The 57,230-nt window shown below is 59.9% G+C and carries 49 protein-coding genes and 1 tRNA gene (2 of these 50 running past the window's edge); 20 read left to right on the top strand and 30 right to left on the bottom strand.

Features of this window, described 5'->3' with window-relative positions:
* Positions 1 to 996, bottom strand: partial view of a hypothetical protein gene (locus tag ACP7BS_RS12630; protein WP_426238377.1) — the 5' portion only. It extends 48 nt beyond the left edge of the window; 996 of the gene's 1,044 nt are visible here — the first part of the coding sequence; it begins with the start codon at positions 994 to 996; its stop codon lies beyond the left edge, outside the window.
* Between the two features lie 187 nt (positions 997 to 1,183).
* Here ACP7BS_RS12630 and hspQ point away from each other — a divergent pair, with 187 nt between their 5' ends.
* Complete coding sequence (hspQ, locus tag ACP7BS_RS12625) at positions 1,184 to 1,513, top strand: heat shock protein HspQ (protein ID WP_113312585.1); 330 nt, start codon at positions 1,184 to 1,186, stop codon at positions 1,511 to 1,513.
* A gap of 87 nt (positions 1,514 to 1,600) precedes the next feature.
* Here the strand turns inward: hspQ and ACP7BS_RS12620 are convergent, their stop codons facing one another.
* Entirely contained in the window at positions 1,601 to 2,236 is a 636-nt protein-coding gene (locus ACP7BS_RS12620) for an invasion associated locus B family protein (protein WP_426230301.1), read from the bottom strand.
* A gap of 223 nt (positions 2,237 to 2,459) precedes the next feature.
* Between ACP7BS_RS12620 and ACP7BS_RS12615 the strand changes: the two genes are divergently transcribed.
* Both ACP7BS_RS12615 and ACP7BS_RS12610 read left to right on the top strand, forming a co-directional pair.
* A complete protein-coding gene (locus ACP7BS_RS12615; RefSeq protein ID WP_426238376.1) occupies positions 2,460 to 4,334 on the top strand; it encodes an extracellular solute-binding protein in 1,875 nt (624 codons plus the stop codon).
* A 100-nt stretch (positions 4,335 to 4,434) separates the two neighbouring features.
* Positions 4,435 to 5,100, top strand: coding sequence for a DsbA family oxidoreductase (locus ACP7BS_RS12610; RefSeq protein ID WP_426238375.1), 666 nt, complete (start codon positions 4,435 to 4,437; stop codon positions 5,098 to 5,100).
* 63 nt (positions 5,101 to 5,163) lie between these two features.
* Here the strand turns inward: ACP7BS_RS12610 and mfd are convergent, their stop codons facing one another.
* Both mfd and ACP7BS_RS12600 read right to left on the bottom strand, forming a co-directional pair.
* Positions 5,164 to 8,670, bottom strand: coding sequence for a transcription-repair coupling factor (gene mfd, locus ACP7BS_RS12605; RefSeq protein WP_426238374.1), 3,507 nt, complete (start codon positions 8,668 to 8,670; stop codon positions 5,164 to 5,166).
* Positions 8,670 to 8,984 (bottom strand): succinate dehydrogenase assembly factor 2, encoded by a 315-nt coding sequence (locus tag ACP7BS_RS12600; protein ID WP_426238373.1) that lies wholly within the window; start codon positions 8,982 to 8,984, stop codon positions 8,670 to 8,672. The genes mfd and ACP7BS_RS12600 overlap by 1 nt, the downstream gene beginning before the upstream one ends.
* Before the next feature lie 118 nt (positions 8,985 to 9,102).
* Between ACP7BS_RS12600 and recG the strand changes: the two genes are divergently transcribed.
* Positions 9,103 to 11,205, top strand: coding sequence for an ATP-dependent DNA helicase RecG (gene recG, locus ACP7BS_RS12595; protein WP_426238372.1), 2,103 nt, complete (start codon positions 9,103 to 9,105; stop codon positions 11,203 to 11,205).
* On the opposite strand, the gene ACP7BS_RS12590 is transcribed toward recG, so the two are convergent.
* From ACP7BS_RS12590 to glmU, 4 genes are all read right to left on the bottom strand, one after another.
* Positions 11,192 to 11,902, bottom strand: coding sequence for a DUF502 domain-containing protein (locus tag ACP7BS_RS12590; RefSeq protein WP_426230296.1), 711 nt, complete (start codon positions 11,900 to 11,902; stop codon positions 11,192 to 11,194). The two genes, recG and ACP7BS_RS12590, sit on opposite strands and share 14 nt — an antisense overlap.
* Positions 11,899 to 12,420: a GNAT family N-acetyltransferase gene (locus tag ACP7BS_RS12585; RefSeq protein WP_426238371.1), complete on the bottom strand. Its 522-nt coding sequence runs from the start codon at positions 12,418 to 12,420 to the stop codon at positions 11,899 to 11,901. Before ACP7BS_RS12585 ends, ACP7BS_RS12590 begins: the two co-directional genes overlap by 4 nt.
* On the bottom strand, positions 12,417 to 14,243 hold the full coding sequence (gene glmS, locus ACP7BS_RS12580; RefSeq protein WP_426238370.1) for a glutamine--fructose-6-phosphate transaminase (isomerizing): 1,827 nt from the start codon (positions 14,241 to 14,243) through the stop codon (positions 12,417 to 12,419). The genes ACP7BS_RS12585 and glmS overlap by 4 nt, the downstream gene beginning before the upstream one ends.
* Positions 14,244 to 14,402: 159 nt before the next feature.
* Positions 14,403 to 15,761: a bifunctional UDP-N-acetylglucosamine diphosphorylase/glucosamine-1-phosphate N-acetyltransferase GlmU gene (glmU, locus tag ACP7BS_RS12575; protein ID WP_426238369.1), complete on the bottom strand. Its 1,359-nt coding sequence runs from the start codon at positions 15,759 to 15,761 to the stop codon at positions 14,403 to 14,405.
* Positions 15,762 to 15,951: 190 nt separating this feature from the next.
* Here glmU and ACP7BS_RS12570 point away from each other — a divergent pair, with 190 nt between their 5' ends.
* A complete protein-coding gene (locus tag ACP7BS_RS12570; protein ID WP_426238368.1) occupies positions 15,952 to 17,700 on the top strand; it encodes a hypothetical protein in 1,749 nt (582 codons plus the stop codon).
* Positions 17,701 to 17,702: 2 nt separating this feature from the next.
* Here ACP7BS_RS12570 and ACP7BS_RS12565 read toward each other — a convergent pair whose 3' ends face one another.
* Positions 17,703 to 19,349: a Na/Pi cotransporter family protein gene (locus ACP7BS_RS12565; protein WP_426238367.1), complete on the bottom strand. Its 1,647-nt coding sequence runs from the start codon at positions 19,347 to 19,349 to the stop codon at positions 17,703 to 17,705.
* A gap of 382 nt (positions 19,350 to 19,731) precedes the next feature.
* Between ACP7BS_RS12565 and ACP7BS_RS12560 the strand changes: the two genes are divergently transcribed.
* The 6 genes from ACP7BS_RS12560 to ACP7BS_RS12535 all read left to right on the top strand — a co-directional run bounded on the left by ACP7BS_RS12560 (position 19,732) and on the right by ACP7BS_RS12535 (position 25,431).
* The gene (locus tag ACP7BS_RS12560) at positions 19,732 to 21,627 is read left to right on the top strand and encodes a SurA N-terminal domain-containing protein (protein ID WP_426238366.1); all 1,896 of its coding nucleotides are present in this window, start codon (positions 19,732 to 19,734) and stop codon (positions 21,625 to 21,627) included.
* A 17-nt stretch (positions 21,628 to 21,644) separates the two neighbouring features.
* Positions 21,645 to 22,658, top strand: a complete 1,014-nt coding sequence (trpD, locus tag ACP7BS_RS12555) for an anthranilate phosphoribosyltransferase (protein ID WP_426238365.1) — start codon at positions 21,645 to 21,647, stop codon at positions 22,656 to 22,658.
* An 11-nt stretch (positions 22,659 to 22,669) separates the two neighbouring features.
* On the top strand, positions 22,670 to 23,485 hold the full coding sequence (gene trpC, locus ACP7BS_RS12550; RefSeq protein WP_426238364.1) for an indole-3-glycerol phosphate synthase TrpC: 816 nt from the start codon (positions 22,670 to 22,672) through the stop codon (positions 23,483 to 23,485).
* Positions 23,485 to 23,979 carry a cyclic pyranopterin monophosphate synthase MoaC gene (gene moaC / locus ACP7BS_RS12545; protein ID WP_426238363.1) on the top strand — a complete coding sequence of 165 codons (495 nt, stop codon included), beginning with the start codon at positions 23,485 to 23,487 and terminating at the stop codon, positions 23,977 to 23,979. Before trpC ends, moaC begins: the two co-directional genes overlap by 1 nt.
* A complete protein-coding gene (gene glp, locus ACP7BS_RS12540; RefSeq protein WP_426238362.1) occupies positions 23,979 to 25,190 on the top strand; it encodes a gephyrin-like molybdotransferase Glp in 1,212 nt (403 codons plus the stop codon). Before moaC ends, glp begins: the two co-directional genes overlap by 1 nt.
* A 94-nt stretch (positions 25,191 to 25,284) precedes the next feature.
* Positions 25,285 to 25,431, top strand: coding sequence for a hypothetical protein (locus tag ACP7BS_RS12535; protein WP_426230285.1), 147 nt, complete (start codon positions 25,285 to 25,287; stop codon positions 25,429 to 25,431).
* 161 nt (positions 25,432 to 25,592) lie between these two features.
* Here ACP7BS_RS12535 and ACP7BS_RS12530 read toward each other — a convergent pair whose 3' ends face one another.
* The 12 genes from ACP7BS_RS12530 to pcsA form a co-directional block, all read right to left on the bottom strand.
* A complete protein-coding gene (locus ACP7BS_RS12530; protein ID WP_426230284.1) occupies positions 25,593 to 26,870 on the bottom strand; it encodes a hemolysin family protein in 1,278 nt (425 codons plus the stop codon).
* Between the two features lie 196 nt (positions 26,871 to 27,066).
* Positions 27,067 to 27,831 carry a FadR/GntR family transcriptional regulator gene (locus tag ACP7BS_RS12525; protein WP_426230283.1) on the bottom strand — a complete coding sequence of 255 codons (765 nt, stop codon included), beginning with the start codon at positions 27,829 to 27,831 and terminating at the stop codon, positions 27,067 to 27,069.
* 12 nt (positions 27,832 to 27,843) lie between these two features.
* Positions 27,844 to 28,812 carry a galactofuranose ABC transporter, permease protein YjfF gene (gene yjfF / locus ACP7BS_RS12520; protein WP_426238361.1) on the bottom strand — a complete coding sequence of 323 codons (969 nt, stop codon included), beginning with the start codon at positions 28,810 to 28,812 and terminating at the stop codon, positions 27,844 to 27,846.
* Positions 28,809 to 29,834, bottom strand: a complete 1,026-nt coding sequence (locus ACP7BS_RS12515; protein ID WP_426238360.1) for an ABC transporter permease — start codon at positions 29,832 to 29,834, stop codon at positions 28,809 to 28,811. The genes yjfF and ACP7BS_RS12515 overlap by 4 nt, the downstream gene beginning before the upstream one ends.
* Positions 29,831 to 31,354 carry a galactofuranose ABC transporter, ATP-binding protein YtfR gene (gene ytfR / locus ACP7BS_RS12510; RefSeq protein WP_426238359.1) on the bottom strand — a complete coding sequence of 508 codons (1,524 nt, stop codon included), beginning with the start codon at positions 31,352 to 31,354 and terminating at the stop codon, positions 29,831 to 29,833. Before ytfR ends, ACP7BS_RS12515 begins: the two co-directional genes overlap by 4 nt.
* Positions 31,355 to 31,563: 209 nt before the next feature.
* A complete protein-coding gene (gene ytfQ, locus ACP7BS_RS12505) occupies positions 31,564 to 32,526 on the bottom strand; it encodes a galactofuranose ABC transporter, galactofuranose-binding protein YtfQ (protein ID WP_113243647.1) in 963 nt (320 codons plus the stop codon).
* A 163-nt stretch (positions 32,527 to 32,689) separates the two neighbouring features.
* Positions 32,690 to 33,760, bottom strand: coding sequence for a BMP family ABC transporter substrate-binding protein (locus ACP7BS_RS12500; RefSeq protein ID WP_426238358.1), 1,071 nt, complete (start codon positions 33,758 to 33,760; stop codon positions 32,690 to 32,692).
* 38 nt (positions 33,761 to 33,798) lie between these two features.
* Positions 33,799 to 34,719, bottom strand: coding sequence for an ABC transporter permease (locus tag ACP7BS_RS12495; RefSeq protein ID WP_426238357.1), 921 nt, complete (start codon positions 34,717 to 34,719; stop codon positions 33,799 to 33,801).
* Positions 34,719 to 35,813 (bottom strand): ABC transporter permease, encoded by a 1,095-nt coding sequence (locus ACP7BS_RS12490; RefSeq protein WP_426238356.1) that lies wholly within the window; start codon positions 35,811 to 35,813, stop codon positions 34,719 to 34,721. The genes ACP7BS_RS12495 and ACP7BS_RS12490 overlap by 1 nt, the downstream gene beginning before the upstream one ends.
* Positions 35,803 to 37,377, bottom strand: a complete 1,575-nt coding sequence (locus ACP7BS_RS12485; RefSeq protein WP_426238355.1) for an ABC transporter ATP-binding protein — start codon at positions 37,375 to 37,377, stop codon at positions 35,803 to 35,805. Before ACP7BS_RS12485 ends, ACP7BS_RS12490 begins: the two co-directional genes overlap by 11 nt.
* A 52-nt stretch (positions 37,378 to 37,429) precedes the next feature.
* Entirely contained in the window at positions 37,430 to 38,407 is a 978-nt protein-coding gene (locus tag ACP7BS_RS12480; protein WP_426238354.1) for a quinone oxidoreductase family protein, read from the bottom strand.
* A 9-nt stretch (positions 38,408 to 38,416) separates the two neighbouring features.
* Positions 38,417 to 39,142 (bottom strand): phosphatidylcholine synthase, encoded by a 726-nt coding sequence (gene pcsA, locus ACP7BS_RS12475; protein ID WP_426230274.1) that lies wholly within the window; start codon positions 39,140 to 39,142, stop codon positions 38,417 to 38,419.
* 278 nt (positions 39,143 to 39,420) lie between these two features.
* On the opposite strand from pcsA, the gene ACP7BS_RS12470 reads away from it, so the two are divergent.
* Positions 39,421 to 40,626 (top strand): UbiH/UbiF family hydroxylase, encoded by a 1,206-nt coding sequence (locus ACP7BS_RS12470; RefSeq protein ID WP_426238353.1) that lies wholly within the window; start codon positions 39,421 to 39,423, stop codon positions 40,624 to 40,626.
* Here the strand turns inward: ACP7BS_RS12470 and ACP7BS_RS12465 are convergent.
* Both ACP7BS_RS12465 and ACP7BS_RS12460 read right to left on the bottom strand, forming a co-directional pair.
* Positions 40,594 to 41,571, bottom strand: coding sequence for an AEC family transporter (locus ACP7BS_RS12465; protein WP_426238352.1), 978 nt, complete (start codon positions 41,569 to 41,571; stop codon positions 40,594 to 40,596). The two genes, ACP7BS_RS12470 and ACP7BS_RS12465, sit on opposite strands and share 33 nt — an antisense overlap.
* Before the next feature lie 29 nt (positions 41,572 to 41,600).
* Positions 41,601 to 42,350, bottom strand: coding sequence for a cytochrome c biogenesis CcdA family protein (locus tag ACP7BS_RS12460; RefSeq protein WP_426238351.1), 750 nt, complete (start codon positions 42,348 to 42,350; stop codon positions 41,601 to 41,603).
* A 190-nt stretch (positions 42,351 to 42,540) separates the two neighbouring features.
* Here ACP7BS_RS12460 and ACP7BS_RS12455 point away from each other — a divergent pair.
* Positions 42,541 to 42,616, top strand: a tRNA-Lys gene (locus ACP7BS_RS12455).
* Positions 42,617 to 42,945: 329 nt separating this feature from the next.
* Entirely contained in the window at positions 42,946 to 43,749 is an 804-nt protein-coding gene (locus ACP7BS_RS12450; protein WP_426238350.1) for a hypothetical protein, read from the top strand.
* 181 nt (positions 43,750 to 43,930) lie between these two features.
* On the opposite strand, the gene ACP7BS_RS12445 is transcribed toward ACP7BS_RS12450, so the two are convergent.
* Together ACP7BS_RS12445 and ACP7BS_RS12440 are read right to left on the bottom strand one after the other, a co-directional pair.
* Positions 43,931 to 44,260 carry a hypothetical protein gene (locus ACP7BS_RS12445; RefSeq protein ID WP_426238349.1) on the bottom strand — a complete coding sequence of 110 codons (330 nt, stop codon included), beginning with the start codon at positions 44,258 to 44,260 and terminating at the stop codon, positions 43,931 to 43,933.
* A gap of 152 nt (positions 44,261 to 44,412) precedes the next feature.
* A complete protein-coding gene (locus ACP7BS_RS12440) occupies positions 44,413 to 45,378 on the bottom strand; it encodes a GlxA family transcriptional regulator (RefSeq protein ID WP_426238348.1) in 966 nt (321 codons plus the stop codon).
* Between the two features lie 513 nt (positions 45,379 to 45,891).
* On the opposite strand from ACP7BS_RS12440, the gene ACP7BS_RS12435 reads away from it, so the two are divergent.
* Complete coding sequence (locus ACP7BS_RS12435) at positions 45,892 to 46,038, top strand: hypothetical protein (protein ID WP_426230267.1); 147 nt, start codon at positions 45,892 to 45,894, stop codon at positions 46,036 to 46,038.
* Positions 46,039 to 46,274: 236 nt separating this feature from the next.
* Here ACP7BS_RS12435 and ACP7BS_RS12430 read toward each other — a convergent pair whose 3' ends face one another.
* Entirely contained in the window at positions 46,275 to 46,649 is a 375-nt protein-coding gene (locus tag ACP7BS_RS12430; RefSeq protein ID WP_113244652.1) for a gamma-butyrobetaine hydroxylase-like domain-containing protein, read from the bottom strand.
* 273 nt (positions 46,650 to 46,922) lie between these two features.
* On the opposite strand from ACP7BS_RS12430, the gene moaA reads away from it, so the two are divergent.
* Positions 46,923 to 47,912: a GTP 3',8-cyclase MoaA gene (moaA, locus tag ACP7BS_RS12425; RefSeq protein ID WP_426238397.1), complete on the top strand. Its 990-nt coding sequence runs from the start codon at positions 46,923 to 46,925 to the stop codon at positions 47,910 to 47,912.
* Positions 47,913 to 47,993: 81 nt separating this feature from the next.
* On the opposite strand, the gene ACP7BS_RS12420 is transcribed toward moaA, so the two are convergent.
* Positions 47,994 to 48,623: a TetR/AcrR family transcriptional regulator gene (locus ACP7BS_RS12420; protein WP_426238347.1), complete on the bottom strand. Its 630-nt coding sequence runs from the start codon at positions 48,621 to 48,623 to the stop codon at positions 47,994 to 47,996.
* A 67-nt stretch (positions 48,624 to 48,690) separates the two neighbouring features.
* Between ACP7BS_RS12420 and ACP7BS_RS12415 the strand changes: the two genes are divergently transcribed.
* Positions 48,691 to 49,221, top strand: a complete 531-nt coding sequence (locus tag ACP7BS_RS12415; RefSeq protein ID WP_426238346.1) for a DinB family protein — start codon at positions 48,691 to 48,693, stop codon at positions 49,219 to 49,221.
* A gap of 68 nt (positions 49,222 to 49,289) precedes the next feature.
* On the opposite strand, the gene ACP7BS_RS12410 is transcribed toward ACP7BS_RS12415, so the two are convergent.
* A complete protein-coding gene (locus ACP7BS_RS12410) occupies positions 49,290 to 51,842 on the bottom strand; it encodes a methyl-accepting chemotaxis protein (RefSeq protein WP_426238345.1) in 2,553 nt (850 codons plus the stop codon).
* Positions 51,843 to 52,296: 454 nt separating this feature from the next.
* On the opposite strand from ACP7BS_RS12410, the gene ACP7BS_RS12405 reads away from it, so the two are divergent.
* Genes ACP7BS_RS12405 through mobB form a run of 3 tightly spaced genes read left to right on the top strand, consistent with a single transcriptional unit; the run spans position 52,297 to position 54,419 of the window.
* Positions 52,297 to 53,202, top strand: a complete 906-nt coding sequence (locus ACP7BS_RS12405; protein WP_426238344.1) for a DMT family transporter — start codon at positions 52,297 to 52,299, stop codon at positions 53,200 to 53,202.
* Positions 53,203 to 53,226: 24 nt separating this feature from the next.
* Entirely contained in the window at positions 53,227 to 53,886 is a 660-nt protein-coding gene (gene mobA / locus ACP7BS_RS12400) for a molybdenum cofactor guanylyltransferase MobA (protein ID WP_426238343.1), read from the top strand.
* A complete protein-coding gene (mobB, locus tag ACP7BS_RS12395) occupies positions 53,883 to 54,419 on the top strand; it encodes a molybdopterin-guanine dinucleotide biosynthesis protein B (protein ID WP_426238342.1) in 537 nt (178 codons plus the stop codon). The genes mobA and mobB overlap by 4 nt, the downstream gene beginning before the upstream one ends.
* Before the next feature lie 8 nt (positions 54,420 to 54,427).
* Here the strand turns inward: mobB and ACP7BS_RS12390 are convergent, their stop codons facing one another.
* Both ACP7BS_RS12390 and ACP7BS_RS12385 read right to left on the bottom strand, forming a co-directional pair.
* Complete coding sequence (locus ACP7BS_RS12390; RefSeq protein ID WP_426238341.1) at positions 54,428 to 55,162, bottom strand: polysaccharide deacetylase family protein; 735 nt, start codon at positions 55,160 to 55,162, stop codon at positions 54,428 to 54,430.
* Positions 55,163 to 55,286: 124 nt separating this feature from the next.
* Positions 55,287 to 57,230: the 3' portion of an OmpA family protein gene (locus tag ACP7BS_RS12385; protein ID WP_426238340.1), read on the bottom strand. It continues 303 nt past the right edge of the window; the window shows 1,944 of its 2,247 coding nt (coding positions 304-2,247); its start codon lies off the right edge, out of view; the stop codon is at positions 55,287 to 55,289.

Here is a 57,230-nt window from a genome sequence, read left to right as displayed (position 1 = left end):
CGGTACCTTGTCAAAGACGCTTTCAAGCGCATCGGTGACACAAGCCCCTGACGCCAGCTGGTCCTTCAGCCGCTGTTTCTTCTCATCATCCAGAAAACCGACGCCGCGCGTCTTGCCGATAATATTGTCCACCATCAACCGGTCACGCGGCACCAGTCCTGCGCCCGGGCCAGTCTGGCCGGTTTCGGATACCGGCTTGTCGATCACAGGTGTATCGGATTGCGTTTCCGGTGCAATTCCAGCGGCTTGGGCCTGGTCCTCAAGCTGCTTCTGCAGTATCTCAACTTTACGGCGTTCTTCGCCGAGGCTTTGTTCCAGCGTCTTGATCTGCACGTCACGGGCGAGATCGAGCGCTGATTTGAAGGTCGCAGGCTCTTTCCCGGCTTCCGTTACCTTCCGCTCCAGCGCTTTTTGCGCCGCCGCCGCGTCGGCCGTGGCCTTATCGAGAGCCACCTTCAAGCTGGTTATCTGCTTGCTCAGGGTAAGCTTTTCGGCGCCAAGATTTTGCGCCTGCGTTCGGGCATCGGCGGAATCGGCTTTGGCCATGCTCAGCTGATCGTTGAGCCCGGCAATCGTTACCGTCAAATCATCGGTGGCTGCTTTCGCCGCAGATTTTTCGTTCGAAAGCAGCTTTTCAAGCGCTGAAATATCGGCGTCGCGCTTGTCAAGAAGCCGGTTGAGCTTGGGAATTTCATTAAGCTTCAGTTCGGCATAGTCCTTTTCAAGCTCCTCGGCCCAGTTTCCGGAATTCTTTTTCACATTGATCAGATCACTGGACGCCTTGTCCCTTTCCACCGTGACCTTGGCAAGTTCGGCTGTCAGCGAAGCAGACTTGGACGTCAAAGCGGCAATGTCCGTCTGCATCGCCTGCCGGGCAAACCAGAAATAGCCGCCGGCCCCGATCAACGCCAGGCAGAGCACGGCCGGCAGCAACAGACCGGACGAGTTGCGGCCGCGCGTCGTCACTTGCTGGTCCCTACCCCATTGATTGCTCATGCCATATCCGCCATCGAAGAACTCCTCATATGGGAGGTACGACGATTTTCCCGGAGAGGCAAGCAACGGCGTGCAGCAACTCTGGCTCTGCCGATCCACGCTGTCGAGCACCCGTCTCCTGCCGGAGCTTCACACTTGATGTTTGAGGAAAAACCACCACATACTACTGCGAAAGGAACCTATCATGATGAAACAAAGAGACGCAAAATTTCAGATTGGACAGGTTGTTCGCCATCGCGTGTTTCCATTCCGCGGCGTCATATTCGACGTCGATCCGGAATATGCAAATACCGAGGAATGGTGGAATTCAATTCCCGCTGAAGTCCGCCCGACCAGGGACCAGCCGTTTTACCATCTGCTCGCCGAGAATGAGGAAACGGAATATGTCGCCTATGTCTCCGAACAGAACCTCATTTCGGACGAAAGCGGCAAGCCGGTGCGCCATTCGCAGGTGAACGCCTTCTTCGATCCGGAGACTGTCGGGCAGTACAAGCCGAAAGCGGTTGTTCAACACTGAGATCCGTCATCAATAACGGCCTTAGCCTGAAATGCAAAAAGCCGCCGCGAGATGATCGCGGCGGCTTTTTGTTGATGAAACAGGCAATCAGTTCGCCTTTGCAGCCTTCTGGGCTTCTTCAAGCTTCTTGCGCGCATCTTCGGCCTTCTTCTGCATTTCTTCCTGCAGCAGGCGCTGGCGCTCTTCGAGCTTGGACTGTTCGATCGGCTCGCCGTCGAAGACGCCGGTGAAGCCACCGAGCGAGATCTTGATCGGGTTCGGCGCACGCTGGAAGTTGACCGATGTGAACACCACTTCGCTGCCCTTTTTCAGGCTGGCAAGAACGGCATCGCTAAGCGGCACTTCGGCAACGCACTTGTCCGGCATGCAGATGGCGTAATCGAGCTTGGAGCCCTTGCCGCCGTCGATCTGCATCTGGATGCCTGGCGGAATGAGGCGTGCCGACGGAACCGAAACCTGCAGGACCTTGCGATTGACCTTGCCCTGAACACTGATCAGGCCGATTGCGGTGATCAACTGACCGTTGCTGGCCGTCAACAGGTTCTGCACGATGCAGACATCGTTGTCTTCCTGCTTGGTGCAGACCTTGAACCAACCCTGGGGCGGACGGCCGGCACCAGAGGCCTGCTGTGCAAACGACGCGGCCGGCATCGCGGCAACAGCAACTGCGCCGGCGAATGCCGACAAAGCAGCCTTTTTGGTAAAGTTCGACTTGAAGATCATAATGATACCCGTCTCCTGAATTCCGGTGTCTGAGCAGTCTAAAGACGCTCGTGATCAATGGTCAGCTGCCCGCTCTCCTGTTGGGCAAATGAGGCAATTGCATGACCCTCGTCTCCGGGAACACCTGTTACAGGGAGCGGCGACGGATATCCAGCCTCCCCGCCATTTTTTTGCGTTCCGTTGTTGGGTCAGCATTTGCTTTTAAAGTATCGGTTGGTTGGAAATGCTGGTCAACGTGTTAATTTGCCGTGATTCACGAGACGACGACAGCAGGAGGCGGGCTTTGCGCGCATTGTTTTTGGGTTTGATTTCGGTGCTGGCTACGCTTGGCACAGGTGTGACTGCACAGGCAGAGCCGGTACACGGCATCGCCATGCATGGCCAACCCGCCCTGCCCGCCGATTTCAAATACTTCCCCTACGTCAAGCCGGACGTCAAGAAGGGCGGCCGGGTCTCCTATGGCGTGGTCGGCACTTTCGACAGTCTTAACCCGTTCATCTTGAAGAGCATGCGCACAACGGCCCGTGGCATGCTCGATCCGGAATACGGCAATCTCGTCTATGATTCGCTGATGCAGCGTTCGCGCGACGAAGCCTTTTCGCTCTATGGCCTGCTGGCCGAGACGGTCGAATGGGACGACGACCGCACATTTATCCAGTTCAACCTCAATCCGAAGGCCAAATGGGCCGATGGTCAGCCGGTGACACCGGAGGATGTGATCTTCACGTTCGAACTGTTTCGCGACAAGGGCCGCGTTCCGTTCAGCACGCGGCTGGCAAAGGTCGACAAGGTAGAAAAAGTCGGCGACCGCAGTGTCCGCTTTACATTCAACGATAAAGCCGACCGCGAATTCCCGCTTTTGCTCGCCATGACGCCGATCCTGCCGAAGCACGCGACCGATGTGGCGACGTTCGATCAGACATCGCTCAAATTCCCGCTCGGCTCGGGCCCCTATCGTGTTGCCGAGGTGAGACCCGGAGAACGGATCGTTTACAAGCGCAATCCCGACTACTGGGCGAAGGATCTGCCGGCAAAGGTCGGTTTCGACAATTACGACGAGATTTCCGTCGAGTATTTCCTGCAGGACAATTCCTTGTTCGAAGCCTTCAAAAAGGGTGAGATCGATGTCTACCCGGAAGGCAGCCCGACGAAATGGTCGCGCAGTTACAATTTCCCGGCCGTCCATTCCGGCAAGGTGATCAAGGAGACGTTCACGCCGAAGACGCCGTCAGGCATGCTCGGTTTCGTCTTCAACACGCGACGGCCGATGTTCGAGAACCCGAAGTTGCGTCAGGGGCTGGCGCTGGTCTTTGATTTCGAATGGGCAAACAAGAACCTCTTTGACGGTGCTTACACGCGCACGCAGAGCTTCTGGCAGAATTCGGGTCTTTCCTATCTCGGCGTTGCCGCCGACGGCCGCGAGCTCGGAATACTCGGCGACATCAGGAACCGCATCAATCCGTCGGTTCTCGACGGAAGTTACCGCCTGCCCGTCACCGATGCCTCGGGACGCGACCGCAATGTGCTGCGCGAAGCCGTGACACTGCTGCGCGAAGCCGGTTACGGCATCAAGGACGGCAAGATGCTCAGCGCGCAGGGCATACCGCTCGCCTTCGAGATCATGACCCAGAACGAGGGCCAGGAAAAACTGGCGCTGACCTATCAGCGCTCGCTGGCGGCGCTTGGGATTGCCGCGTCAGTCCGCACAGTCGATGATTCGCAGTACCAGCAGCGCACCCAGTCATTCGACTACGACATCATCATGAAATCGTTCCCGTCCTCCCTTTCACCGGGTATCGAGCAGATTACCTATTGGGGATCGCAATCGCGCGATCAGCAAGGCAGCTCGAATTTTGCCGGTGTCGCCGACAAGGATGTCGATACGCTTGTCGATCACATCCTGCGTGCCGTCAGCGTCGAAGACTTCACAGCCGCCGTTCGGGCGCATGATCGCCTGCTCGTCTCCAATTTCTATCTCGTGCCGCTCTATCACGTCGCCTCGCAATGGGTTGCGCGTGAAAAACGCATCGGCCGCCCGAGTGTCGTGCCGCTCTATGGCTATCAGCTGCCGGTATGGTTTGATGAAACTGTGCAGTAACCCGGAATTGGCGGCGGTATACTTTTGGTAACGCATTGAAAGCGCAGACCGGGACGCCTATGTCGCTGATCAACGATTTTCAGCGCGAGGAGCAAGCGCCATGAACCATGTCAATATCGATGTCGTCTCCGATGTCGTCTGCCCCTGGTGCTATCTCGGCAAGGCGAGGCTCGATCAGGCGATCGCCAATGTCGCGGCCGATATCCTCGTCACCGTCAACTGGCGGCCGTACCAGCTCAATCCGGACCTTCCCGCAGAAGGGGTTGATCACAAGGCGCATCTCGCTGCAAAGCTCGGCGGCCAGGAGGCTGTCGATCGTGCACACAAGATGCTGGCTGGCCTTGGCGAACAGGACGGCATTACGTTCGATTTCGACGCCGTCACCATCAGCCCCAACACGCTCGATGCACACCGGCTGATTCGTTGGGCCCTGACGGAAGGTGGCGACACACAGAGCGAGGTCGCCACGTTGCTTTTCAAGGCAAATTTCGAAGAGGGCCGCAATATTGGCGATCACACGGTGCTGCTGGACATCGCGGCTGAGGCCGGTCTTGACCGTACCGTGATTGCCGCGCTGTTGGCTTCAGATGCGGACAAGGACGCGGTTTCCGAGGAAATCGACATGGCACGCGGCATGGGCGTCACCGGTGTTCCCTGCTTCATCATCGACAGCAAATATGCCGTCATGGGTGCCCAGTCAGTCGAGGTGCTGGAGGATGCCCTGCGCGATATCGCCAAGATGAAGGATACCTCGCAGATCAATTGAACCCGCATCATCCACTCGTTGCAACAGGCCGCGCAAATCCTGCGCGGCTTTTTTCGTTCGCATTCAGGTCTTTGCCAGTCCCGCCAGCTGCGTCATGACGACGGCAGCACCCGCCAGCCGCTTTTCCGGTGTCGGGAAATCGCGCTGGAAGAAGATGCTGTGATCCGGGCGGATCTTGGCCATGATGCCCTGTTTGGCGATATAGCCGACCAGTGCGCCCGGATTGGGGAATTCGCGGTTGCGGAACTGCACCACGACGCCCTTCGGGCCTGCGTCGAGCTTTTCGACATTGGCGGTACGGCAGAGCGACTTGATATAGACGATCTTCAACAGGTGCTGGACTTCGAGCGGCAGCGGACCGAAGCGGTCGATCAGCTCGGCACCAAAGGCGTCGATATCGCCCAGCTCGGTGATTTCGCCGAGGCGGCGATAGAGGCCAAGGCGCAAGTGCAGATCCGGCACATAATCGTCGGGGATCATCACTGGCGTTCCGACGGAAATCTGCGGCGACCAGCCGCTATCGGCGATCTCCTCGTCACCCTTCAGCTCGGCAACCGCCTCTTCCAGCATCTGCTGGTAGAGCTCGAAGCCGACTTCCTTGATGTGGCCGGACTGCTCATCGCCGAGCAAATTGCCGGCGCCACGGATATCGAGGTCGTGGCTCGCCAGCTGGAAGCCGGCGCCCAGCGTGTCGAGCGATTGCAGCACCTTGAGGCGGCGTTCGGCCATGCCGGTCAGCGTCCGGTTGACCGGCAGCGTGAACAGCGCAAAAGCGCGGACCTTGGAACGGCCGACCCGGCCCCTGAGCTGATAGAGCTGCGCCAGACCGAACATGTCGGCGCGGTGCACGATCAGCGTGTTGGCCGTGGGCACGTCGAGGCCGGATTCGACGATCGTCGTCGATAGCAGAACATCGTAGCGGCCCTCATAGAAGGCGTTCATGATGTCTTCGAGTTCGGTCGCCGGCATCTGGCCGTGGGCGACGGCGACCTTCAGTTCCGGCACATCGGATCTGAGGAAATCGTGGATTTCAGAGAGATCGGCCAGACGTGGGCAGACATAGAAACTCTGGCCGCCGCGATAGTGCTCGCGCATCAAGGTTTCGCGGATGACAAGCGCGTCGAAGGGCGAGATAAACGTGCGCACCGCCATGCGATCGACCGGTGCCGTGGTGATCAGCGACAGTTCGCGAACGCCCGTCAGCGCCAGTTGCAGCGTGCGCGGGATCGGCGTCGCCGACAGCGTCAGGACGTGCACGTCGGATTTCAGCTCCTTCAGCCGCTCCTTGTGCTTGACGCCAAAGTGCTGTTCCTCGTCGATGATCAAAAGGCCGAGATTGGCGAAATTGATCGACGTGCCGAGCAGCGCATGTGTCCCGACGACGATATCGGTCTTGCCTTCGGCGACTTCCTTCTTGGTCAGCGCCAGCTCCTTGGAGCCGACCAGACGGGACGCCTGGGCAATGCGCACCGGCAGCCCGCGAAAACGCTCGGTGAACGACTTGAAATGCTGGCGGGCAAGCAGCGTCGTCGGCACGACAACGGCCACCTGGACACCGTTCATCGCGGCGATGAAGGCGGCGCGCAGCGCCACTTCCGTCTTGCCGAACCCGACGTCGCCGCAGACGAGCCGGTCCATCGGACGGCCAGCGCCCAGATCGTCCCGGACGGCTTCGATCGAGGTCATCTGGTCTTCTGTCTCGTCATAGGGGAAGCGGGCGGCGAATTCGTCGTAGAGCCCTTCCGGCGTCGTCAGCACCGGCGCATGACGCGTCAGGCGTTCGGCGGCAATACGGATCAGGCCGCCGGCCATATCCAGCAAGCGCTTCTTCAGCTTGGCCTTGCGCGCCTGCCAGGCGACGCCACCGAGCTTGTCGAGAACGGCATCGCTGCCTTCGGAGCCGTAGCGCGACAGAAGTTCTATGTTTTCGACCGGCAGGAACAGCTTTGCCTCGTCGGCATAGACCAGCTCAAGGCAGGCATGCGGCGCACCGGCGGCCTCGATGGTGCGCAGGCCGATGAACCGGCCGATCCCGTGCTCGGCATGGACGACAATGCTGCCTTCGTCGAGCCCAGCGACTTCCGCGATGAAATCGGCGCCGCGCTTGCGGCGTTTGGAGCGGCGGACCATGCGATCGCCGAGAATGTCCTGTTCGCCGATGACGACGAGATTGCCGGTTTCAAAGCCGCTTTCGAGGCTCAGCACGGCAGACGCCGCCTCTCCGGGTTTCAGGCTATTGAGCTCAGACAGCGCCTTGATCGGCTTGATATTGGCAAGGCCGTGTTCGACCAGCACCTGCAGCAGACGATCAAGCGATCCTTCCGACCACGCAGAGATCAGCACCTTGGCGCCCTTGGCACGGCGGTCGGCGATATATTTGACGGCCAGATCGAAGACATTGACGCGTTCGGCGTCGCTGGTCGCTTCCGTCGCATTTTTCGCCCAGCGCACACCCAGGCGCGCATCGACGGCGATGACCTGGCGCGCCTCGCCCTCGTGTTCGCTGAACGGCGAAAGGCGAACGGCATTGCGCGACACCAGAGCGGCGTTGAACGCTTCGACGCTCAGATAAAGCACCTCCGGCGGCACCGGCTTGTAGGGCGTGCCCTGCGAAATCTGCGACTTGCCCGGCGAAACAGACGACTGGCGGGCCTCGTAATAGTCTTGAACGAGCTTGGAGCGTTCGGCTGCGGCTTCGCGAACCACATGGTCCGTGACGATATGGAAGCCGGCAAGATAATCGAACACGGTGTCAAGCCTGTCGTAAAACAGCGGCAGCCAGTGTTCCATGCCCGCATATCGCCGGCCTTCGGAGACCGCCAAATAGAGCGCATCGTCACGGGTCGCCGCGCCGAACATCGACAGATATTGCGTGCGAAAATGGCTGATCGTTTCCGGTGTCAACGACACTTCGCTCATTGGGTTGAGATCGAGCGAGCGGGCCTGTCCGGTGGTCCGCTGGCTGGCCGGGTCGAACGACCGGATGCTTTCGAGCGTATCGCCGAAGAAATCGAGCCGTACAGGTTCCTCGCTACCGGGAACGAAAACATCGAGAATGCCGCCACGTACCGCATATTCACCAACTTCACGCACGGTGGCGACGCGTTCGAAGCCATTGCGGCCGAGCCGGGCTGCGATATCGTCCATACGGATATTCGCACCCGGGCGCGCCGAAAACGCCAGGCTCTCGATGATATCCTGCGGCGCCATCTTCTGCAGGGCGGCATTGACGGTGACGAGCACGATGGCGGGATGGGGCTTTTTCGCATGCGCAATCAGGCCGCTCAGTGTTGCCAGGCGCCGTGCCGATGTGTCGGCACTGGGCGACACGCGGTCATAGGGAAGGCAGTCCCAGCCCGGTAGCGTCAACACCGGAATATCCGGTGCAGCAAAACCCAGCATCTGCTCGACATCGGCGATGCGCTGGCCATCCGAGAGAATATAGGCGACCGGGCCGTTGGCGCGGGCAAGCTCGGCAAGAATCAGCGGCTCGACCCCGGCCGGAACCGGGCCGATGGTCAACTCACGGGTGGCGCGCGCAACTTTCTTGGGATCAAAACCGGCAATCATCAGGCGTTTTTATCCTTGTCGCCAAGCAGCACATCAAAATCGGGGCGATAGGATACGATCCGATTGAACAAGGGCGTGTGATAGCGCTCTGGTACTGGCTGCGATCCAAGCACCCACTTGAGCAGATCGGTGTCTTCTTCACCCATGATCGTTTCGAGCTCGTCAAGATCGGTCTCCGCCAGATCAGCAAGCTCGTTATCGGCGAACTGCCCAAAAACCAGATCCATCTCGCGAACACCACGGTGCCAGGCGCGGAAAAGAATCCGTTTGCGGCGCGGATCGAGATCGGCGCTTGTGCGGGTGATGCCGGTCATGAGAAGTCCTTCCTGCCGCCGCGTCGCTAAAGACGGCGTTTCGCTATGGCTCTATAAACGCTGAAAAGAGTATTGTCAGCCTTGCCAAAGACCTAATCCTCGTTTCAGTCTGCCCCGCATGCGCCCTGCCCTTCTCGATCCTCTTTTTGCTCCCCTCAACTCGCTTCCCGGCATCGGCCCGAAAGCGGGCGAACTTTATGCACGGCTGCTGGGCCGCGACAGCATCGACGATTGCCGGGTGATCGACCTCGTCTTTCACGCGCCGCATTCGCTGATCGACCGGCGCCACCAGCCGGGAATCGCGCGCGCGCCGCAGGGCGTCATCGTCACTATCACCGGCCGGGTCGACCGGCACCAGCCGCCACCGCCACGCACCAGCCAGCCCTACCGCGTCTTCCTGCATGACGATACCGGCGAACTGGCGCTGACCTTCTTCCGGGTCAAGGGAAACTGGCTGGAAAAGGCGCTGCCGGTCGATGAGACCGTGACGGTCAGCGGCAAGGTCGATTGGTTCAACGGCCGTCCGTCGATGGTGCATCCCGATTATATGGTGCGGGCAACGGAGGCCGAAAACCTGCCGCTGGTCGAGCCGATCTATCCGCTGACGGCCGGTCTTTCGGCGCGCATCCTGCGCAAGGCGGTCGAAGCGGCCCTGCCCCGCATTCCGGAGTTTCCCGAATGGATCGAAGAAGCTTTGATGCAGAAGCAGGGTTTTCAGTTCGCACGCGACTGTTTCCTGGCGCTGCACGACCCGCGCGACGAAACCGATCTCGATCCGCAGGCGCCTGCCCGCCGGCGGCTTGCCTATGACGAATTGCTTGCCGGGCAGCTCTCGCTGTCGCTGGTGCGCCAAAGGCTGCGCAAGGTGGCCGGGATACCGGTGCACGCGACGGGAAAGCTGAGCAGGCCGGTGCTTGCCGCCTTGCCGTTTTCACTGACCGGCAGCCAAACGGTTGCCATCGACGAAGTGCTGAAGGATATGGCTGGTACCGAGCGGATGCTGCGGCTGCTGCAGGGCGATGTCGGCTCGGGAAAAACGGCGGTGGCGCTGATGTCTATGCTGGCGGCCGTCGAGGCAGGCGGTCAGGCAGTCCTGATGGCGCCGACGGAAATTCTTGCCCGCCAGCATTTCTCGACTCTCTCGAAGATGGCAGCACCGGCCGGCGTCACCATCGACGTGCTGACCGGTCGCACCAAGGGCCGCGAGCGCGACGCCATCCTGGAACGCATCGCGTCCGGCGAAACACAGATCGTCATCGGAACCCATGCGCTGTTCCAGGATACCGTTGTCTACAACAAGCTCCTGCTGGCCGTCGTCGATGAGCAGCATCGTTTCGGCGTGCACCAGCGCCTGCGGCTGACGGCCAAGGGAATTTCCCCTCATATGCTGGTCATGACTGCGACGCCGATCCCGCGCACGCTGGTTCTGGCGGCATTCGGCGATATGGACGTTTCCAAACTCACAGAGAAACCGGCCGGCCGCAAACCGATCCAGACGGTGACGGTATCGACCGAACGCACCGGGGAAATCGTCGCGCGGCTTCGTACCGCGCTTGCCGAGGGCAAGAAAGCCTATTGGATCTGCCCGCTGGTCGAGGAATCGGAAGCTTCTGATCTGATGTCAGCCGACGAACGCTTCCAGAGCCTCGACAAGCAGTTCGGACCGAATGTCGGCCTGGTGCACGGGCGCATGAGCGGCGCGGAAAAAGACGCGGTGATGCTCGCCTTCAAGAATGGCGACATCCGCCTTCTGGTCGCCACCACCGTCGTCGAGGTCGGGGTCGATGTGCCGGACGCGACGATCATGGTGATCGAGCATGCGGAGCGGTTCGGGCTGGCGCAACTGCACCAGCTGCGCGGCCGCGTCGGCCGCGGCGATGAGGCCTCGACCTGCATCCTGCTCTATAAGGGACCGCTTAGTGAAAACGGCCGGGCGCGGCTGTCGATCCTGCGGGATACTGAAGACGGTTTCCTGATCGCTGAAGAGGACCTTAAACTGCGCGGTGAAGGCGAACTGCTGGGCACACGCCAGTCCGGAACGCCCGGCTTCCGCATAGCCAGCCTCGAAGCACACGGCGACCTGCTGGAGATCGCCCGCAAGGATGCGGCCTATGTGATCGAGCGCGATCCGGACCTGACGACCGAGCGGGGCGAGGCTCTGCGGACGCTGCTCTATCTGCATCGCCGCGATGAAGCGATCCGGTTTCTCAGGGCCGGCTAAGCGTCTTGCCGCGTTTGGCGGGCGCCGTCTCCTGCGTGACGGCCAGAGTTTTCGGCAGATAGTCGGGCGAAACCAGACCACCGGAGAGAAGCAGCTTGGCGGCGTCCTCCGGACTCATGTCGAGCGGCACAATTTTTTCACGCTGTACGAAAATCAGAAAGCCGGCGGTTGGCACCGGGGTCGGCGGCAGGAAGACGGCAACCATATCCAGGCCACGCTCGCTGAATTTAGCGGCGAGTTCGCCCTTGGCATCCGTGGCGATGAATACCAGGGCCCAGAGGCCGGGACTCGGATACTCGATCAACCCCGCCTTCTTGAACGAATTCGACTGATCCTGAAGCACCGTCTGAAAAATCTGTTTCAGGCCCTTGTAGATCGGACGCACCAGCGGCGTGCGGACAAGCAGCGACTCGCCAAAGCCGACAACACTGCGGCCGATCAGGTTCGCCGTGAAAAAGCCGACCAGCGTGATCAGCATCAGCGCCGTCAACAGGCCAAAACCGGGCACCGGATAGGGCAGGAAATTGTCCGGGTTATAGTCGAACGGCAGATAGGGTTTGACCCAGCTGTCGGCCCAGAGAATGAACGACCAGGTAATCCAGGCGGTGATGGCCAGGGGCGCACAGATGATCAGGCCGGTCAGGAAATAATTCCTCAACCGCGTGGCAAAAAACCCACGTGCCGGTTTGTCTGTCATGCTGCTCCGTCTTGTCTGTCGCCGTCAGCGTAAAATGCCGCGTTATAGCTTACTGTGCCGGACGCCGGATTGGACGACAAGGGCTGCATCAAAAAATATTGCGGCGCACAATCTGGGTAGATCAACCGGGCATCGTTCTGAAACCCAAATTTGCGATAGAGCTCGGGATCGCCCACCACAACGCATCCGGCTGCTGCCTGCTCCCTGAGCACTTCCAGCCCTTTGCCGATCAGGGCGCTGCCGATGCCCCGCCCCTGAAATGCCGGCAGGATCGATACCGGGCCAAGCCCATGCCAATCCTTCGAACCGTCTGACAGTTGGACAGGTGAAAAAGCGATATGGCCGACCACATCGCCATTCACTTCAGCAACCAGCGAAAGACTGAGCGCACCCGCCTGCCGCAAACGGTCGATGATCAGGTGTTCTGTCTGATCGCTGTGCGGATGATCCTTGAAGGCGGCGATCGTCACAGTGCGGATCGCTGCGATATCAGCGGGATTTTCCGGACGTATGATCATTCCACCGTGACCGATTTGGCCAGATTGCGCGGCTGATCGACGTCGGTGCCCATAAACACGGCCGTATGGTATGCGAGCAGCTGAATCGGCAGCGAGAAGATCATCGGCGCAATGATCTCATCGACATTCGGCAACACGATCGTGCTCATCGTCGCGAGCTTGGAGGCAGCCGCCCCCTTCTCGTCGGTGATGAAGATGATGCGGCCACCGCGCGCGGCGACTTCCTGCATGTTCGAGACGGTCTTTTCGAAGAAGCGATCATGCGGCGCGATGACGATGACCGGCATGTTCTCGTCGATCAAGGCGATCGGACCATGCTTCAATTCACCGGCAGCATAACCTTCCGCATGGATATAGGAGATCTCCTTCAGCTTCAGCGCGCCTTCCATGGCCAGCGGATAGCTGGTGCCGCGGCCGAGATAGAGCACGTCCTTGCATTTCGACAATTCGCGCGCCAGACTTTCGATCGTCGGCTGGATGCTGTTCAGCACCTTGCCCATAATGCGAGGCATTTCGGCGAGGCTGCGAACCAGAACCTTTTCTTCGGCCTCAGAAACGGTGCCGCGTGCACGTCCGGCGCCGATCGCAAGAGCAGCCAGCACCGACAGCTGGCAGGTGAAGGCCTTGGTCGAGGCGACGCCGATTTCAGGGCCGGCCATGATCGGGAAGATCGCGTCGGATTCGCGCGCGATGGTGGATTCCTTGACGTTGACGACGGCGCCGATTTTCAGGCCGTTTTCCTTGCAATAGCGCAACGATGCCAGCGTGTCGGCGGTCTCGCCGGATTGCGAGATGAACAGGGCTGCCGATTGCGGCGACAGCGGGATGTTCCGGTAGCGGAATTCGGATGCGACATCGATTTCGACAGGCAGGCGGGCGTAGCGTTCGAACCAGTATTTGCCGACGAGGCCGGCGAGATAGGCGGTGCCGCAGGCGGAGATGGCAAGGCTCGGTACCTTGGCGAAATCAATCGCTGCGGCAATCGGATTGACCGTGTTCTCGATGAAATCGACGTAATGCCCGAGCGCGTGCGAAATCACTTCCGGCTGTTCGTAGATTTCCTTTTCCATGAAATGGCGGTGATTGCCCTTGTCGACCATATAGGCCGCCGCAACCGAAATCTGGCGCGGCCTGGACACCGGTTTGCCGTCGTGATCGAGGATTTCGATGCTGTCTGCGGTCAGCACCGCCCAGTCGCCGTCGATCAGATAGGTGATTTCGTTGGTGAATGGCGACAGCGCGATGGCGTCGGAGCCGAGGAACATTTCGCCCTTGCCGAAACCGACTGCAAGCGGCGGGCCGCTGCGGGCCGCCATGATCGTGTTTGGTGCATCCTGGAAGATGACGGCAAGCGCATAAGCACCGGTAACCCGGCGCAGCATCGCCTGCATCGCGTCCCGGTGGTTCATCCCGTCGCGGATCAGCTTGGCCAGCAACTGCGCGACAACCTCGGTGTCCGTCTGCGTCTTGAAGGTCGCGCCGGCAGCTGCAAGCTCGTCCTTCAGCTCGGAAAAATTCTCGATGATGCCGTTATGGACGACGGCGACGCCATCGGTGAAATGCGGATGGGCGTTGTTTTCGGTCGGAGCGCCATGCGTCGCCCAGCGGGTATGGGCAATGCCCGTCTGGCCCGCCAGCGGCTCGCCGCGCAACTTGGTTTCCAGATTGACCAGCTTGCCTTCGGCGCGGCGGCGCTCAAGCACGCCGTCGTGGATGGTGGCAACCCCGGCAGAATCATAACCGCGATATTCGAGCCGCTTCAGCGCATCGACAAGCCGCTCGGAGACAGGCTGGTTTCCAACGATACCGACGATGCCGCACATATTTTACTCTCCGCAATTTCTTTGCAAGGCCGGCGCTGAAACAACCAGGACCGGTCGATAGTAGGCTTTCAATGCCGCTTTGGTATCGAATTTCAAAAAATGCGCAATCGGCCGGAAATTCACTTTCGATTTCAAGCTTTAACCGCAGCGGCCGGCGGTCTATTTCTTCTGTTTCGCAGCCTTTTCGGCTTGATATCGTTCGCGCAGGATTTTCGCCCGTCCCGGCTTGATCTCCTGACGTGCCCGGCCGAAAGCCACGGCGTCCGCTGGTACATCCTGCGTGACCACGCTGCCTGAAGCAACAAGTGCTCCATCGCCGATGGAAACCGGCGCAACGAGCGACGAGTTCGAACCGATAAAGGCGTTGGCGCCGATGCGGGTGATATGCTTGTTGACGCCATCGTAGTTGCAGGTGATCGTGCCTGCACCAATATTGGTTTTTTCGCCGACAAAGGCGTCGCCGATATAGGTGAGATGATTGACCTTGGCTCCGGCGCCGATCTCGGCCTTCTTCACTTCGCAGAAATTGCCGACCTTGGATTCCGGTCCCAGGTTGGCGCCCGGCCGCAGGCGGGCATAGGGGCCGACGGTTGCTTCTGCGCCGACACGAGCGCCCTCGAGATGCGAGAAAGCGTGGATGACCGCACCGCTTTCAATGGTGACGCCGGGGCCGAAAACCACGTTCGGCTCGATCAGGACATCCTGGGCAATCTGCGTATCGAAAGCCAGGAAAACGGTTTCCGGCGCAATCATCGACACACCGGAGACCATCAACTCGTGGCGGCGGCGCTTTTGCCATATTGCTTCGATCATCGCCAGTTCGGCGCGGTTGTTGCAGCCGGTCAACTCCGTCTCCGGCGCCTCGACGGCGATTGCCTTGCCGCCTTCAGCGCGAACGATCTCGACAATATCCGTCAGATAATATTCGCCCTTCGCATTGGCATTGCCGATCTTGCCGAGCAGTTCCAGCGCCTTGGGGCCGTTGATCGCCATCAGGCCACCATTGCAATAGGTGATCTTCTTTTCTTCCTCGGTTGCGTCCTTCTGCTCACGGATGGCCACAAGCGCACCATTCTCGACAAGCAATCTCCCGTAACCCGTCGGATCGGCGGTTTGAAAGCCGATGACGACGACATCGTTGCCGTCGGCCAGCCCCTGCCGCGCGGCGAGCAGCGGCGCTGCGGTGATCAGCGGCGTATCGCCGAAGACGACCAAAATATCGTCATAGCCCTTGGCGATGGCATCCTTTGCCGCAAGAACGGCATGGCCGGTACCGAGGCGTTCGGTCTGTAGAAATGCCGACATGTCGATGTCGTTGCGGGCAGCGGCGGATTGAACCGCTTCGGCATCACGGCCAAGAACAAGCGCTACGGAGGAGATCGAAGCATTTACCAGCGAGTCCACCACATTCGCGATCATCGGCCGGCCAGCAACCGGGTGCAGCACCTTCGACATGGACGACTTCATCCGGGTGCTTTCTCCCGCTGCCAAGATAATCGCCAGGCATGTGCGCTTCATTCACGTTCTCCCGCTTTGGTGGCAGCCGGTTCTGAAAACCGGCGCGATTCTGCCCGCTACATAACAGGAAGATATTGCACGGAACATAATCCGCGCGCGAGCCGCCATGTTAACCCGGATAAAACCCGATCCTGCGATAAAAATGAAGGGCCGCCTTGATGGTTGTCATGCCGGGGGAGTGATATCGACGATGCATGGTTCGACCGAGACGGTGCTTTCCGGCGGGCACAACGGCCTTAGGCGGGCGCTCGCACGCCACCCCATGATCATTCTGGCTTTGGCCGTCGCATGTATGCCGCTGGCACTGGTTGCGACCGTGACCATGCCGATCGGTCCGATGTATTGGGACCATTACATCTATCTCGACGCAGCAAACCGTATTTTCGACGGTCAAATACCCTCCGTCGATTTTTTCGCCCCGGTGGGCGGCCTTGGCTACTACCTCTTCGCCGGATGGCTCTATCTTTTCCCCAATGGCCACCCGCTGCTTCTCTCCAGCTGGTCGTTGATGACGCTGACGGCACCGTTGATGGCGCTGGTCATCGTCGACGTGCAGAAACGCTCGATGGCAACTGCTTATGGGCTGCTGCTGCCATTCCTGTTCTTTTCACTGCTGCCTTTCAACACCGGCGATTTCTACCCCTATCCGGGCTCCGATGGCTTCGGCGTCTACAATCGCCAGGTCTGTCAATTGCTGTATGTGCTCGCAGCCGGACTGGTTTTCGTGCGCGGATGGAAGACGCTGGCTACGGTGACGGCGCTTGCCATGCTCGCTCTGCTGTTCATCAAGGTCACCGGCGTGGTCGGAGGTCTTGTCCTTTGCCTGATGGCTTTTCTCGCCGGACGCCTGCCCCTTCGCGCAGCTGTTGCCGGCGGAAGCGTCTTCCTCGCAGCGGCCGGGCTTCTGGAAATCACATCCGGGGCTGTTTCGGCCTATGCGACCGACATCTTGTCGCTGGTCGTCATCAACGACAGCAGCCTGTTGCCGCGGCTTTTGCAAGCCGCTTCGATCAATTTCGGTGTGATCCTGGCGTGCTGCCTGCTCGGCCTCGTCTTGGTCGTCAGTGAGTTGCCCGTATTTCGGGCGGCACTCCGCGACTTCATCGGAAAACCCGGCTTTTCGGCATTCGGCAGGATTGCGGATCAATCTTTTCTCTGGATGGCGGGTTTCATCGCTGCCGGTCTGCTGTTTGAAAGCCAGAATACCGGTAGCCAGGCGTTCATCTTCCTGTGGCCGCTCCTGCTTGCCATCCTCATCGAAAATTATCGCCGCAAGGGATCGTCGGCAGGCTTTGCCGCCGTGGCGATCCTTGTTTTCAGCGCGGCCATTCCTCCGGTCGTTATCGTCACGCAGAAAGCAGCACGCGCCTTTATCGGCAGCGTCAACAACACGCCGCTTGAACACGATAACCTCAAGAGCATGGGTGCCGTCGGTATTCGCTCCATTTTGAGCCAGCGGGCGCAGCGTCTGCAAACCAACTACGTGGCTTACCGTCCAGCCTACCAGGCATTGGCCGAAGCCGGCGAGTTGCCGTCATTCCTGCTCTACAGCGACTTCGAATTTCAGTCGCAGTGGCTGAAGAATGCCGATGAGGTGATTTCCGCAATCGAGACGTTCGAAACCGCCAACAAGGTACGTTTCGAGACGATCATGACAATCGATTTCACCAATCCCTTCCCCTGGTTGATGGATCGCCATGCGCCGAAATACATCGCCATCGGTGCCGACCCCTACCGGGCCGTGCCGCCGCTCGATGCGCATGTCAAACAGGCTGTGGACGCCGTCGATCTTGCACTTTACCCGACATGCCCGCCGACGGCCGCACGCCTGGCGCTGCTCAACCTTTATCAGCCTGTGCTTGCCGAGGGCCACCGCCGCATTACGCTGACACCATGCTTCGATGCTTTCGTGCGTACCGGCATTACCAAAGTCCCTTGAGGTCAGTGCGGCATCCGCAGCCGGCTTTCCGTCAACAGGCCGCTCTCATCGAGAATGGGATGTGCGACGGATACGATATGGGCGTTGATGCGCTTCAGATCGCGCAGGATGTCGAGATGCAGCGAGCTCGTCTGGAGGCTATCCGTACGCCCGTCGCGCAGCCGCTCGAGGTGGCGCTCGGACGAGCGTTTCTCCATGTGGCGGACATCGACTTTCACCTCCATCAGGTGGCGCGCGAGATCGGCATCTCGGGTCACGAAAATGGTCTGGGCAATCCGCAGGTTGTCGATGGTGAGATTAAACAGCGTCGTCAGTTCCTGATAGCCGTCCTCGGAGAATTTAAGGCCATTGTCGATCTTCTTCCTGACCTCTTCCGTCAGGCCCTTCTCGATGATGTCGCCGATATGTTCGAGGTTGATGGCATAGTCGATAATGACGATCGAGCGGCGGCCGTTGTCGTCGCTCAGACCGCCGCGTCCAAGCCGTGACAGATAGATTTTGACTTCCTGCTGCAGCAGATCGACCTGCTTTTCCAGCTTTCCGATGTCCTGCAATTGAATACGATCGTTGCTGTTGAACGCATTCATTGCCGCGATCAGCATCTTCTCGATCAGGTCGCCGACCCGCAGGACTTCCCGGGTTGCGCCGGAAAGAGCGATGACCGGCGTCGTCAGTGCGCGATCGTCGAGATAGAGCGGGCCCGTCTCGGCCTTCGGTTCATCGGGAATTAGCCGCAGCATGGCGGCTGACAGTACCGATGAGAATGGCCAGGCGACAATGGCGAGCGCGACGTTGAAGATCAGGTGGATATCGACCGGTAGCTTTTCCGGCGACAGCGGCAGAGTCTGCAGGAAAGCGGCCGCAGGTGCTGCCACCGACAGGGCGATCAGGCAGCCGATGGTGCGAACGACAAGATTGCCCGCCGTGACCCGTTTGGCCGAAGCCGAGGCCGACAATGTCGCCATCACAGGCGGGATCGCACCACCCAGATTGGCGCCCAGCACGAGCGCGATCGTCAGACCGGATGACAGGATACCGGCACCTGCAAGCGACAGGATGAGAACAACCACGGCAAGACTGGAGGACGAGACGAAGGCAAGTGCGGCCGCGAAGATCATGGCGACAGGCCAGGCGCTGTCGAGCATGGTGAGGAAGCTGCCGAGCGCCGGCGACTGGCGCATCGGCTCCGTCGCCAGCCCGAGCAAATGCAACGACAGCAACATCAGGCCGATACCGACCAGGGCCGTGCCTGCACCCTGCTTCGCACTGGATCGCCCTGCCCGGACCAGCATGACGCCTCCAAGAATGAGCAATGGCGACAGCCAGTCGATGCCGGTTGCGACGATCCAGGCGGTAACGGCGGTTCCGACATTCGCCCCGAGCAGCACGATCTGGGCCATGCGTGCACGGACCAGTCCCTTTTCGACAAAGGACGCAATCATCAGCGCTGTGGCGGTCGAGCTTTGAAGAGCGACGGTTGCGACGAACCCGCCCACAAACGAACGCACCGGCCCGCTGGTGCCTTGCGCCAATCCGGTCCGCAGCTTGATGCCGAAAGCGCGCGTCGCACCGTCCTTGACCTGGGACAGGCCGAAGAGCAGCAACGCGACCGCGCCGAACAGATTGACCATGACGATGATGGATTCCATGTCTGCACTCCGGCTTTCCCGCCAGGATTGCTGCGCATCAAGCGAGTCGGCATGGTCTGGCGGGTCGATGCTATCATTTTCGGGGATGTTATGGCCCGCTCCGCCACTGATAGTGACAGATATTTTTAGATTGCCGGCTAACATTTCCGACATGTTTCGGTCTTTGAACGGCACGGCCCCGGATGGCTTGCGCTTCGGTCCGCAAAGCTACTGGCGCGACATCGGCAACAAATCTGCGGACAGCAGATACCTTTGCCGACGCGCCACCGATTTCCTCGACTTTTTGCGCGGTTAAACCCTTCAATTCCGCCACGGATTGCTCTAAGGAACGACACCGGCTGCCATCCGGCGGTCCCGAAATTGCGACGAGGTATGCAGTCCCATGCTTGAATTCCTGAGAAAAGGCGCCCAGACTTGGGTTGTCAAAGGGCTCTTGGTCCTTCTTGTTCTTTCCTTCGGTGTCTGGGGTGTGTCCACGTCTCTGGTAACGGCAACGGCTGATGCGGTTGTGACCGTCGGCGACGTCAAAGTGTCGCCGAGCGATTTTCGCCTTGCCTACGAGCGCCAGCTTGCCCAGCTTTCCCGGCAGTTTGGTACGCGGCTGAGCCGCGAACAAGCCAAGGCTTTTGGTGTCGAAGCGCAGGTCTACTCGCAGCTCGTCGCCGGCGCGACGCTTGACCAGTTGTCCGAGAATATGAACCTCGGCCTCTCGCAGGACCGGCTCGCCTCGCTGATCAGCGAAGACCCCGCGTTTAAGGGCGTCAACGGCCAGTTCGACCGTGGGACCTTCTCGAGCGTGCTCCGCAATGCGGGCTTGCGCGAACAGGATTACATCAACAACCGCAGCCAGGTTGCCGTACGCTCGCAGATCGTCGAAGCACTGTCGGACGGCTATACGCCGCCCAAGGTGCTCGGCGACGCGCTGCGCCAGTACCGCAACGAGACCCGCACGCTCGACTACCTGCTTTTGTCGAATGCCAATGTCGATCCGGTCAAGGCCCCCTCGGACGAGGTTCTCAAGCCCTGGTTCGAAACCCACCAGGCCGAATACCGCGCGCCGGAATTCCGCAAGATCAGCTATGTAAAGCTGGAACCAGCCGATATCGCCGACCCGGCCTCTGTCACCGAAGATGAAGTGCGGGCCGATTACGACAAGCGCAAGGACAGCTTCAGTACGCCGGAAACACGCACCGTCGAACAGCTTTCCTTCCCCTCGCGTGCGGAGGCTGACGCAGCGGCAGTCAAGCTTTCCACCGGCACGACCTTCGACGCTCTGGTCACCGCTTCCGGCAAGACCGCAAGCGACGTGCTGCTCGGTGATTTCACCCGCGACCGGATGCCTGATGCCAAGCTCGGCGACGCCGCTTTCGCGCTTGTGGCCGATGGTCAGACGACTCCGGTCATCGACGGCGCCTTCGGTGCCGTCATCCTGCGTGTCACCAACATCAAGCCGCAAACCGTTCGGGCCTATGACGAGGTCAAGGACGAGCTGCGCAAGGAATTGGCGCTGACCAATGCCGCCAACGAAATCATGGGTATCCACGACAAATTCGAGGATGCCCGCGTTTCCGGAGCCTCGATGAAGGAGGCTGCCGAACAGACCAACCTCAAGCTTTCCGTCCTGAACGCGGTCGATGCACGCGGCAACGATGCGAACGGCGATGAGATTGCCGGCATCCCGGAGGCAAAGACCCTGCTTGAAGAAGCCTTCAAGGCTGAAGTCGGCGGAGAAACGCTGCCGGTCAATCTCGGCCGCGACGGCTACGTCTGGTTCGACGTCGATGAAGTGACCCCGGCGCGTGACCGCACGCTGGACGAAGCGCGCGAAAAGGTGGTGGCCGACTGGACAGCCGAACAGCAGCGCAAAGAACTGGCCGCGAAGGCTGTCGAGCTGAAGGCCCGGGTCGAAAAAGGCGAGACACTGGCAGCCATCGCCACAGAACTCGGTATTGCCGTCGAAACCAAAACTGGACTTCGCCGCTCGGCGGAAGATGCAGCGCTTAGCCCTGCGGCAGTTGCTGCAGCATTCGGCGGTGCGAACGGCCTGGTTGCCAACGCACCCGGCATCGGCGGCGAAGGCCAGATCCTTTTGAAGGTCACCGAAGTCGATAACGACAATCCGGGCGATGCGCTCGACAACGACGACCGGCAGATCAATGCCATCGCCCAGGCCAGCGGCGACGACATTCTCGATCAGATGGTCAGCGAGTTGCAGAAGGGCTACGGTGTTACGATCAACCAGCAGCTTGCCGAGCTCGCTCTGTCGCAGCAGCGGTAACGCAAAAAGGGATCAGCATGCCGGACTTGAAGCCTTTCGTCGCCAAGGCCGCAGCGGGTGAAGCGCTGAACCGCGATGATGCCCGCGCAGCCTTCGAAATCATCATGTCCGGCGAAGCCACCCCTTCCCAGATTGGCGGCTTCCTGATGGCGCTACGCGTCCGCGGCGAAACCGTCGATGAAATCGTCGGTGCCGTCGGCGCCATGCGGGCGCGCATGCTGACGGTCAAAGCTCCAGCCGACGCTATCGACATTGTCGGAACGGGTGGTGACGGTGCCGGAACCTACAACATCTCGACGCTGGCGGCGCTGATTGTCGCCGGTGCCGGTGTTCCTGTTGCCAAGCACGGCAACCGCGCGCTCAGTTCCAAGTCCGGCACGGCCGATGCGCTCTCCTGCCTTGGCGTCAAGCTCGATATCGGACCGGACGCTATCGCGCAGTGTATTTCGGAAGCCGGTCTCGGCTTCATGTTTGCCCAGCAGCACCATTCGGCGATGCGCCATGTCGGACCAACCCGCGTCGAACTGGGGACAAGGACGATCTTCAACCTGCTTGGACCGCTGTCGAACCCGGCTGGCGTGACACAGCAGCTTGTCGGTGTCTATTCGCCGCATTGGGTGGTGCCGGTCGCCGAAGTGTTGCGTGACCTCGGCTCGAAAAGCGTTTGGGTCGTGCATGGCGAGGGTTTGGACGAGATCACCACGACCGGCGTCACGCAGGTGGCGGCGCTCGACAACGGCGCTATCCGCACATTCGAACTGACGCCGTCCGATTTCGGCCTGGAAACCGTCCCGCTTGCCGACCTCAAGGGCGGCGACGGTGCCCATAATGCCGTCGCGCTCAAGGGCGTTCTACAGGGCGACGCGACACCTTACCGCGATATTTCGCTTGCCAATGCCGCCGCTTCGCTGGTGATCGCGGGACGCGCCGGTGATCTTCGCGAGGGCATGGAACTTGCCCGCAAGTCGCTGACGAGCGGCGCTGCCGATGCGACGCTTGAGCGGCTCATCCGCGTTTCGAACGCGGCATAAGGAGAAACTCCATGGCCGATATTCTGCAGAAGATAGAGATCTACAAGCGCGAGGAAATCGCCGCAGCAAAATCACGCTTCGGCCTCGCCGATCTGAAGGCGATGGCCGCCGGCCAGGAAGCGCCGCGCGGGTTTCTGAACGCGTTGAAAGCCAAGCAGGTGGAAGGTCAGTTCGGGCTGATTGCCGAAATCAAGAAGGCCAGCCCTTCCAAGGGATTGATCCGCCCGGATTTCCATCCGCCGCTCTTGGCTAAGGCCTATGAAGCCGGGGGGGCTGCCTGCCTGTCCGTCTTGACCGACGGCCCGAGTTTTCAGGGTGCGCCGGAATTCCTGACGGCGGCGCGCAATGCCTGTTTGCTTCCGGCACTGCGCAAGGATTTCATGTTCGAGACCTATCAGGTCCACGAAGCCCGTGCCTGGGGTGCCGATTGCATTCTACTGATTATGGCCTCGCTCGATGACAGCGATGCGCAGAGGCTCGAGGACGAGGCGTTCTTGCTCGGCATGGATGTTCTGGTTGAAGTGCACGACAAGGAAGAACTGGAACGGGCGCTGAAACTGAGTTCGCCGCTGCTTGGCATCAACAACCGCAATCTGAAGACCTTCGAGGTCGATATCGCGCTTTCGGAAAAGCTGGCGCCGCTGGTTCCGGCTGACCGGTTCCTCGTCGGCGAAAGCGGCATTTTCACCCACGAAGATTGCCTGCGGCTGGCAAAGAGCGGCATTTCGACATTCCTCGTCGGCGAAAGCCTGATGCGCAAGGATGACGTGATGGCTGCGACCCGCACCCTTTTGACCGGTTCCGCCACCACCCTGGCGGCGGAATGATGAACACGCCTTCCCTCACCCATATCGGGGCCGATGGCCAGGCGCATATGGTCGATGTCGGAGACAAGGCAGAGACCGTACGCATCGCCGTTGCAGAGGGTTTTGTGCGCATGCGGCCGGAGACGCTCGAACTTATTCTCAGCGGCAATGCCAAGAAGGGCGATGTGCTTGCCACCGCGCGGCTCGCCGGCATCATGGCCGCCAAGCAGACGGCCAACCTCATCCCGCTCTGCCACCCGCTGATGCTGTCGAAAGTGTCCGTGGAAATCACCGCCGATCAGACCTTGCCCGGACTGAGGATCGAGGCGACGGCCAAGCTTACCGGGCGCACCGGCGTCGAGATGGAAGCCCTGACCGCTGCCAGCGTTGCCTGTCTGACGATCTACGACATGGCCAAGGCGGCCGACCGGGAGATGGAAATCGGCGGTATCCGGCTTGCCCGGAAATCAGGCGGACGGTCTGGCGACTATGTCCGCACGGAAAGTCCGGACTGATGGCATTGCTCCCGGTTTCAGATGCGCTCGACCGGCTGCTGGCAATCTCGGCGCCGATAACCGGCTCGGACATGATTGGCCTGCACGAGGCGATGGGACGGGTTCTCGCAACCGATGTCGCCGCTCTCGTCACACATCCCGCCTTCGACAATTCGGCGATGGATGGCTATGCCGGCCGGCACGAGGATTTTGCCAAAGTTGGCACCGAACTCGTCGTCATCGGCGAATCAGCGGCTGGGCGTGGTTTTTCCGGCCATGTCGGCCCCGGTCAAGTGGTGCGCATTTTTACCGGTGCGCCAGTTCCAGCCGGTGCCGATACCGTTCTGATCCAGGAAGACGCCGACACACTGCCGGACGGCCGTATCCGCACCAACTTTGCCCCGGCGCAAGGACGGCATATCCGTCCCAAGGGGCAGGATTTCGCGATAGGCGATATCGTTTTGCGCCAGGGCGAAATGCTTGATGCCGGCCGATTGACGGTCGCGGCGGCGATGAACCATCCGCATTTGCCGGTGTTCAAACGCCCGAAAGTAGCCATCCTTGCCACCGGCGACGAATTGCTGCCGCCCGGTAGCGTGCCGGGTCCGGACCAGATCATTGCCTCGAACACCTATGGCGTCGCGGCGATCGCCCGCGACAATGGAGCCGAAGTCATCGATCTCGGGATTGTGCGTGACGACAAGGCGCTCATTGCCGCAACAGTCGCAAAAGCGCAGGCCGCTGGCGCGGATGTGCTGGTGACGCTGGGTGGCGCCTCCGTCGGCGATCATGACCTCGTCCAGCCGGCACTGGTGGAAAGCGGCATGGTGCTGGATTTCTGGCAGATCGCCATGCGTCCTGGAAAACCGCTGATGGTGGGTACCCTTGACGGCATGACCGTGCTCGGCTTGCCCGGAAACCCGGTTTCCAGCCTCGTTTGCGCACTGCTGTTTCTGGAGCCGTTGTTGCGCCATCTTGGCTCCCTGCCACCGCGTGATCGCAGCGGCCAGGCAAAAACCGTGACCGCGCTTCCCGCCAACGACAAGCGTCAGGACTATGTTCGGGCACGCTTGACCAGGGGCGCCGATGGCGTTCTGCGGGCAGAAACCTTCTTGCGGCAGGATTCTTCGATGATGCAGGTCTTTGCCCAGTCGGATTGCATGATCATCCGGCCGCCGCATGCGTCTGCAGTGGACGCCGGTGCTGTCTGCGATGTGATGATTCTTCGCTAATCAGCCGTCTAATTGATCATTTTCCTCTTCCCAAAATACAATGCAGGACTATTTAAATGCGGGAAAAGGCAGCCCTTGTTGGAAGGAAATAAAGTTGAATCGCAATGCGCTCTATATGCTTATCGGAGGTCTCGTCGTTTTGGTGGTGGGATTGGGCGTCTATATCTACGATAAGGAATCCAAGCCTGACGGCGTGGAAGTAAAAATCGGCGAAGGCGGCATCTCGATCGAGGAAAATTGAGCGGACGCGGCTGTGGCGGCGTTAACTGTTTATTAACCAAAGCAGCTGAGTATTGGATGCAGTTGACCTGACTACGGATGTACTAGCAGGCCAAACACAAACGAGTTGGCAAAAGGTCGGGGATTCCCCGGCCTTTTTGTTTTTCAAGCGATCGGCAAGTTTCAGTGCGCGGCGCGCGAGACAAGGATCTTGTCGATACGGCGGCCATCCATGTCGATGACTTCGAAACGATAGCCATAGGCTTCGGTTACGTCACCCTCCTCTGGGTTCTTGCGCAACTGCTGCACCAGGAAGCCGGAAATGGTTTCATAACTGCCATCGGAATCAATTTCATCGATACCGATCGTCAGGTGGATTTCGTCAATCGGGGTCCGGCCGTCGACCAGATAGGATCCGTCATCACGCTGGCGGATCAGCGCATGTTCGATATCGTCATAGTTCGACGGCAGCACTCCGACGATCGCTTCCAGGATGTCGGCGACGGTGATGATGCCTTCGATACTGCCGTATTCGTCGACGATCATTGCCATATTGATATGAGAAGCTTTGAACGCCTCAAGCGCTTTCAAGCAGGACGCCGTTTCCGGCAAGGTATGGATATCCTTGACGAAGTTGCGGATCTGGAATCCCGATTTGGGCGGCGCATTGAGGATCTCCTTGACCTGGACGGCGCCGAGCACCTCGCCCGTCGCATCCATCACCGGATAACGGGAATGGGCCGACTGCTCGACCTTGGCGCGGATGGTTTCCAGGGTGTCGTTGACGTCGATGAAGCTCACTTCGGTGCGGTGCGTCATGATCGATTTGACGTTGCGATCGCCAAGCCGGATGATCCGGCGCAGCATTTCATGCTCCGACTTCTCGATGGCGCCGCTTTCGACGCCTTCGGCCATGATCGCCTGGACTTCTTCTTCCGTGACGTGGTCACTATCGCTGGAGACGCCGAAAATCCGCATGAACAGTGATGCCGACATCTCGAACAGGTAGACGACGGGGGCAGACAGGCGCGACAGAAACGACATCGGGCCGGCGACGAACATCGCCACGCCTTCGGAGTTCTTCAACGCAAGCTGCTTGGGAATAAGTTCGCCGATCACCACGGAGAGATAGGTGATGAGGGTAACGACCAGCGCGACGGCAACTGTGCTGCCGTAAGGGTTGATCCAGGTGATCGTGTCGAGCGTCGGGGCCAGCTTGTCGGCGATGGTGGCGCCACCATAGGCACCGGCGAGCGTTCCAACAAGGGTGATGCCGACCTGAACGGTAGAGAGGAATTTACCCGGATCTTCAGCCAGCCGTAGCGCCAGTTCGGCGCGGCTATTGCCCTGTTTTGCCATCTGCCGCAGCAGCGGCCGGCTTGCCGACACAATTGCCATTTCCGAAAGCGCGAAAAACGCATTGATCAAAAGAAGAACGAAAATAACAATCAGTTCGGACATAACCCTCGGACACCGTTGATGGGAGATACGCGCATCGGAGGCGACGCGCGTCAGTTGCAGCCCTATCAAATAGGCGGAAGACGCAGTTGCAGCAAGGCAGCAACTGCAGAATTACCGTTCTTTTGGCTTTGGTCCCGCTTTATCGACGATCAACTGCTCCGGCCGTTCCGGTCCCACCACGAAACAAGCGGCGGAATTACCGGGTTGGCGCGGTCACTTCCATGGGCTCGTTGAGCGCCACCCGAACGCGCTCGCGCCCGACGCGGATGACGTTCTGCATCGCTGCCCTTGCCCCCGCCTCGTCGCGCCGGCTGATCTGTTCAACGATCTTGATATGCGAACGTGACACCTCGTCAATGCCTTCGCGGCCCGATGCGGGCGAACTCAGCTTGAAGATGCCGACCAGAGCCGCCTCGATCAGGCTGCCGACGGTGCGCATGAACGGGTTTCCCGAGGCCTCGACCACCGCGAGATGAAACCGCAGGTCGGCCATGGCCAGCGTTTCGGCGGTGTGTTCGGGATCACCCATCGCAACCGCCAGCCGCATCATGCCGCTGATCTCGGCCTCCGTCGCGTTGACGGCGGCAAGGGCTGCGGCGTGGGGTTCGAATGCCAAGCGGATCTCGCTGAGGTGATAGAGGAATTCTTCATCGACACCCCGATGGAAATGCCATGTCAGAACGTCGCTGTCGAACAGGTTCCATTGGTTCTTCGCCGTCACCCGCGTACCGATCCGGGCACGTGGCACGATCAGTCCTTTTGCCGCTAGCGTCTTCATCGCCTCCCGCAACACCGTCCGCGACACTTTGAAACGCATCGCCAGTTCGGGATCGCCGGGTAGAATGGAGCCCACGGGAAACTCGCCCGACACAATGGCCTTGCCCAGTTCATCCACCACCTGTGCGTGGCTCGTGCGCGTTCGCGCACCGGTCAGGACTGTTTCGAGCAAACCCTTACGCAAGCAACTCCCCCCTCAGGAATACCTTTTGTTTTGGCGCGACAAAAACAGGATGGCCTTTTGCATCAGTATGAATGCAAACAGCAAAGCACCGATCAGAATTTTCGTCCACCAACTCGACAGCGAACCGTCGAAGGTGATGTAAGTCTGAATCAATCCCTGGATCAAAACGCCGACGAGTGTTCCTCCAACAAACCCGGCACCTCCTGTCAGAAGCGTTCCTCCAATCACCACTGCGGCAATTGCATCCAGCTCGACACCAACGGTTGCGAGCGAATAGCCGGCTGACGTGTATAGGGAATAAACGATTCCGGAAAGCCCGGCGAGAAAGCCCGAAAGTCCATAAATCATAATCGTCGTGCGGCCGACCGGAACGCCCATCAAGGCTGACGTCTGGGCGCCGCCGCCCAGCGCATAGACATTGGTGCCGAAGCGGGTTCGCTGGGCAATGAGGATGCCTGCGGCAAAGACCAGAAGCATCAGTCCGCCGATCAGAGAGATGCGGCCTCCGCCCGGAAGCTTGTAGTAAAACGTCTTCATCGTCGCGTAGAACGGATGCTTGATCGGAATGGAATCGATCGACAGAACAAACGCCATGCCCCGCGCGAGAAACATGCCGGCCAGCGTCACGATGAAGGCCGGCATCTCGAGATAGTGAATGATCGCTCCCATGATCGCGCCGAACGCCGTGGTGATCAAAAGCACAAGCACGAAGGCTGTGAGCGGGTGAATGCCGGTATTTTGCATCAGGACAGCCAGGAAGATGCCGGTGAAGGCGATCACCGAGCCGATCGACAGGTCGATGCCGCCTGACAGGATGACGAATGTCATGCCGACCGCAGCGATGCCCAGAAAGGCGTTGTCGGTCAAAAGGTTGCCGATCACGCGGGTCGACAGGATGTTCGGATACTGCGCGGCACACGCCGCATAGGAAACGACGAAGATGACGATGGTTGCGATCAGCGGGAGATATTTCTGGTTCATCGGACGGACTGCTCTGCGGTCTCTCTGCGGATGGATTTTCGGCTGAGGAATGTCAGTCCCGCCTGCACCCGAGGCGACTGGATGACGAGGATGATGACGATGATCGCAGCCTTGATGATCAGGTTGAATTCCGGCGGAAAGCCCGACGACAGGATGCCGGTATTGACCGCTTGGATGATCATCGCCCCGATCAGCGAGGCAACGATGCTGAACCGGCCGCCGAGCAGCGACGTGCCGCCGACGACGACGGCGAGAATGGCGTCGAGCTCCAGCCAGAGCCCGGCATTGTTGGCATCGGCGCCCCTGATGTCGGCCGTGACGATCAGGCCGGCGATGGCCGCACAGAGCCCCGACAGCATGTAAGCCGCCATCAACAGCAACGGCGTCTGGATGCCGGACAGGGTGCTGGCGCGGCGGTTGATGCCGACCGCCTCGATCAGCATTCCGAGCGCCGTGCGCCGCACCAGCAGTGCGACGGCGATGCCGAATACAAGCCAGATGATGACCGGCATGGGCAGACCGAAGAACGAACCGCTGCCGATGAAGATCAGGCCGGGATCGTTGAAGGTCAGGATCGCGCCTTCCGTCACCAACTGGGCGATACCGCGTCCGGCCACCATCAGCACCAGCGTGGCGATGATCGGCTGAATATTGAGGACGGAAACGAGAAAACCGTTCCAGACACCGCAGATCAGGCCGGTACCCACTGCCAATAGCAGAGTGACGACAAGCGGGTCGCCACGCACGCTGGATGCGGCGGCGACAGCGCCACAGATGGCCATGACCGCACCGACCGATAGATCAATGCCCTTGGTGGCAATCACAACCGTCATCCCGACGGCCAGAAGAGCGACCGGCGCACCGCGATTGAGAATATCGATCAGGCTGCCATAGAGCCGCCCATTCTGGATTTCGATCGAGAAAAAATCCGGAAAGACCAGCCGGATCAGCACCAGGATCATCGCCAGTGCGATGAATTGCGGAAGCAGACGCCGGCCGAGGCGTTTTGCGGTGTCGATCATTGTGCGCCTCCTGCAGCCGTTGCCGCAGCAATGGCATTGACGATATGTTCGGTGGTGATCTCACTGCCGGTCAGTTCAGCGACATGAGCGCGGTCGCGAAGGACGATAATCCTCGAACTGTAAGCGACGAGTTCCTCAAGCTCGGAGGAAATGACGATCAGCGACATGCCCTGCGCGCAGAGTTCCCCAATCAGCCGGATGATTTCCGCATGGGCGCCGACATCGATGCCGCGTGTCGGTTCATCCAGAATGAGAAATTGCGGATTGGTCGCCAGCCAACGCGCCAGAATGGCTTTCTGCTGATTGCCACCGGAGAGCAGGCTGATCGGCTTCTCCCGGTCGCTGGTGCGAATGTCCAAAGCCTTGATGTAGCGATCGGCCAAGGCGTTCTGCTCGGATGCAGACAGCGGCCTTGCCCAGCCGCGCCGCGCCTGCAAGGCCAGAGCGATGTTTTCGCGCACGGACAGTTCGCCGATGATACCGTCCAGCTTGCGATCTTCCGGGCAGAACCCGAACCCTTCGGCAATGGCGGCGCGCGGCGACGACAGATCAGCGGTCTTGCCGCCGATATCGGCACTGCCGCTATCGGCCTTGTGCACGCCAAACATCAATTCCGCAGTTTCGGTGCGGCCGGAGCCGAGAAGACCGGCAATCCCGATGACCTCGCCTTTGCGGACGTCCAGATCGAAGGGCTTGATCTTGCCGATCTTGCCATATTTGGAAAACCGGAAATGAACGGGGCCGCTCGCGGTTTCTGCGCCACCGGCTGCCTTTTCGACGGACTGAAGCTCATGACCAAGCATCATCGTCACGAGCTCCCGGCGCGGCAGGGAAGCGGTCGCACGCGTTCCGACCAGCTGGCCGTTGCGCAGTACGGTGATACGGTCCGATATATCGTAGACCTGTTCCAGAAAATGGGTGATGAAGACAATCCCGAGCCCCCTCGCCTTCAGGTCGCGGACGATGCGAAACAGCATCTCCACTTCCTGCGCATCGAGACTGGCGGTCGGCTCATCGAGGATCAGTACCTTGCCGGAGAGATCGACGGCACGGGCGATCGCCACCACTTGCTGGATGGCGACGGAACAGCTTTCCAGTGCTGCGGAGACGTTGATGTCGATGCCGTATTGCGCAAGCAGCGCGCTGGCCCGTCTTCTCATCTCGCCGTTCTGAATGAGACCGAATCGGCGAGGCTGGCGGCCGAGAAAGAGGTTTTCCGCAACGCTCAGATTTCCGAGCAGATTGACCTCCTGGTAGACGGTGCCGATCCCTAGCTTCTGGGCATCGAGCGTGTCGCGCGGGTTGATCTCGGAACCATCAAGGGTCAAAAGACCGGCATCGCGACGGTAGGCACCCGTCATGCACTTGATCAATGTTGATTTTCCGGCGCCGTTTTCACCCAGTAGCGCATGCACTTCGCCGCGCCGCAGGGAGAAATCGACCTTGTTGAGGGCGATGGCACCCGGAAAGGTTTTCACGACTCCGGCGGCGACAAGGATATCGTTTGTGCTGTTCTGCATGAGACCGATACTTCAAGGAAATTAGGTCACCCGTAGCTTACGGATTTCCGCCAATCATGTCGGCATCCCTCGCAAGGCACGGATGTGGCCGTGGCGAAGTGTGGATGCTTGGCCGAACGATGGGGAGAACGATTCGTCGGCATCGCCTTCCGGCCGACATCTGCGGTCAATGACAACAGCTGCAGCCTGGAGGCGATGCCGGCAATCAATCAGTAGCCGAGGCCCTTCTTTTCTTCGTAGACCTTCTGCGGATCATCAGCCTGAGTGTAGAGCTTCGATTCCGTTTGGATCCACTTGGCCGGCTTGGTACCGTCCTTCAGGAACGCGTCGAGTGCGTCCAGTGCAGGACCCGCCATGTTCGGCGTCAGTTCAACCGTGGCGTTGGCTTCGCCGGCTGCCATAGCCTGGAAGATGTCCGGAACGGCGTCGATCGAGACGACGAGGATATCCGTACCCGGCTTCAGGCCGGCTTCCTTGATTGCCTGAATGGCGCCGACGGCCATGTCGTCATTGTGGGCGTAGAGCGCGCAAATATTCTTGCCGCCGTCTTCCGCCTTCAAGAAGCTTTCCATGACTTCCTTGCCCTTGGTACGGGTAAAGTCGCCGGTCTGGCTGCGGATGATCTTCAGGTTGTCGTGGCCCTTCAGTGCCTCCTCAAAACCCTTCTTGCGGTCGATAGCCGGCGAAGAACCCGTGGTACCCTGCAGTTCGACGACGTTGCATTGCTTGCCGCCGACCTTGTCCACCAGGAACTTGCCGGCCACATTGCCTTCGTGAACGAGGTCGGACGTGACGGCGGTCAGGTAGAGGTCCTTGGACGAATCGACCGTACGGTCGAGAAGAATGACCGGAATTTCGGCATCCTTGGCTTCCGTCAGAACTTCATCCCAGCCGGTCGCGACAACCGGTGCGATCAAAATGGCATCAACGCCCTGGGCGATGAACGACCGCAGCGCCTTGATCTGATTTTCCTGTTTCTGCTGCGCATCGGCAAATTTCAGGTCGATGCCGCGCTTCTCCGCCTGTTGCTTGGTCAGCGTGGTTTCAGCCGCGCGCCAGCCGGATTCGGAGCCGATCTGCGAAAAGCCGATCGTCAGGTCGGCGGCAGAGGCCGAGCCGAACATGCAGGCAGCCAGAACCGTGGCACAGCTAAGTGCAGTCTTGATTTTCATGATTTCCTCCCAAAAAGCTGCTCCTCAGCAGCCCAGCTAAAAAATCATACTATATGATTTATGTAAACAGTCTTTCGCGCTCCTTGTACAAATTTCGAAGGCTGGAATCGAAAAAGGGCGGCCTTGCGGCCACCCTTCTTGATTGCACCGATGAATGCCGAGATTACTTCGGCAGTTTGTCGTCGACGCCTTCGACGTAGAAGTTCATGCCGAGCAATGTGCCGTCATCCGAGGATGCACCAGCTGCCAGCCATTCTGAACCGTCCTGCTTCTTCAGCGGGCCGGTGAAAGGCTTCAGCTCGCCCGATTCGATCTTCTTCTGCGTTGCTTCCGCCAGAGCCTTCACGTCGTCCGGCATGTTGGTGTAGGGCGCCATGGTGAGGATGCCGTCCTTCAGGCCGTCCCAGCTCGACGACGTCTCCCATTTGCCATCCAGAAACAGCTGGGTGCGCTTGATGTAATAGGCGCCCCAGGTATCGACGATCGCGGTCAGCTGCGTTTCCGGCCCGGCCTTGATCATGTCGGAGGCCTGACCGAAGGCCTTGATACCGCGCTCTGCCGCAACCTGCATCGGCGCAGTCGTGTCGGTGTGCTGCGTCAACACATCAACGCCCTGATCGATCAACGCCTTGGCTGCGTCGGCTTCCTTGCCTGGGTCGAACCAGGTGTTTGCCCATACGACCTTGATCTTGAAGTCGGGGTTGATCGAACGCGCGCCGGTGACGAAGGCGTTGATGCCCATCACCACTTCTGGGATCGGGAAGGAGGCGATGTAGCCGGCAACACCCTTTTGCGAGATTTTTGCGGCGATCTGGCCCTGAATATAGCGGCCTTCGTAGAAGCGGCTGTTGTAAGTCGCAAGGTTCGGCGCGGTCTTGTAGCCGGTCGCATGCTCGAACTTGACGTCCGGGAACTTTGCAGCAACCTTGACGGTCGCGTCCATGAAGCCGAACGATGTCGTGTAGATCAGGCCGCAGCCCGACCGCGCCAGGCGCTCGATGGCGCGCTCGGCGTCCGGACCTTCGGGAACGTTTTCGAGGAACTGGGTTTCGATCTTGTCGGCCAGCGCCTTTTCAAGCTCCAAACGGCCGATGTCATGCGCCTGCGTCCAGCCACCGTCGGTCTTTGAGCCGACATAGACGAAGCAGACCTTTGCCTTATCGGCGGCGGAGGCGCCAGCGGAAAAGCCGATGACCGCTGCGGTCGTTGCGAGTGCGAAAAGTAATTTTTTCATGTTGACCCCTGTAGGTTTGGTTTGCGTTGTTGTTCTTGTTACCTGTCCGGCACAAAGGACTTGCCGAGCGATGCTGGCGTATTGATCAACGTCGTGCGTCGATTGTGCGAGATGAGAATGAGTACGATAATTGTCGCCAGATAGGGAAGAGCAGAAAGAAACTGCGAGGGAATGTCGATACCGCGCGCCTGGACATAGAGCTGGCTGATCGATACGGCGCCGAACAGATAACCGCCGGCAATGATCCGCCAAGGCCGCCAGGAGGCAAACACCACCAGCGCCAGCGCAATCCACCCACGCCCGGCCGACATGTTCTCCACCCATTGCGGCGTGTAGACCAGAGACAGCTGCGCCCCTGCCAGCCCGGCGCAGGCGCCACCGAACATCACGGCCAGATAGCGCGCACGAATGACGTTGATGCCGAGCGCATGCGCCGAGGCATGGCTGTCACCAACGGAGCGGAGCTTCAGACCGGCGCGGCTTTTGAACAGGAACCAGTTCACACCGGCGACCAACGCGATCGACAGATAGAAGATCAGATCCTGCTTGAACAGGACGGCCCCCAGGAACGGTATATCCGACAGGACCGGGAAGACGATTTGCGGCAGCTTGATGCCGGATTGCCCGAGATAGGGCTCGGCGATCATGCTGGAAACGCCAAGCCCGAGGATGGTCAAGGCCAATCCCGTCGCCACCTGATTGGCAACAAGCGTCAACGTCAGAAAGCCGAACAGCAGCGAAAACAACGCACCCGATGCGATGCCGGCGAGAATGCCGATATAGGGCGACCCGGTTAATTGCGTGGCGATGAAGGCGCAGGCGGCGCCCATGATGATCATGCCCTCGACGCCGAGGTTGAGAACGCCGGAACGCTCGGTGACGAGTTCGCCGATTGCCGCCAGAACAAGCGGTGTTGCCGCCGTAATGACCGTCAGAAGGATGGCTTCATAGATACCCATCAGCGCGCACCCTCGCCTTTCGTGTCGTTCAGATCGTACCACATCATCCGGATCTTATAGTGGATGAGCGTGTCGCAGGAGAGCACGAAGAACAGCAGCAGCCCCTGAAATACCCGGATCGGCTTGTCGGAAATCTGCAGGGACACCTGCACCGCCTCGCCGCCGAGATAGGTCAGTGCCAGCACGAGCCCGGCAACGACGATCCCGAGCGGATTGAGCCGCCCGAGAAAGGCGACGATGATGGCAGTAAAACCGTAGCCGGGCGAAATAACCGGGCGCAGCTGCTGGATCGCGCCGCTGACCTCGGCAATGCCGGCAAGACCCGCCAGTGCACCGGATAGCAGCATCGAAAACCAGATCATCTTGCGCGACGAGAAGCCGGCGAAACGCCCTGCCCGCTGGGATTGGCCAAGCACGGTAATCTCGAACCCCTTCAGCGTATAGCGCATCATGAACCAAATCAGGATCGCCGCGATGATCGCAAACCCAAAGCCCCAATGCGCCCGTCCCGACGCAATCATTTCCGGCAGGATGGCCGTTGCGTCGAAGGTTCGGGTTTCCGGAAAATTCATGCCGCCCGGATTGCGCCAGGGACCGCGCACCAGCCAGTCGAGAAACAGCTGCGCGACATAGACGAGCATCAGGCTGGTGAGGATTTCATTGGTATTCAGATGCGCCTTGAGGAAGGCCGGAATACCGGCAAACAGCGCGCCGCCCAGCATGCCGAGCAGCATCATCAACGGCAGAACCAGCGGCGATTGCCATTCATAGAACACCACGGGCAGGATCGATCCGGCGATCGCTCCCATGATGAACTGGCCTTCGGCGCCGATATTCCAGTTGTTCGAGCGATAGCAGACCGACAGGCCGACAGCGATGAGGATAAGCGGAGCGGCCTTGATCGCCAGTTCGTGCAACGACCAGACTTCCGTCAACGGTTCGATAAAGAAGCTGTAGAGCGCTGCGAACGGATCCTTGCCGAGCATCATGAACATGATGCCGCCGAAGAACAGCGTCAGGCCGAGCGCGATGAACGGCGACAGGATGGAAAACAGCTTGGAGACGTCGGGACGCCGTTCCAGTTCAATGCGCATGCGCCGTCTCCGCAGTCTCGGTCTTGCCATACATGCCGCCCATCAACAGTCCGATTTTTTCACGCGACAGATCCGATGCCGGATAGATATCGGACAGCTTGCCTTCGCTGATCACAGCAATTTCCGTCGCCACTTCGAAAATCTCGTCCAGATCCTGGCTGATGACCAACACGGCCGAACCGGATTTGGCGAGATCAACCAGCGCCTGACGAATACGGCTGGCGGCGCCGGCATCGACACCCCAGGTCGGCTGGTTGACGATCAGAACCGTCGGCTGGCGGTCGAGTTCGCGGCCGACGATGAATTTCTGCAGATTGCCGCCCGATAGCGATCCGGCCGGCGGGTTTTCGCCGCTCTTGCGCACGTCCATCGCCGCAGAAATGCGCTTTGCCGCCATTTTCACCGCCTCCTGGCGGATCAGCCCGAGCGGGCCGCCGCCGAGAAAGGCACGCCGGTCGGACTGGCTGCGGGCAAGGATGAGATTGTCGGAGAGCGACAGTGCCGAAACGGCGGCATGTCCGTGACGCTCTTCGGGCACGAAACCGGCGCCCATCAGCCGGCGGGCATTGATACCGCGGGTACCGACCGGCTTATCGGAAATCAGAATGACATCATCGGTGGCGACCGGATATTCGCCGGACAAGGCATCGAACAATTCGCCTTGCCCATTGCCCGCAACGCCGGCGATTGCCAGCACTTCACCGGCATGCACCTTGAGACAGATATTCTTCAGGGAAACCGCGAACGGGGTTCTTGCCGTCGCCGACAGATGACGGGCCTCGAGCTTCACCGGTCCTTTGGCGTTCGTGCCTTCGGCACTGACATGCGCGACATCGCTGCCGACCATCATGCGGGCCAGCGACGACGGGGTCTCCTGGCGCGGATTGCAGGCGCCTGTCACCTTGCCGTGGCGCAAAACGGTGGCGCGGTCGCAGATGCGCTGCACCTCTTCCAGCCGGTGGCTGATGTAAAGAACAGACCGCCCCTCGGCTTTCAGCTTGTTCAGCGTTTCGAACAGCCGGTCCGCCTCCTGCGGCGTCAGCACCGAGGTCGGTTCGTCAAGAATGATCAGCTTCGGATTTTGCAGCAATGCGCGGACGATTTCGATGCGCTGGCGCTCGCCCACGGACAGGTCGGCGACATGCGCATGCGGATCGAGCGGCAGGCCATAGGCATGCGACAGATCGGACGCCTCCTTGGCGATCCTTGCCAGCGACACGCCGGGATCCATCGAAAGAGCAATGTTTTCAGCGACTGTCAGCGCCTCGAACAGCGAAAAATGCTGAAACACCATGCCGATACCCAGCTTGCGGGCGGCACTGGGACTGGTGATGCGCACCGGCTGTCCCTGCCAGACGATCTGGCCGCTGGTGGGCGCCAGCACGCCGAACAGCATCTTGACCAGCGTCGATTTTCCGGCGCCGTTTTCGCCGAGCAGCGCATGGATTTCGCCCGGCCTGATATCGAGATTGATTCCATCACAGGCAGCGAATGTGCCGAACAGTTTTGTCAGTTGGCCAACAGCCAGCAATAGACTGTTGGCGGGTTGTCCCTCAGCCGACACGCCGCCCCTCTTTTCTCATGCTCTGCTGCCCTGGCTGCCTCTCCGGCTTGTCTCAAGGAATCAGCAATGTTGTTCCGCTCGTTTTTCTTGCTTCCAGATCCGCATGCGCCTGGCTTGCATCTGCCAGTGCATACGTCTGGTTGATATTGATACGCACTTTGTTGCTTTGCACAACATCAAACAGGGAGTTTGCACACGCCTCGAGTGCCGGCCGTGTCGAAACATAGCTGAACAGGGTCGGCCGCGTCGCAAACAGCGAGCCTTTTTGGGCGAGGATGCCGATATTGACGCCTTCGACAGGACCCGACGAATTGCCGAAGCTGACCCAGAGACCACGCGGCTTGATGCAGTCAAGCGAGGCCGGATAGGTGTCCTTGCCGACCGAATCATAGACCACATCAACGCCCTTGCCGCCGGTAATCTCCTTGACCGCGCTGACAAAATTATCGGTACGGTAGTTGATGACATGGTCATAGCCATGCGCCAGCGCGAGGTCGATCTTGTCCTGCGAACCCGCCGTGCCGATGACGGTCGCGCCCAGCGCCTTGGCCCATTGCCCAGCAATCAGGCCGACGCCGCCAGCGGCTGCGTGAAACAGCAGCGTGGTTTCCGGGCCGACCTTGAAGGTCTGGTTGAGCAGATACTGCGCCGTCATGCCTTTCAGCATCATCGCCGCCGCCGTTTCCAGCGTGATATCGTCCGGCACCTTCACCAGCTGCGAAATCTCGATATTGCGTTCGCTGGCATAGGCGCCGTCGGAGGACGCGTAGGCAACGCGGTCACCGACTGCAAAGCTGCTGACATTGTCACCGACCGCCGTGACGATGCCGGCGCCCTCCTTGCCCGGAATGAAGGGAAGCCCTTCGGCCGACTTGTAGAGACCGGTGCGGAAATAGACGTCGATGAAATTCACGCCGACAGCGACCTGACGGATCTGCACTTCGCCCGGGCCTGGCGCGGAAAGCGTCACACCTTCAATTTTGAGAACTTCCGGTCCGCCAAGCGCGCGCACCATGATGGCCTGTGCCATGAACCCTCCTCAATCCCGTCCAAGCCGGGGAAATATCTGCAACACAAAACCGATGACATAGAGATAGATGCCGGTGCCGACGACGCCGGCCACGACCCATGCGGGCGTATCGAAATGCAACAGCAGCGCATAGCCGCTGAGCACCGACCAGACGGTAAAGACGGCCAGGTTGAGCGGCCGCAGACGCTTGACGCGCACCGGGTGCAGGAAGCTGATCGGCATGAAGGTCAACACGACCGAAACGAAAACGACGATCGAGGCCGCCAGTTCGCTGGCATCGATGACGAACAGCGTGAAAACCACCATGTTCCAGACGACCGGGAAACCGGAGAAGAAATACTCGTCAGTCTTCATCCCCATGTCTGCGTAGTAGATCGCACTCGACATGACGATGGCGCCGGCGGCAAAGAACGACCAGGGCTCGCCGATCATGCCGCTCTGATAGAGGGCGAAGGCCGGAAGCAGCACATAGGTGACGTAATCGATGACATTGTCGAGCGTATCGCCGGACCAATTGGGCAGGACTTCCTTGACCCGGACCTTGCGGGCGATCGGACCATCGATCCCATCGACGGCAAGGGCCAGGCCCAACCACCAGAACATATCGACGAATCGGTGCTCGGCTGCGGCAACAACGCCCAGAAAGGCCAAAAACGAGCCGGATGCGGTGAGAATATGAACGGAAAATGCGCGAATTTCCGCGTAGGGCACGCGCTTGTAGTTAAAAAACTTCATCGGCAGACGCACCCTGTCCTTACTCTGCGCTTTCCTTGGAAGCATGCTGAACCGGCTGTTTCAACGGCCACACTCCCGTCCCCGCATTGTCCAACGGGTGTTGGCGGTAATATGCACCGTTTGAGTTTGGCTGCCAGCAAAAATCACCTGATGCCGCAAAAGCACAACAATCAGCTGTGGATGCGACGGGCATCTGCGCCATTTCACCCCATTTCATTCGCGCCCGCCGACGGTTAAGATTAAGACCTCAACAGATACATGCACGGGAAGCGGACGCCATGGAGCACTTTGAAATCGCAGTCGTCGGTGCAGGGCTGGCCGGATCGCTGGCTGCGCTGGCGTTCGCCGACACGGGCCGCAGCGTCGTACTGATCGCGCCGGCGGCTGGAAAAGCCGATGGACGAACCACGGCGCTGATGGATCAATCGCTTGGGCTTGTGCGGAACCTTGGCATCTGGCAGGCGATTGCCCCATTGGCAGCGCCGCTTTCCAGCATGCGAATCATCGACGGGACGAACCGTCTGCTGCGTGCGCCGACCGTGACCTTTCATGCCGCCGAAGTCGGGCTGGAGGCATTCGGATACAATATTCCGAATGCGCCCTTTCTAGCCCTGCTGGACAAGGAAGCCGAGAAGCGGCCGTCGCTTATGCGTATCGCCGCGAGCCTGACACAGGTCGAATTCGAACCTGAACGCACCATCCTGACGCTCGATGATGGCCGCAGCGTCACCGCAAGCCTCGTGATTGGCGCCGACGGCCGTAAATCCGGTGTACGGGCATCAGCCGGGATCGAAGTCAGGAATTGGTCCTATCCGCAAAGCGCACTTGTTCTCAACTTTTCCCATCAGGTGGCCCACCAGAACATCTCGACGGAATTCCACACGCCACATGGGCCCTTCACCCAGGTGCCGCTGCCCGGCGGCTTAAGATCCAGCCTTGTCTGGGTTCAGAAGCCGGAGGATACCGAAGCAACTTTGGCGCTTGCGCCTGACGCTCTGACCTTGGCGGTGGAGCAGCGCATGCAGTCGATGCTGGGCAAAGTCACCATCGAAGGCGCACCCCAGTCGTTTCCGCTGTCCGGCATGGCCGCCAAATCCTTCGGCAAGGGCCGGGCGATCCTGATCGGCGAAGCGGCCCACGCCTTCCCGCCGATCGGCGCACAGGGGCTCAACCTCAGCCTGCGCGACATTATGGCCGCCATATCCCTACTTGGGTCCGCGCCTATCCCCGATGATTTTGGGGCACGTTACGACCGAAAGCGGCGGGCGGATATTTTCAGCCGCACCGTCAGCGTCGATCTGCTCAATCGCTCCCTGTTGTCCGATTTCCTGCCGGTGCAGATGCTGCGTGCCGCCGGACTGCAGGCCTTGGCCAGCGTCGCGCCGCTGCGCAATCTGATGATGCGCGAGGGGATCAATCCCGGCAGTGCCCTGCAATCCCTGCGCAGTACCTTACGGGAAAAGATCGGCCGGAAGAGCGCCTGAGCTGATCAGGTAGAGCAACATCGTCACCGTCGCCACCGAGAAAACAGTGGTGATCAGGATCGTTGCCGACGCCCGCTCCTGCCAGACGCCATATTGCTGGCCGATGACAAAGACATTGGTCGCCGTCGGTAATGCAGCCAGAAGCACGGCCGTCTGCACCCAGACCGGCTCGAAATTGCCGGCGAGCCCCATCACCAGATACATCAGTACCGGGTGCAGGATCAGCTTTGCCGGCACGATATAGGCGATCTCGGCAGGAATGCGTTTCAGCGGCCGCAGCGCCAGCGTCACGCCCATGGCAAACAGGGCGCAGGGAGCGGCTGCCTGCGCCAGATAATCGATCAGCCTCTGCACCGGCACCGGCGGCTGGAATGAGAAATATGCGGCGATTACGCCGGCGATCGTCGACAGGATGAATGGGTGCAGCAGGATTTTCCTGGCGATCGCGAGTGCAAGCCGTCCGGGTGAGCTCTTCTCGTCACCAGCCAGCGCCATCATGGCCGGCGCGACCATGAAATGCAGAACGTTCTCGAAGCAGAAAATCAGGGCAACCGGTACCGCTGCCGGCTCTCCGAATGCCAGGAGCGCCAGTCCCGGCCCCATGTAACCGATATTGCCATAGGCGCCTGCCAGCCCTTGCACCGTCGATTCGGCCAGCGAATTTCGGCGTATCCAGTAACCAACGCCAAAAACCAGCGCGAAGACGGTATAGGTGGCACCGATCGAGGAAAGGACGAAGTCGAAACGGGTGAGCTGCTCGATCGGCGTCTTGGAGACCAGCTTGAAGAACAAAGCCGGCAGCGCCAGGTAGATGATGAAGATATTGAGCCAGCCCATGGCATCGCCGGCGCCCTCGCCCGCCGGATTGCGGGCGAGCTTCGCCGTCAGATAGCCGACGAAGATCAGGCCGAAGAACGGCAGTACCAAACCGGCTATTTCTGCCATCGCTTTGAACCTCTGTTTGAGGTTCGTGCTTAGCCGATTTGCATCAGGACTGGAAAGGTTTCCTGGAACCATATGGCCATCGAACTGATGAAGCCGAAAACGAAGGCAAGGCCGGCGAGAATCAGGAAAACCCCCATCAGCTTTTCCACCAGGCCAAGATGGCGGCGGAAGCGCGACAGGAATTTCATGAAAGCGCCCGAAAACCCGGCAGCGATCCAGAACGGAATCGCCAGCCCCAGCGAATAGACAGCCAACAGCATGGCTCCGTCCGTCACCGTATCACGCGCAGCCGCAACACCGAGAATGGTGCCGAGCACCGGACCGATGCAGGGCGTCCAGCCAAACGCAAAGGCGAGGCCCATGATATAGGCGCCCGACAGCGTCGCCGGCTTGCCGTTCCCCTGAAAACGCGCCTCGCGCCCGAGGATGCCGATCCGGAACACGCCGAGGAAATGCATGCCCATGATGATGATGACGATCCCGCCGATGCGCGACAAGATGTCGATATGCTGGCGCAGCACAAGGCCGATGGTGGATGCCCCTGCCCCAAGCGCCACGAACACGGTGGCAAAGCCGAGCGTGAACAGGAAGGCGGCACCAAACACCGCACGCCGGGTGCCGGTGGAGGCGACCTGCGTTTCGCCACCGCGAAACTGATCCACCGATATGCCCGCCATGTAACAGAGATAGGGCGGCACCAGCGGCAGAACGCAGGGCGAAAGAAAGGAGAGTGCGCCCGCCAGAACGGCGGTCCAGATGGAAATATCAGCGATGGACACCAGGTCAAAACTCCAGCCTGCAACAAGCCCGGCCGTCTTAGCGCCGAAGCGGGTGCCAAACCAATCACCTTTTGGCGATCTCCTTGGAAAACATCGTTTTTGCACTTTTGCCCGTTTTTTGGGTTGACCAAAACAAGCGCGCTGTGCATATGTCCGCCCACTTCCGCCGGTCATAACAGACCGGCTTTGGGAGAGCGTAGCTCAGTCGGTAGAGCAACTGACTTTTAATCAGTAGGTCCAGGGTTCGAATCCCTGCGCTCTCACCATAAAATATATGAAAATCAATAATTTAGCGGATATTTGGTGCAATCGTCATCCGATCGCAGATCCCAAAATTCCATTCGATTTCATCAGATTTCAGAACCACGTCGCTCCGTTGACATGAACCGTGCAGCTGCGGGGTCTACCCTTGTTTTTATAGTCCAGCCTGAGTGAGGAAGCCGGTACCGCGGTCTGTGCTTGTGCGGCGCATCCTGATGTGTCGCCGGTGCTGATAGGGAGTTCGAGGGCATTGTTTCGCCGCAGTAACCATAACGTACTCCCGCCGGGATCAGAATCGTGCTCTATTGCCCCCGTTCGACGCGGAGATTCCTAGATGCAGTATTTCAATCCCCTTGCAGCCGCGTTTCTGGCCATCCTGTGCACGTCGACAACCGTGTTGGCTCAGGAACATGAGGACATCAACGCTGCGAACAATCCGCTGACGCCGAAAATAACGATCAATTTTCAGGACTACTTTATTCCGGATTTCATCGATGTTCCGGAAGACAAGCATGCCAACCAGTTTCTCCTGCGCGGCCTCATTCCCTCGGATGCTTTCGGACTGCCGCAGCTGATACGCTTTACCTTGCCCGTCGCAACCTCACCGGAGGTGCCGGACGGCTATGTGACGGGGATCGGCGATCTCACACTGATCGATCTGTTCGTGCTGCCAAAGGCAGGCGATATCACCTTTGCGGCAGGCCCGGTTCTGGTTATTCCGACCGCGAGCGAAGACGAGCTTGGCAGTGGAAAGTGGCAGGCTGGCGCTGCCGGCGTCATGGTGGCACCGCAGAGCTGGGGTCTTCTCGGCGGCCTTGTCACCTATCAGGCCTCGTTTGCCGGCAGTGATCTGCGCGACGATGTCAATCTTCTCACGCTGCAGCCGATCGTCAACGTCAACCTGGACAAGGGCTTTTACCTGCGCTCTTCGGCGACCTGGAACTTCAATATGGAAAGCGGGGCCAGCTACATCCCTGTCGGCCTGGGTGTGGGAAAGGTGTTCCAGCTCGACAAGGGCATCACGATGAACGCGTTCATCGAACCGCAATATACGGTCTGGCACGACGGCCCCGGTGCACCACGGTGGCAGATTTTCGCCGGCGTGAACTTCCAGTTTCCCGTCGGCAATCTGCGCTGACTGAACTGCGTCGAAACAGCAGTCTTAACCGGTATCCCATGCCCGCTTGCGGCGTCATCGAACGCCGTCCAAAGCCTCAAAACAAAAACAGCGTCACCCGCGAAGGCGACGCTGTTTTAGTTTGAACCATCGCGGCCAGATGCCTCATGCCGGTTCTGATTATCAAACAGTCTTGTCCGGGTCAGCCGCGGCGGTAATAGCCGGGCCGTTCCGGATTGTATTCCGGAGCTTCGCAGCGGGGATCGTTGCCGCAGCGGCGATCACCGCTCCGTCCATCCCGCTCGCGCCAGTCCGCGCGGCCCTCATCATTGCTGCGGTCGCGGCGACCGTATTCCCGGCCTTCCCGATCATCGGTGCGGTCACGCCAGCGCTCATTGCGGTTATAGCGCTCGGAGTATTCGCGCGGGCGCGAGTTGTAGCCGTTGCCTTGATAGGAAACGCTTTCGCTGACACACCCGGCAAGCAGCAGGGTCGAAACGCCGATGGCGGCCGCCAGAATCATGGTTTTCATTGTCGTTGATCTCTCCATTCAAGCGAGAGATATGGCGCCGCAAGGTTGAGGCAAGAGGCAATGGTGATGGCCGCCTGTTCTGTTTGCATACGCCTCCGATTTCGCGCCGGCTCTCAACAGATCATATAAGGCATGATGATGGTATTCCGTCACTAGCGGCCTCGGCGCAGTTTCATTGGATTGTCACCATATTGGCGTTTGAAGGCGCGCGAGAAAGACGAAAGGCTGTCGAAACCGCAGCGAAGAGCGATCTCGCGGATACTCAGTTGCGTATCGCTCACCAGCCGGTGCGCCGTCTGCAGCCGCAGCCGCAGATAGTAACGTGCGGGGCTGACCCCGAGCGACCGGGCAAACCGCATTTCGAGCTGACGCTGCGACTGTCCGGCACGCAGCGCAAGCGCCGTGATCGACAAGGGCCGCTCAAGCGTCCTTTCCATCAGGCGGATCGCCTGGGCAAGCTGCGGATCGAGCGCTTCCATTCGGCCAAGCGACACCAGCGGCTGTGCATCCGTCGCAGCATGCGTCTCGTCATAGACAAAGATGCTCGCCACATCGAGCGCGATGGATGAGCCGAACCGCTGCCGGATCAGGTGCAGCATCATGTCGAAGGTCGGCGATGCGCCCCCGGAGGTCCAGAATTTTCCATCCGTCACGAACCGGTCGGCGCGGACGGAAACATCCGGAAACGCCAGTGCGAAATCCTCCAGTTCCTCCCAATGTGCCGTTGCAGAGCGCCCATTGACGAGCCCGCAACGTGCCAAGAGCCAGCAACCGGATTCGATGCCGGCGACGGTGGAAAAATGCCGGGCGGCGGCCTGCAGGCCAGCGATGAACGGTTTTTGCGCATGTCGGTCCAGATTGAAACCGCCGATGATCAACAGGCAATCACCCTGCTCACGCGCCGAAAACATCCCATCTACTGCAATGAGGACACCGCATGTGAGAAGAACCGGCTCGCCATCCGGAGACAGAATTTTCCAGTCGAATAGAATTTTACCGGCCACCCTATTGGCAGCACGCATCGGATCCAGCACCGAGGCCAGTGACATGATCGACGATTCGGGCAGGACGATAATCACAACCTGAACGGCGCAATCAGAATTCTTGAGCAGCGACATCCGGGAAATGTCAAATTTTCTGCGCTTTATGTCAAATGGATTGGGATCACTCAGGCATGATGTGGAGGTAAGACCTCCCGTTCGCAGCCTTTGACAGGCCCACGAATGTCTGGACATTCCCCCTACCGATCCTTACCGGACGGGTCGAACGGCAGAGATGCCTTCGGCCCGTTTTTTTCCGAAAACATCGTTTTCCGAAAACATCAGAAAAGACGCGATGCTTCTCTATTCCGGCAGTTGTTTGACGGGAAACATGTCTGCAAAAACTCCTCTCTGCAGCGTCAAGGCTCGTCCTAAAACATATTTCAAGCGGTCACCCGGCCACGTTTCGATACCTTACCTTCCCGCAACTGGATCGACAGCGACAGGTGGAAGGAACGAAACCGAACAACCGCGCGTTACACCGGCTCAACAGAATCATTTAAGGAAGGAAAGTCACATGCTGCGCGCTGGTCTCCTATGGTTCATGGGTGTTCCCCTCATCGCCGTCATCCTGATCTGGATGCTGTGGTTATGATGACCAATCCACCTGTCCAGACCCCTATCCCGGCACCAGGCGGCCAATCGGATTACCGCAATTTCATGGTGCGGGAATTGCTGATCTGGCTCGTCGGCGTGCCCGTGCCGATTGCCGCCATCATCGGCTTCTTCGTGCTGTAGCACGCGTATTGTGGCAAGCATGCCAACCGCTTGACCTGCTACCGGCCTTTATCGATGACGATGAACGAGGTCTCGGCGTGCGGCTCAAGTTGAGCCGCTCAGAAGCCCGCCGTCTCTCAATTCTTGAACACGAAGGCGGTCTGGCCGCCGATGACGAGATCGCGGGGATTAGCTCTCGATGGGATGTTCCGCTGATCCCTAATCCACAAGCGCTTAGATAGACGGGAATGGGCGCGTCAGCGCGGCTTTTCCGCCTTGTCCCGGGTCATGCCCTTGTCAGCCAGATCCTGCTCATAGGCCGCAAACAGCGTCTCGCCGGTGGCACCCAGTTCGCGCAGATAATTCCAGGTGAAGATGCCGGTATCGTGGCCGTCGTCGAAGCCGATGCGCACGGCGTAATTGCCGGTCGGCGTCATCGAGATGATAGATACATTGCGCTTGCCGGGCACGGTCAGGCCCTGCCCCGGTCCATGGCCCTGCACCTCCGCCGATGGCGAGAGAACACGCAGCATTTCCGCCGAAAGATCGAAGGACGTACCGTCGTTAAAGGCGACCGTCAGCCGGTGACGGTCCTTCGACACACGCAGTTCGGTCGGCCATATATCGCTCATGCCATGCAGTCTCCATTGGTGCCCGCAAGCACTAGCGCAGTTTCCTGCCCGAGGGAATTGGTTGCGCCCGGGTGCGCCCTTCCCTTGATCATAAGCCCGTACTTCCCCCGATCATAAGAAAGTGTTTCGCGCCGGTTTTCTCATGGTTTTGACCGCTTTCGCCTTGACGCAGCCGGTTTTGGTCACGACATTGAAGGAACAGGGAGAATTGTCTTGAATACCGTTACCATCGACAGGATCGGCGCGCACAAGCTGGTCGATGCCAAAACACCGATGATCGACCCGTTCGGGAGAGCTGTCACCTATCTCAGGGTTTCGGTGACGGATCGCTGTGACTTCCGTTGCACCTATTGCATGGCGGAGAACATGACCTTTCTGCCCAAGAAGGATCTTTTGACGCTGGAGGAGTTGAACCGGCTCTGTTCCGCCTTCATCGCCAAGGGCGTGCGGAAACTGCGGCTGACCGGCGGCGAGCCCTTGGTGCGCAAGAACGTCATGTTCCTGGTGCGCGAACTCGGCAAGCACGTCCATGCTGGCAGTCTCGACGAATTGACGCTGACCACCAACGGCTCGCAGCTGTCGAAATTCGCTGGCGAGCTTGCCGACTGCGGGGTGCGCCGCATCAACGTCTCGCTCGATACGCTTGACCCCGAAAAATTCAGGCAGATCACCCGCTGGGGTGAATTGTCGAAGGTCATGGAAGGCATCGATGCCGCGCAGGCAGCCGGCATTCATGTCAAGATCAATGCCGTCGCGCTCAAAGGCTTCAACGACGCCGAAATCCCCGCCATGATGCGCTGGGCACATGGCCGCAGCATGGACCTGACGCTGATCGAAACCATGCCGATGGGCGAGATCGACGAGGACCGTACAGACCACTATATGCCGCTCTCGGAGATGCGCGACACTCTGGCTGAACAGTTCACCTTTGCGGACATCCCCTACAAGACCGGCGGCCCGGCGCGTTATCTGCAGGTTGCGGAAACCGGCGGCAGGCTCGGCCTGATCACCCCGATGACCCATAACTTCTGCGAGAGCTGCAATCGTGTGCGCCTCACCTGTACCGGCACGCTCTACATGTGCCTCGGCCAGAACGACGCCGCCGACCTGCGCACCGCGCTGCGCGCCTCCGACGACGACGCCTACTTGTCGAGCGTCATCGACGAGGCGATCACCCGCAAGCCCAAAGGCCACGACTTCATCATCGACCGCACCCGCAACAAGCCCGCTGTCGCTCGCCACATGAGCGTCACCGGGGGGTGATCTCCCGTAGATTGAAACACCGGGTGTCCGGCCTTTTGCTGCGGACGATCATATCGACCCACTGAAAAAAACGGACGCGGCTCATGCCGTGGCCGCCTCGCCGAGATACAAGCCGATCATCCGGACAAGCTGGTCTTTCACCTGTGGCTCAGCGAGCATCCCCCGCCGCGCAGCGTTGTGGATCACCCCGTCAATGGCATCCGAGATGATCAGCGCGACGGTGTGATTGGCGGCGTCCGTCTCGTGCTTCCGGTAGGACGCGACAGCTCTGGCGTAATAACCGAGATATTCCGTTTCGAATGCGCTGTGGGGATCCTTGGAAGCATGGAAGCTGGGTGCCTCGTCGATGAGCACCCGATGCAGCCCGGGGTGGATGCTGTGCGCCGCGATCATGTCACGAACGAGCCCCTCCACGAACAGCGCCACAGGCAGCCCCTCCTTCCAGGACTTCCGCATAACGGCGAGACAGTCATCGAGGTGACGGCGGCGGATGGCTTCGATCAGGGAAAGCTTGTCGGGAAAATACTGATACAGCGAGCCGACGCTGACCCCGGCGGCATCGGCCACCTTATTGGTGGTAAATTCGGCCCACCCCTGATCGCTCAGAATGCGAGCGCCTGCTTCAATGACCGCCTCGACGGTCGCCTTTGAGCGCGCCTGACGAGGCTCTTTGCGCATGACGGGCGGCGATTTCGCAATGCGAGTAGACAACGATATCCTCCTTGTTGAATATAAACACGTTACTCACATTCCGCGGAATTCAAAGGGATATCCGACCATGAGCGGCTGTTTTCTGACCCTGTATGGCTATCACGCATGGGCCAATGCCGATCTATTCGGCAAGCTGGAAAAACTGGATCCGGACACACAAAAAACCGAACGTCATACGGCGATCCGGCTGATCAACCACTATTATGTGGTCGCTCAAATATTCGCAGCGCATCTGACGGGCAAGACGCACGGCTACACCTCTGACAACACAGCCGACACCCCATCATTGAACGAGCTGCGGGCCGCCGTATCGGCGTCAGACCGGTGGTATCTGGACTATGTCCAGACAGTGCCTCCGCAACAGCTTTCAGACGCTATCCGGTTCGACTTCACCGATGGTGACAAGGGCTGCATGTCGAGGGCGGAAATGCTGACCCACGTCATCTTGCATGGCGGCTATCATCGCGGGGAAGTTGGCCGGATTCTCTCTCAGCTTTCCACCACCCCGCCGTGGGACACGTTTGCCGTCTATCTGCACCAGACCGAGCCGGCACGCAGACTTCACGAGAAGGAACCGCCGGTAACGGCATGGACATAATCGGCAAACGCGCAAGCCTGTTTCTCACGTTTACTCGGTATCGAGCTTGCCGTCAAAGTCCGCCAACCTCAAGCCGCGTAGCTTCTGCCGTATCCCTGCACCCGGCCGCCCGAGACCGAGCGGTTGGTGCCGGTCTTGAAGCGTTCGATCTTCTCGTTGAGAATATCGACCTGATGGCGCAGGCCGTGGATTTCGGCGGTGTTTTCCTCGACCATGGCGGCATTCTGCTGGGTAATCAGTTCGACTTCGCGCACCGCCTGATTAACCTCGTTGAGGCCGCGATACTGGTCGGCGGCGGCCGATTCGATGTTGCTCACCAGCTGGTGGATGGTCGAGATGTGGTCGTTGATGACGGTCAGCGCATTGCCGGTTTCCTGAACCAATTCGACACCGCCGCGCACCTGCACGGAGCTTTCCGAAATCAGCCCCTTGATCTCGCGAGCGGCCCCCGCACAGCGCTGAGCAAGCTCGCGCACTTCCTGTGCGACAACGGCAAAGCCGCGACCGGCATCACCGGCACGGGCTGCTTCGACCCCGGCATTCAGCGCCAGCAGGTTGGTCTGGAAGGCGATCTCATCGATGACGCCGATGATGGTCGAAATCTTGTCGGACGACTTGTTGATCGCCGCCATCGCGTCGATTGCCTTGGCAACGACTTCGCCGGAATGCTTGGCATAGCTGTGCGTCTGATCGACCGAGACGGTGGTCTTGCGCGCGCTTTCGGCCGTCGAGCGGACGATCTCCGTCAATTGGCCAAGGGCACGCGAGCTTTCTTCCAGCGCTGCGGCCTGCTGTTCGGTGCGGCGGGCGAGATCATCTGCGGAGGTCGCAAGGTTACCGGTGCCGCTGGTGATTTCGTCGGTTACTGACCGGACATCGATCAGCGTCGCCCGCAGCGCCTCGACGGCGTTGTTATAGGTGCGGGCCATGACGATGTAATCTTCGGACAGATCTTCCGCCATGCCCTCCTCCAGATTGCCGTCGGCAAGCTTGGCGAGCACATCGGAGAGTGCCGTCAGCGCTTCCATCTGGTCGGCCTCGATGCGGGCGCGCTCCTGCCGGCGGCGGGCTTCCTCTTCGGCTGACAGCGTGCGGGCAGCTTCCGCTTCCTGGCCAAGCCGGACGTTTTCGACGGCGTTGTCGCGGAAGACGGCAACCGAGCGCACCATGTCGCCGATCTCGTCGCCACGGTTGCGGCCTTCGATGGCGACTTCAAGATCGCCATTGGCCAACCGGGTCATCGTCTCGGTCACCCGCTTCAACGGGCCGCGCAGCGTTTCGATCAGCATCAGGCCACCGACGATCGCCAGCAGCGTGCCGGCAACCATGGCGATGATCGAGACATCGGCGGAGCGCTGGCTGTCCTTCTTGCCAGCTTCCTGGGCACTGCTGACGAAATTCTCCAGCGTCTGGCTGGCGTCCGCCACAAGAGCTGCGGCTTCGGTCTTCGCCGCCTGCCAGCGGGCGCCGACATCGATCAGCTGGGCGGTGCCGGTATCGATCTGCTCGAGCGACGGTGCCAGCTTGCCGGCGAGATCGCGCAGTGCCGCGTTCTTTCCGCCGAGTTCCGACAGCTTCGTCACGCTCTCGCGTACGGCGGCGATATCGGTCATGACATTGTCGCGGCTCGCCGTGTCGAGCTTGCGGTGCAGTTCGCTGATATGCAGGCGCGTGTCGTCGAGGCCCTTGAAGGTCTCGTTCATCAGGCCGATCAGCGTCTTCAGGGTGGAGATTTCGCTGTCCATGCCGACGAAGCGCTTGGCCGCCGTATCCGAATTGGTGACGGCTTCCTTGGCGAAATCGGACTCGTATTTCGAAAACTTGATCATTGCCGAGCTCAGCTGCGTCTTCTTGACGTCGTTGGGATCGCTGTTGGCCAGGATATCCTGGATGACCTTGGTATCGGCCTTCACTTCAGAGATTTTCTTCAAAACCTTGTCGGACGCGATCTTTTCGGCCTCGGCAATCTGCTTCAAAAGATGCGGCATCAGCGTCGTGGCCTGCTGGACCTTGGCATCCGGCGCGATCGCCATAGTGACTGGCAGGCGGAATTTCTTGATGCGTTCGGCAAGGCCCTGATAGGCGGCGGCATCGAACAACAGTGCTTTGGCGAAGGATTCCTTTTCGCCCGATTCCTTGCGCAGGATATCGATCTGCTTGAAGGCGGTGTTGCCCTGCACCGTCATGTCTGCAAGCGCCGCGTCGAGCGATGCCGTGACAGTGTCGCGCTCGGTCTTGAGCGACCAGAGTTTGTCCTGCTGCCCGCGCATGGCTTGGCCAAGCGAAACGACCGATTCGATCTTTGCCTTGTCTTCGCCGGCGGTCAGCAGGTCATCCAGCGTGCGGATACCGTTTTCCTGTTCATCTATCCGGCTGGCAAGCGTCGCGCGTGTCTCTTCGGTGGGATTGTCGGAAAAATTCTGCAGCCCGCTGCGCAACGACTGGAAGTCGGAGAGATTGTTGATCGTTTCACGCGTCACGGTCATGTGCCCATTCAACGTGCTTGCGGTGAAGTATCCGACAAGACCGATGCCGGCGATCAGCGCCACCAGCGGCACGACGAACAGCAAAACCTTGGTGACAATGCGCAGGCGCTGCAGAGAGCGATCGATCAGGGACATTCCGAACTCCAGATGTTGAGCAAATCGGACATTTCCGCCAGATTGCTCTCTGGTTGAGAACGAACGAACCGGGGCGCAGCCATGGCGCTTTCCGGAATGTCATCCGGTTGACACGAACGGAAATACTTGCCGTTACGTCAACCTTATTCGCATCATGCGAAGGGCAGCGGAATTCCGGCACGATAGGTGCCGAAACTTAATATTTCGCCAAAAATCCCGGGGTTTAATCTTGCGCTTTAAAAACCCGCAGGGCCGTAGTTCGCGGTTCTACGACACGGATAGAAATGGCTACTCTTGCTATTCTGCCGTCAATTCAGACAGATCAAGGATAGCAGTTGCATAAAAGAAATGCCGATGCTTTAGAGATAGGCAAAACCAGCAGCGCAGACTTCATCCCGCCGCATCGCTGATTCGTCAAAACCGGGGCAGTGATGAGAACGGACCTGTAAAAAGAATGCAACCTACCGCAAATTTCCGCGGCGCTATCTTCATGTGCCTGGCCATGGCAGGCTTCACCTGCAACGACGCCTTGATCAAATCCGTCACCGGCGTGATGAATGCGGGTCAGATCATGCTGGTGCGCGGCTTCTTCACATCGGTTCTGGTCCTGCTGCTCGCCCGCCATTTCGGCGCCATGCGTTCGTTCCGGCTGGTTCTGTCGCCGGTCGTCGCCCTGCGAATCGCAGCCGAAGTCGGCGCCTCGATCTCCTACATCTATGCGCTCGGCCAGATCCCGCTCGCTAATGCCTCGGCGATCCTGCAGGCACTGCCGCTGGCCGTCACGCTGGGTGCGGCGCTGTTCCTCGGCGACCCCGTCGGCTGGCGGCGCTGGCTGGCAATCCTCATCGGCTTTGCCGGCGTACTCATCATTTTGCGGCCCGGCCCCGACGGTTTTACCGCCGCGGCACTCAGTGTCGTTGTGTCCGTCGTCTTCGCAGCGATCCGCGACCTTTGCACCCGGCAGATCGATCCGGCCGTGCCGTCGCTGTTCATCTCGGTCATTACCGCCATCGTCATCACCATGACCGGGGCGGTTCTGATCGTACCGCTCGGCGGCTGGCAACCGATGACCATGACCTCGATCGGAATTCTGGCGGGGGCCAGCCTGCTGCTGCTTGTCGGCTACCAGTGTATCGTGCTGGCCATGCGCAACGGCGAAATCGCTATTGTCGCCCCCTTCCGCTATACCAGCCTGATCTGGTCGATCAGCATCGGCATCCTGTTCTTTTCGGAAGAACCGGATGTCTGGATGGTCACCGGCGTGGCGATCATCATCGCGTCCGGGCTTTATACATTCGCCCGTGAAAACAAGCGGCGAATGGTCTTGGCGCAGCAATCCGAACCGGGTTCGCCGAAATGAGTGGGTTGAAGGCAGGATAGTTTGATGAGTGCACAGACAGGCCCCTCGGCAAATATCCCGCGAGGCGTTGTTCTCGCCGGCGGCCTGTCGTCGCGCATGGGCCAGGACAAGGCGGCGGTGATGCTTGGCGGCAAACCGCTTGTTCACCGGGTGATCGAGCGCCTCGCCCCGCAGACGGCCGGCCTCAGCGTCAACAGCAACACGAACACCAGCTTGAACCTTGCTCCCGCCATCGCCGTGTTTGGTGATACCGTTCCAGGCCAGGTCGGACCGATGGCCGGGGTGCTTTCGGGCATGCGCCATGCGGCAAGGCATTTTCCTGTCGCCAGCCACATTGCGACAGTTCCAACCGACACGCCGTTCTTTCCCTCCGACCTCGTTGCCCGTCTTCAGGCGGCGATCACAGAGCCCGGCCAGATCGCCGTCGCCTATACGGCCGGCATCATGCACCCCGTCTTCGCCCTTTGGCCGGTCGCCCTCGCCGATGAGCTCGAACAATGGCTGCGGACCGACGACAAGCGGCGGGTGCGCGGCTTCATCGAACGACATCCGGTAGCAAGGGTCGATTTTCCCATGATCGAAACGGTAGACGGACCGATCGACCCGTTCTTCAACATCAACACCCCGGCCGAGCTTGAAATGGCCGAACGCTGGCTGACTTTTATCGAGGGAACTGAAAGATGAGACCGTCAGAAAATGCCGGCCCGAAAATCTTCGGAATCGCGGGCTGGAAGAATTCCGGCAAGACCGGTCTTGCCGTTCGCCTGGTCACTGAACTGACGCAGCGCGGCTACCGCGTCTCGACGGTCAAGCACGCCCATCATGATTTCGATATCGACAAGGTCGGCGCCGACAGCTTTCGCCATCGCGAGGCCGGCGCCCATGAAGTGACCATCGTATCAGGCACGCGCTATGCCATCATGCATGAATTGCGCGGCGCCCCTGAGCCGAGCTTTCCGGACATTCTCGCCCGCCTGGCGCCATGCGATCTGGTGCTGATCGAAGGTTACAAGCGCGAACCGATCCCGAAGATTGAGGCCCGGCGGCTGGAAGCGCAGAACCGCGAACCGCTCGCCCCGACCGATCCGTACATTGTCGCGATTGCCGCCGATCACCCGGTCGAGGACAGCGGTCTCACCGTGTTCGATCTCGACGACACGCAGGCGATCGCCGATTTCATCGAGCGCATTACCGGGCTGGCAAAACGGCCGGGCTGACCTGCGCATCAGTTGGTGGTTTCGTCGCTGCCATCTTCCGTCGCATCATTCAGCCGGACGAAAGCGTAACCCTTGGCCTTCAGGTCCAGGATACCCTTGACGACACCGGAACCGGCGGCATGGGTCGGCTGGTTGATATGGGCGATGATCACGTCACCATCCTTGGCAGACGCAAACCGCTTTGCCGCAGCCGCAGCCCCCAGCAGTGAGCCGCCATCGCCATTGACCGAATAACCGGCAATGCGAAATCCCATCTGCCGGATCTGCCCGATCGACGACAGGGTGTATTTCGCCGTTGCGCCGCGAAACCAGTGCGGCTGCAATCCCCGCCCGACGATCGCAGCCGCGCCACCCGCAACTTCCGTTTCGACAGCCTGCGGACTACCGGCAGCGGCAATGCCGTAGATCGACACCGGATGATCGACGGCTGGAACGTGCATTGCGCCGTGATTCTCGATCTCGAACAAATCCGGATGCGCCTTGAAGACGGCCATCGTTGCAATGTTGCGCTTCACCCATCGGGCCGTCACGAAGATGGTTGCCGGAATACGGTTATCGATCAGGGTCGATAGAATACGCTCGTCCGTCTTGCCGCTGCAGGCATCGAACGTCAGGGCAACGCGGGGTGCCGCCCCCTTCTCCTGGCTTTCAAGCCTCAGCTGCGGCTCCACCAGCCGGGTTGCGGCGAGTGAGGCTTGGCTGGTGGAAACGGAGATCAAAAGCGCGGCGAGGAGGGTTTTCATCAAAAACTCACAATGCGATCCGGCAGCAATACCGGAGGATAAGGAAAGACCAAGCAAAACGGCCCGGCGCTTGCGCACCGGGCCGTCCTCCAGCGGCATCTCCATCAGAGAGACCGGACTATGGCTATTTCTGGGCTACCGGACGGACCAGCGGTGTCACGCGACGGATTGTCACGCGGCGATTCTGCTGTTCGGCGACCTGGGTTTTCACCTTCAGAAACCGTTCGCCGTAGCCCTGCGTCACCAGGTTTTCCGGAGGAATTCCGTAGACATCAGTCAAAAGTTCGGCGACTGCTTCGGCGCGTTGATCGGACAGAACCAAGTTGGGCTGATCCTTGCCGACGGCATCGGTATGGCCCTCGATCAGGAAGGTCTCGCCCTGGTCCTTTTGAAGCACTTCACTGATGGCGTTGGCCACCTTGCGCAGGGTCTTCGCCTGGGCAAGCGGCACTTCCGAACTGCCGGTGGCAAAGGTGATCGTATCCAGATCGATGCGGCGAACCTTGTCGCGGAGACGGGCAGAATACTTCACCTCGTCAATCGAATAGACACGTTCAACCCGTTCGACCGGTGGTTCGGCCAGGAAGTCGTAGTAGTCGCGATCCGGCTCGCTCGATGTATCGATGATGTAATCGCGAACCGGAATGCTCAGGCGCATCGGCGGCAATTCGTAGCCGATGTCTCGGATGCGGGGCGGACGGTCCGCTTCCGGCTCCGGCGCATAGACCATCAGATACTCCTCGCCGTCGCGGTTGATGCGCGAGCGCTGGATGATGTCACCATAGCGGTCATAAACCGTCACCAGCCGCGAGCCATTCGGACGGACGATCGTTTCGCGAACGCGGCCACGCGGGAGCTCCTCGTAGAAGCTCTCTTCAGAGTCGCGGCGCAGACGCGGACGGTCGTCGTTGCGGATGATGATCTGATTGTCGACGCTGAGGACAGTGCGGTTGTCGATCTGCTGCTGCACAACGACATTGGTGACATTGTTCGTCACGGTGTTGTTGGTAATCGTATTGTTGACGGTGTTGCTGGTCACATTGTTGTTGACCGTATTGTTCTCGACATTGGTAACACCGGGCATAACGAAGACCGGCGCCGCGTCAAGCTTCTGGCCTTCCTCGGTGATCCCAGCCTGAATGGCTTGTGATTCGACCTTGGTTATCTTCGCCTGGGCTTCGGCATCGTTGGTTGGAGCCAAGACGCTTTCCTGCTCGGCGCGCTGGCTTTCACGCAGCTTCTTGCGTTCTTCGCGTGCCGTCTGGCCACCGGCATTGTCGGCATCCTTGTCGCTGTCGAGGACGGCAGCGCCGCCTTCGATCGGCAGAACGATCGTATCATCCGTCTTGGCCGGATCGGCAGCGATTTCCTGCTTTTGTTCCGGGGTCGTCGTATCGACGATCTCGGGCACGACAACGGGCTGAGCCGGTGTCTCAGTCGTCTGTTGCGGCTGCTCTGCGGCAGGATCGGTCTGCGGCTGCTCTGCCGTCGCCGGCTGTTCCTGCGATACCGGCGGTTGCTCTGCCGTTGCCGGCTGCTCCTGCGATACCGGCGGCTGCTGACCCTCGACGGCCGGCTGCTCGGTAGTGGCAGGCTGTTGTGCGGTGGCCGGCTGCTCCTCAGCCGGAGCAGGCTGCTGCTCCTGTGCCTTCTGTGCGTCTTCAGCGGCCTTCTGTTCAGCGGCCTTCTGTTCATCAGCAAGGCGCTGCTGTTCTGCAGCAGCCGCTGCATCGTCGGCCGCCTTCTGATCCGTGGCCTGCTTGTCGGCTGCAGTCGCTGCGGCTGCGGCATCCTCGGCCGCTTTCTGATCGGCAGCCTGTTTGTCGGCTGCAGCTGCAGCGGCGGCATCGTCAACGGCCTTTTGCTCATTGGCCTGTTGTTCGGCTGCAGCCGCAGCGGCGGCATCCTCCGCGGCCTTCTGCTCCGCCGCCTGCTGTTCAGCGGCAGCGGCGGCCGCAGCATCTTCTGCAGCTTTCTGATCGGCTGCCTGTTGTGCAGCAGCGGCGGCCGCAGCATCCTCTGCAGCTTTCTGATCGGCTGCCTGTTGTGCAGCAGCAGCGGCAGCGGC

Origin of the sequence: Pararhizobium sp. DWP1-1-3, from assembly GCF_049896125.1 — a bacterium.
In the GTDB taxonomy this organism is placed as follows: domain Bacteria; phylum Pseudomonadota; class Alphaproteobacteria; order Rhizobiales; family Rhizobiaceae; genus Pararhizobium.
Note: the sequence above shows the minus strand (reverse complement) of the source record. Positions and strands in the feature narration are given on the sequence as shown.

Coding starts and splice junctions, on each gene's coding strand:
- hspQ (WP_113312585.1), top strand. CDS start 1,184: ATGAAACAAAGAGACGCAAAATTTCAGATTGGACAGGTTGTTCGCCAT.
- ACP7BS_RS12620 (WP_426230301.1), bottom strand. CDS start 2,236: ATGATCTTCAAGTCGAACTTTACCAAAAAGGCTGCTTTGTCGGCATTC.
- ACP7BS_RS12615 (WP_426238376.1), top strand. CDS start 2,460: ATGCTGGTCAACGTGTTAATTTGCCGTGATTCACGAGACGACGACAGC.
- ACP7BS_RS12610 (WP_426238375.1), top strand. CDS start 4,435: ATGAACCATGTCAATATCGATGTCGTCTCCGATGTCGTCTGCCCCTGG.
- mfd (WP_426238374.1), bottom strand. CDS start 8,670: ATGATTGCCGGTTTTGATCCCAAGAAAGTTGCGCGCGCCACCCGTGAG.
- ACP7BS_RS12600 (WP_426238373.1), bottom strand. CDS start 8,984: ATGACCGGCATCACCCGCACAAGCGCCGATCTCGATCCGCGCCGCAAA.
- recG (WP_426238372.1), top strand. CDS start 9,103: ATGCGCCCTGCCCTTCTCGATCCTCTTTTTGCTCCCCTCAACTCGCTT.
- ACP7BS_RS12590 (WP_426230296.1), bottom strand. CDS start 11,902: ATGACAGACAAACCGGCACGTGGGTTTTTTGCCACGCGGTTGAGGAAT.
- ACP7BS_RS12585 (WP_426238371.1), bottom strand. CDS start 12,420: ATGATCATACGTCCGGAAAATCCCGCTGATATCGCAGCGATCCGCACT.
- glmS (WP_426238370.1), bottom strand. CDS start 14,243: ATGTGCGGCATCGTCGGTATCGTTGGAAACCAGCCTGTCTCCGAGCGG.
- glmU (WP_426238369.1), bottom strand. CDS start 15,761: ATGAAGCGCACATGCCTGGCGATTATCTTGGCAGCGGGAGAAAGCACC.
- ACP7BS_RS12570 (WP_426238368.1), top strand. CDS start 15,952: ATGCATGGTTCGACCGAGACGGTGCTTTCCGGCGGGCACAACGGCCTT.
- ACP7BS_RS12565 (WP_426238367.1), bottom strand. CDS start 19,349: ATGGAATCCATCATCGTCATGGTCAATCTGTTCGGCGCGGTCGCGTTG.
- ACP7BS_RS12560 (WP_426238366.1), top strand. CDS start 19,732: ATGCTTGAATTCCTGAGAAAAGGCGCCCAGACTTGGGTTGTCAAAGGG.
- trpD (WP_426238365.1), top strand. CDS start 21,645: ATGCCGGACTTGAAGCCTTTCGTCGCCAAGGCCGCAGCGGGTGAAGCG.
- trpC (WP_426238364.1), top strand. CDS start 22,670: ATGGCCGATATTCTGCAGAAGATAGAGATCTACAAGCGCGAGGAAATC.
- moaC (WP_426238363.1), top strand. CDS start 23,485: ATGAACACGCCTTCCCTCACCCATATCGGGGCCGATGGCCAGGCGCAT.
- glp (WP_426238362.1), top strand. CDS start 23,979: ATGGCATTGCTCCCGGTTTCAGATGCGCTCGACCGGCTGCTGGCAATC.
- ACP7BS_RS12530 (WP_426230284.1), bottom strand. CDS start 26,870: ATGTCCGAACTGATTGTTATTTTCGTTCTTCTTTTGATCAATGCGTTT.
- yjfF (WP_426238361.1), bottom strand. CDS start 28,812: ATGAACCAGAAATATCTCCCGCTGATCGCAACCATCGTCATCTTCGTC.
- ACP7BS_RS12515 (WP_426238360.1), bottom strand. CDS start 29,834: ATGATCGACACCGCAAAACGCCTCGGCCGGCGTCTGCTTCCGCAATTC.
- ytfR (WP_426238359.1), bottom strand. CDS start 31,354: ATGCAGAACAGCACAAACGATATCCTTGTCGCCGCCGGAGTCGTGAAA.
- ytfQ (WP_113243647.1), bottom strand. CDS start 32,526: ATGAAAATCAAGACTGCACTTAGCTGTGCCACGGTTCTGGCTGCCTGC.
- ACP7BS_RS12500 (WP_426238358.1), bottom strand. CDS start 33,760: ATGAAAAAATTACTTTTCGCACTCGCAACGACCGCAGCGGTCATCGGC.
- ACP7BS_RS12495 (WP_426238357.1), bottom strand. CDS start 34,719: ATGGGTATCTATGAAGCCATCCTTCTGACGGTCATTACGGCGGCAACA.
- ACP7BS_RS12490 (WP_426238356.1), bottom strand. CDS start 35,813: ATGCGCATTGAACTGGAACGGCGTCCCGACGTCTCCAAGCTGTTTTCC.
- ACP7BS_RS12480 (WP_426238354.1), bottom strand. CDS start 38,407: ATGGCACAGGCCATCATGGTGCGCGCGCTTGGCGGACCGGAAGTTCTC.
- pcsA (WP_426230274.1), bottom strand. CDS start 39,142: ATGAAGTTTTTTAACTACAAGCGCGTGCCCTACGCGGAAATTCGCGCA.
- ACP7BS_RS12470 (WP_426238353.1), top strand. CDS start 39,421: ATGGAGCACTTTGAAATCGCAGTCGTCGGTGCAGGGCTGGCCGGATCG.
- ACP7BS_RS12465 (WP_426238352.1), bottom strand. CDS start 41,571: ATGGCAGAAATAGCCGGTTTGGTACTGCCGTTCTTCGGCCTGATCTTC.
- ACP7BS_RS12450 (WP_426238350.1), top strand. CDS start 42,946: ATGCAGTATTTCAATCCCCTTGCAGCCGCGTTTCTGGCCATCCTGTGC.
- ACP7BS_RS12445 (WP_426238349.1), bottom strand. CDS start 44,260: ATGAAAACCATGATTCTGGCGGCCGCCATCGGCGTTTCGACCCTGCTG.
- ACP7BS_RS12440 (WP_426238348.1), bottom strand. CDS start 45,378: ATGTCGCTGCTCAAGAATTCTGATTGCGCCGTTCAGGTTGTGATTATC.
- ACP7BS_RS12435 (WP_426230267.1), top strand. CDS start 45,892: ATGATGACCAATCCACCTGTCCAGACCCCTATCCCGGCACCAGGCGGC.
- ACP7BS_RS12430 (WP_113244652.1), bottom strand. CDS start 46,649: ATGAGCGATATATGGCCGACCGAACTGCGTGTGTCGAAGGACCGTCAC.
- moaA (WP_426238397.1), top strand. CDS start 46,923: ATGATCGACCCGTTCGGGAGAGCTGTCACCTATCTCAGGGTTTCGGTG.
- ACP7BS_RS12415 (WP_426238346.1), top strand. CDS start 48,691: ATGAGCGGCTGTTTTCTGACCCTGTATGGCTATCACGCATGGGCCAAT.
- ACP7BS_RS12410 (WP_426238345.1), bottom strand. CDS start 51,842: ATGTCCCTGATCGATCGCTCTCTGCAGCGCCTGCGCATTGTCACCAAG.
- ACP7BS_RS12405 (WP_426238344.1), top strand. CDS start 52,297: ATGCAACCTACCGCAAATTTCCGCGGCGCTATCTTCATGTGCCTGGCC.
- mobA (WP_426238343.1), top strand. CDS start 53,227: ATGAGTGCACAGACAGGCCCCTCGGCAAATATCCCGCGAGGCGTTGTT.
- mobB (WP_426238342.1), top strand. CDS start 53,883: ATGAGACCGTCAGAAAATGCCGGCCCGAAAATCTTCGGAATCGCGGGC.
- ACP7BS_RS12390 (WP_426238341.1), bottom strand. CDS start 55,162: ATGAAAACCCTCCTCGCCGCGCTTTTGATCTCCGTTTCCACCAGCCAA.